The organism is Micromonospora aridisoli, assembly GCF_056150025.1.
In genome coordinates this window covers 1-53,935 of sequence record NZ_JAXCFK010000015.1, presented here as the reverse complement: position 1 = coordinate 53,935, position 53,935 = coordinate 1, and the positions used below count along the sequence as shown (strand labels likewise).

Below are 53,935 nucleotides of genomic sequence, written 5' to 3'. Positions count from 1 at the left end.
CCACGACACCTACCCGCCCCCCACCCGGCAAAACACCGGCCCACCCCACCCACTCCCCGTCGATCATGAAGTTGTTGTGTCAGAAGTCGCCTTCCTGAACAACAACTCCATGATCAACGGGGCGGAGGGCGGGGGATCAGGCGGGGGTGGGCAGGGTGCGGGTGGCGCGGCGGGTGCGGACAGCGGCGGCGAGTTCGGCCAGCACCTCGTCGGTGGTGTCCCAGCCGATGCAGGCGTCCGTGACCGACTGGCCGTAGGTGAGTTCGCGGGTGGGGTCGAGGTCCTGTCGCCCCGGTACCAGGAAGCTCTCCAGCATGATCCCCACGATGCCGCGCTGGCCGCCGGCGATCTGCCCGGCCACGTCGGCGGCCACCACGGGCTGGTTGCGGTGGTCCTTGCCGCTGTTGGCGTGGCTGGCATCCACCACCAGCCGTTCCGGCAGCCCGGCGGCCCGCAACTGGTCCAGCGCACCGGCCACCGAGGCGGCGTCGTAGTTCGGCCGGCCGCCGCCACCCCGCAGCACCAGGTGCCCGTCCGCGTTGCCCCGGGTGTGCATGATCGCCGGCGTGCCGGAGACGTCGATGCCGGGGAAGACGTGCGGCACGCCGGCGGCGCGGATGGCGTCGACCGCCGTGGCGATGCTGCCGTCCGGCCGGTTCTTCATCCCGATCGGCATGGACAGCCCGGAGGCGAGCTGGCGGTGCACCTGGCTCTCCACGGTGCGCGCCCCGATCGCGCCCCAGGCGACGGTGTCGGCGATGTACTGCGGGGTGATGGGGTCGAGGAACTCACAACCCACCGGCAGGCCGAGCCGCAGCACGTCGAGCAGCAGCGCCCGGGCCCGACGCAGGCCCGTGTTGACGTCACCGGAGCCGTCCAGCCCCGGGTCGTTGATCAGACCCTTCCAACCCACCGTGGAGCGTGGTTTCTCGAAGTAGACCCGCATCACGACGAGCAGGTCCTCGGCGACCCGTTCGGCCGCCGCGCGGAGCCGGTGTGCGTAGTCGAGGGCGGCGGCGGGGTCGTGCACGGAGCACGGCCCGACCACCACCAGCAGCCGGTCGTCGGCCCGGTCGAGCACCTGGCCGACCGCCCGGCGACCGGCCAGTACGGCCGCCGTGAGGGTGTCGTCCAGGGGCAGCTCATGGAGCAGCAGGGCCGGGGTGGTCAGCGGTACGACACGGTCGATCCGCTGGTCGATGACCCGGTGGTTCTCCGGGTTCGTCACGGTGGGCATCCTTCCGCCGACCGCACCCGGGGCCGGTGCCCGGGTCGAGCCGGCTGCTCGTACGCGAAAGGGCAGGAACGAAAGCTCCTGCCCGGCCGGCTCGACACTGGTGACGTCAGATCATGGTGAGGTCACCGGCCTGCGAGCCGGCTGCCTAAACCATCGATACGAACGCGTCACGGCGGTAAGCGTACCTGACCGTGTCCGAGCGCTCATCCCCTTGTCGGCAAAGCCTCGTCTCACGTTCACCCTAGTCGATGGAGCCCTCGGTAGTTTCAGCGCCACCGAACGCTGCTCAACCGGAGGTCCCGATGGATCGTCGTACCGTCCTGCGTGCCACCGTCGCCGGTGGCGCCGCCGCCTTCTCCGGCAGCCTGTGGGCGGGCGCCGCCATGGCCGCACCCGCCCAGCCCGGAGCCAGCCCGTACGGCTCGCTCCGGACCGCCGACACCAACGGCATCCAACTGCCCACCGGATTCACCAGCCGGGTGATCGCCCGGTCCCGCCAGGCCGTCCCGGGAACGTCGTACACCTGGCACGACGCGCCCGACGGCGGCGCCTGCTTCGTCGCCGGCACCGGCTGGATCTACGTCTCGAACTCCGAGATCACCCCGGGCGGCGGTGCCTCGGCGGTGCGCTTCAACTCCGACGGCAGCGTCGCCTCGGCGTACCGGATCCTCTCCAACACCAACCAGAACTGCGCCGGCGGCGCCACCCCGTGGGGGACCTGGCTCTCCTGCGAGGAGGTCAGCCGCGGGTTCGTCTACGAGACGTACCCGCAGGGCGGCACCACGGCGGTGCAACGGCCGGCGATGGGGCGGTTCAAGCACGAGGCCGCCGCCTGCGACCCGGACCGCCGCGTGATCTACCTGACCGAGGACGAGTCCAACGGCTGCTTCTACCGCTTCCGGCCGAACAGCTGGGGCAACCTCTCCGCCGGCACCCTGGAGGTACTGGTCGGCGGGACCGCCACCAGCGGCTCGGTGACCTGGGCGCGGGTGACCGACCCGTCGGCGGCGAGCACGCTGACCCGCAACCAGGTCTCCGGTGCCAAGCGCTTCAACGGCGGCGAAGGCTGCTGGTACGCCGACGGCACCTGCTGGTTCACCACCAAGGGCGACAACCGGGTCTGGGCGTACGACGCGGTCAACCAGCGCATCGACCTGGCGTACGACGACTCGCTGGTCTCCGGCACCGCGCCGTTGACCGGGGTGGACAACATCACCGGCACCCGCTCGGGCGACCTCTACGTGGCCGAGGACGGCGGCAACATGGAGATCAACATCATCACGCCCGCCGGCGTGGTCGCGCCCTTCCTGCGGATCACCGGCCAGTCCTCGTCGGAGATCTGTGGACCGGCCTTCTCGCCGGACGGCACCCGGCTCTACTTCTCGTCGCAGCGGGGCACCTCCGGCTCCTCCTCCGGCGGGATCACCTACGAGGTGCGCGGCCCGTTCCGCTGACGCGGGTCCGTCCCACCGGCGAGCCCGAGTCATCGGCAGGGCACCTTGCTCGGCGCCACCGCGTCGACAAGGTGCCCTGCCTGACCTGAGTGCCGGGCATACGGGTGGGGTATGAGGAGCGGCATGAGTGATGAGCGAAGCGACCAGGAACGGGTGGAGTCCCGCGCCCACCTGCTGCCGGAGGAGGCGGCCGTCGGCAGCGACGACGCGCAGGCACAGGCCGACGCGATCCTCGCCGAGTCCGACACCCGGGAGGCCGACCAGAACGCCGCCCCGGACACGGTGCTGGAACGGCGCACCTCGGATCAGACCGTGAACCCCGTCGAGCCGCCGGACTGAACGCTGGCGCCGCGCCCTCGACGTGATCCCCGGTAGGTGTGCCGCCGCAGCCAGCCCAGCGGTCCGCCCAACCGCAGTTCCTCCGGGAGGTTGCCCAGCGGATCGAAGGCCAGCCTGGCGTCGTTCCGGGCGCTGAGCTGATCGCCGATGCTCACCCGTCCGAACGGCCGCCACGAGCCGGCGGCGGACGCGACGGCGAGGACCAGGCCGGGTCGGTCCGCGGCAACCGCGTCGGGGAGGCCGGCCAGGTCGTGGCCCAGGTCGGGTGATTCGGGGTCGGCCAGGGCGGCGAGCCAGAGCCGCCGCCGACCGGTCCGGTAGGACATGATCGAGCTGTACGTGCCGGTGAACCGACGCCGGGGCAGCGGCAGGTGACGCAGTACCGGCGCGGCGGTGCTGGAGCTGACCAGCAGATCGAACGGCCGACCGGTCGGTCGGTGTATCCGCACGGCGAGCCCGAGCACGTCCGGCCAGCCGCCCGGGGTCGGCGTCCCCTTGGAGATGCGGATGGTGGCCGGATAGCGGCCGGGCCGGTCGAGCAGGCGGACGCCGGTCGGCGGGCCGGAGGTCCCCCAGACGAGCACCTCGCCGGCGAAGGAGCGGCCGGCCGGGTGCAGCATGCGGCCCCGGCGCAGCCGGGCCAGCGCCCGGGCCGCTCGTTCGGCGATGGCGGCGGGCTGCGGCCAACGGTTCATCGGCATGTCTTCCGCATACCCAGGGCCGTTCCGTCGATGCCGGCTGCCGGCAGGTGCCGGCCCGCGTCGGGGTGCCGGCTCGTCCGATCGTGGCGCGCCGTACCGGCTCGGCTCGCCGGTGGGGGCGTCCCGGGGCCTGCCGGGCCGGGAGATCGGATAGCGTCGGTGCCATGCCCGACAGCGGTTACCCCTGGCCCATCTCGACGACCCGACTGGACAACGGCCTGCGGGTGGTGGTCAGCGAGGACCGCACCGCGCCGGCGGTCGCGGTCAACCTGTGGTACGACGTGGGTTCCCGGCACGAGCCGACCGGACAGACCGGCTTCGCCCATCTCTTCGAGCACCTGATGTTCGAGGGCTCGACGCACGTCGCGAAGACCGAGCACATGAAGCTGGTCCAGGGTGCCGGCGGCTCGCTGAACGCCACCACCAACCCGGACCGCACCAACTACTTCGAGACGGTTCCGGCGGAGCACCTTGAGCTGGCGCTCTGGCTGGAGGCCGACCGGATGGGCGGGCTGGTGCCGGCGCTGACCCAGGAGACACTGGACAACCAGCGGGACGTGGTCAAGAACGAGCGGCGGCAGCGCTACGAGAACGTGCCCTACGGCGACGCCTGGCTGCGGCTGCTGCCGCTGCTCTATCCGCCGGGCCACCCCTACCACCACGCCACCATTGGCTCGATGGCCGACCTGAACGCCGCCGACCTGGCCACCTTCCAGGCGTTCCACCAGACCTACTACGCGCCGAACAACGCGGTGCTCACCGTGGTCGGCGATACCACGGTGGACGAGGTCGTCACCCTGGCCGAGAAGTACTTCGGTGCGATTCCGCCCCGGCCGGAGATCCCTCCGGCCCCCGACGGTCGCGTCGTGCCGTCCGCCGGAGTGCCCGTCGAGGAGACGGTGGTCACCGACGTGCCGGCACCCCGCGTGTACGTCGCGCACCGCACCCATCCCTTCGGCAGCCCGGGCTACGACGTGGTGACCGTGCTGGCCACCGTGCTCGGCAGCGGCCGGGGCAGCCGTCTCTACCAGCGGCTCGCCGACGGCGAGCGGATCGCCCAACCCGATCTGGTCGGGGCGTACGGGGTGGACCTGGCGCACGCACCGGCACCGCTGATCGCCACCGCCACCGCCCGCCCGGGGGTCAGCGGCGAGCGGTTGGCCGCCGGGCTCGCCGAGGTGGTCGACGAACTGGCGACGGTGCCGGTCACCGCCGCCGAACTGGACCGCGCGAAAGCGTTGCTGACCACCGCCTGGTGGCGGCAGATGTCCACGGTGGACGGCCGGGCGGACGCGCTCGGCCGGTACGCGACCCAGTTCGGCGACCCGGCCACGGTGGCGGAGCGGCTGCCGGCCTGGCTGGCGGTGACCGCCGAGCAGATCGCCGAGGTGGCGGCGGAGGCGCTCGCCGCCGACGACCGCGCCACCCTGACCTACCTTCCGGCGGAGAAGCCGTGACGGCGAGGCGTGAGCGGCGCGGCCGGGCGAAGCGCCGTGACCTGGCACCCGCGAGCCCTGCAGTCACGAACGAAAGGACCAACCGGTGACCCTGATCGCTGATCGTCCCGGCCCGGGTGCGGCCCGCCCGTACCGTTTCCCTCAGGTGGTCCGCCGTTCCGTCGCCGGTGGCCAGGTAGTCGCCGCGCACCTGCCCGGGCAGAACCTCGCCGTGGCGATGCTGCTGCTCGACGCGGGTGCCGGGCGTGAGCCGGTGGGCCGGGAAGGGCTCGGCGGGGTGCTGGCCAAGGCGCTGGAGGAGGGCACCACGCAGCGCGACGCGACCGCGTACGCGCTGGCCATCGAGGCGCTCGGCACCGAGCTGGTGACCGGGCTGGACTGGGACACCTTCCAGGCCAGCGTGCAGGTGCCGGTGGGCCGGCTGGGCGCGGCGGTGGAGCTGCTCGCCGAGGCGGTGCGTACCCCGAAGCTGGAGCCGGAGGACGTCCGCCGGGTCCGCGACGACGAGGCGACCGCGTTGCGGATGGACTGGGCCAACCCGGGACCGCGGGCCGACGCGGCGTTGCGCGCCGACCTGTTCGGCGCCGACAGCCGGTGGGGCCGCCCGATGTACGGCGACCCCGAGTCGGTGGCCGGCCTCGACGTCGAGGACGTCACCGTCTTCCACTCGGAGTGGTTCATCCGTCCGGGCACGCTCGTCGTCGCCGGTGACCTGGACCGGCTCGACCTTGACGCGCTCGCCGCCACGGCGTTCGCCGGCACCGGCGGCGGACCGGTGGACCGGGGCGCGCCGATCGAGGTGCCGCCGCGTGCCGAGCGCCGGATCATCCTCGTCGACCGGCCCGGGTCGGTGCAGTCCACGCTGCGGCTCGGTCATCCCGCGCCGCACCGGGCCCACCCGGACCACGTGCCGATCGCCCTCGCCGGCACGGTGCTCGGCGGCGCGTTCACGTCCCGGCTCAACCACCTCATCCGGGAGGTCCGTGGCTACACGTACGGCATCCGGGGCGACTTCGCCTCGTCCCGCCGGTTCGGCCGGTTCGCGGTCAGCTCGGGGGTGCAGACCGCCGTCACCGCACCGGCGCTGGTCGAGGCGGTCGGGGAGATCGCCCGTACGCAGGCCGGTGGGGTGACTGAGGACGAGCTGGCGGTGGCCCGGTCCTGGCGGGCGGGCCAGCTCTCGGTCGAACTGCAGAGCCCACGGGCGATCGCCGGGGCCCTGAGCACGCTGGTGGTGCACGACCTGCCGGACGACTACCACGCCCGGCTGCGCGAGGAACTGCTCGCCGCCGAGGTGGCACAGGTCTCCGCGGCCGCCGCCACCCACCTGCGCCCGGAGTCGCTGACCCTGGTCGTCGAGGGTGACGCCGCAATGATCAGGGACGAACTGGTCGCCACCGGTCTCGGCGAGCTGATCGACCACCCGTCGGCGGGCTGACCACAGCCGCTCCGGCCCGTCCGCTGCCGCCGCTCCGGCCGGCACCGTCGGGCCGGAGCGGTGCCGATCCGGCCACCCGTCGGGGCCAGCGGGAGCCGACGGCGGTCAGACAGACCAGCACCGACAGCGTGGCGAGAGCTGCGCCGGTTCCGGGCGCCGGCATGACCGCCGGAACCCACTGATCGAAGAAGAGGCTGCTCTCGTCGTATCGCACGGCGAGGGCGGCGGCTGAGCCGGCGGCGGCGAGCCCGGCCGCCGCGCTGCCCGCGATCGGCAGGCGTCGCCGCGCCGCCGGTGACAGCAGCACACAGACCGCCGTGACGTAGAGCGCCGCGACGGCGGTGACATGCCACCACCAGCCCGGGAATCGGTCCAGTCGGATCGTGATGGAGCCGTAGTGGGCCCACGGCAGCAGCAGGATCGCCAGCAGGTTCCCGGCCGCGCCCGCGGCCACACCGCCGACGGCGAGGAACATCCGGGCATGAGGTCCCATGGGGTGATCTCCCGCATTAGGTCGGGTCCGGTCGGCGGGGCGAGCTTCGCCGCCGGTGTCCACTGCCAGGAAAGCCTATGAACACCGGCCGCCCGACCGCCACGCCGATCCGACGGAAGGCGGGACCCGGGTCGGTCCGGAGGCGCGGTACCGGCGAAACAGAGTCGATCACGGCCACCGTGCCCCACCTGCCGCGACGAACGGGCCAGCGGCCGGAAGTGTGACGTCGGTCGCGGCGGCGCGGCCAGGGGCAGAGATGTTGCGGCGGAGGAGGGGCACGCGGCGCGCTTCTTCCGCCGGATGCGGCAGATCGGGAGCGGCTGTCCGGATACGGACGGCCCGCCCGGCCCGCCGGTGGCCGAGAGCGGTGGGAAAGCGCTCCCGGTCCAGGTGCCGAGCTGGGTAGCCTCGCGGGCATGAGGATCGGCATTGTGGGTGCCACCGGCCAGGTCGGTGGCGTGATGCGGCAGGTGCTGGCGGAGCGGAACTTCCCGGCGGAACAGGTGAGGCTGTTCGCCTCGGCGCGCTCGGCCGGGCGTACGCTCCCGTGGCGCGGCGAGGAGATCACGGTCGAGGACGCGGCCACCGCGGACTACTCGGGGCTGGACATCGTGCTCTTCTCCGCCGGTAAGGGTTCCGCCAAGGAGTTGGCGCCGCGGGTCGCCGCCGCGGGTGCGGTGGTCATCGACAACTCCTCGGCGTTCCGGATGGACCCGCAGGTGCCGTTGGTCGTCGCCGAGGTCAACCCGCATGCCGCCGGCACCCGACCCAAGGGCATCATCGCCAACCCGAACTGCACCACCATGGCCGCGATGCCGGTACTGCGTCCGTTGCACGCCGAGGCCGAGCTGCTCGCCCTGGTCGTCGCGACCTACCAGGCGGTCTCCGGTGCCGGGCTGGCCGGCGTCGCCGAGCTGGACGAGCAGGTCCGTAAGGTCGCCGAGACCGCCACCGGGCTCACCTTCGACGGCGGTGCGGTCGACTTCCCCGCTCCCCGCTCGTTCGCCCGACCGATCGCCTTCAACGTGCTTCCGCTGGCCGGCTCGATCGTCGACGACGGGTCGGCGGAGACCGACGAGGAGCAGAAGCTCCGCAACGAGAGCCGGAAGATCCTGGAAATTCCCGAGCTGAAGGTCTCCGGCACCTGCGTACGGGTTCCGGTCTTCACCGGTCACTCGCTTCAGATCCACGCCCGGTTCGCCCGGCCGATCAGCCCGCAGCGGGCGTACGAGCTGCTCGCCGGCGCGCCCGGTGTCGCGCTCTCCGACGTGCCGACCCCGTTGCAGGCGGCCGGGCAGGATCCGACGTTCGTCGGCCGGATCCGCGCCGACGAGACCGTCGAGCACGGCCTGGCGCTCTTCTGCTCCGGCGACAACCTGCGTAAGGGCGCGGCGCTCAACGCCGTGCAAATCGCCGAACTGGTGGCCGCCGAGGGCTGACCGCCCGACCGATCGGAGGATGCCGTGACCGACGAGCGAACCCGCAACGCCCTCAGTGACCTCATCGCGGGCAGGTCACTGGGGGTGCTGGCGACCATCAGACGCGACGGGCGACCCCAACTGTCCAACGTGGTCTACGCCTACGACCGCGCGGCCGGGCTGATCCGGGTGTCGGTCACCGACGGCCGGGCGAAGACCGCCAACCTGCGCCGTGACCCTCGTGCCAGCTTCCACGTCGCCAGCGACGACGGCTGGGCGTACGCGGTGGCGGAGGTGCGGGCCGAGCTGACCCCGGTCGCGGCGGAGCCCGCCGACGACACGGTCGCCGAACTGGTCGATCTGTACCGGACTGTGCAGGGGGAACATCCGGACTGGGACGACTTCCGCCGGGCCATGGTGGCCGAGCGACGGCTGGCGCTGCGGCTGCACGTGGAGCGGCTGTACGGCGTCCCGCCGCGCGGCTGACCGGTCACGTTACTGGTCGTGGCGGTCGGGTAGACCCGTGGTTGCCCCAGACCGAGAGGGAGGCACCATGACAACGGTCGGAGAGTTCATGACGACCCGGTTGGTGACCATGGACGGCAACGACACGCTCGTCGCGGCGGCCCAGGAGATGCGTGACTCCGCGATCGGCGACGTGGTGGTGACCGACGGCGACAGCGTGGTCGGCATCGTCACGGACCGGGACATCACGGTCCGAGGCGTGGCGGAGAGCATGGATCCGAACACCACCCGGCTCAACCAGATCACCACCAAGGACGTGGTGACGGTGAGTCAGTACGACGACGCCGTCGCCGCCGCCGACCTGATGCGGACGTACGCCGTTCGGCGGTTGCCCGTGGTGGAGGAGGGCCGGTTGATCGGCCTGGTGTCCATGGGCGATCTGGCGGTCGAGCGGGAGCCCCAGTCGGTGCTGGCCGACATCAGCGCCGACGATCCCAACAACTGACCCTCCCGCGATCGAAGCCGGCTCCCGAGCCCCTGGGAGCCGGCTTCGCGCTGCTCGGCACGCCCGCACCTGACGTTCCACGGTCGGTGGCGGCGGCCACGCCTCAACCTCACCCCAAGCGGGTGAGGTTGAGCCACCGGGCGGCGGGGACCCCTCCTGCGGGACACGAGCGACCGGGAGGAGGGCCCGATGGCGGACGCGACCACGCGGTTTTTCGAGGACCTCGACCAGCAGGGGTACGAACCTCTGCTGGCGAAGACCTCCGGAGCCCTGCGCTTCGACCTGCACGAGGGGCCGCAGACCACGCACTGGCTGGTGCGGATCGACCGGGGAAACATCCAGGTCAGCCGCGAGGACATGGAGGCGGACACGGTGGTGGGCGCGAGCCCCGCGCTCTTCGAGGAACTGGTCACCGGCCGCGAGAACGGATTGGCGGCGCTGCTGCGGGGGGACATGACGATCACCGGTAACGCACGCCTGGTGGTCCAGTTGGAACGGATCTTCCCCGGACCGCCGCACGCGATGGGGCCGCAGCGCTACCGGAAGGGGGTGCAGTGATGGCGCCCAGCCACACCGTACGGATCCTCGACGGCAACAACTTCGTCGTCAGCGAGGCGACCGGGGACATCGAGGCCACCCCGACCGAGCCGACCGGCCTGTTCTCCATCGACACCCGCTTTCTCTCCAAGTGGGTGCTGACCGTCAACGGCGAGCGACTGAACGCCCTCTCCTACGACGACCTCCAGTACTACGAGTCGCGCTTCTTCCTGGTGCCCGGACTGGCCACGCACTACGTGGACGCGAAGCTGTCGATCATCCGGGAGCGGGCCGTCGGTGGCAGCTTCCGGGAGCACATCACCATCCTGAACCACGACGAGAAGGCGGTCGACCTGGAGATCCGGATGGACGCCGCCTGCGACTTCGCCGACCTGTTCGAGGTCAAGGACGAGATCCTGAACAAGAAGGGCGAGATCTACTCCGAGGTGGAGACGGACCGGCTGCGGCTGGGCTACCGGCGTGGCAACTTCCGGCGCGAGACGATCATCTCCTCCTCCCAGCCGGCCCGGTACGACCGCAACGGCTTCGCGTACTCGATCCATCTGGAACCGAACGAACAGTGGGACACCGGCATTGACGTGCAGACCCTGGCGGTCGGCCCGGGCGGGCGGGACCTGCGCATGGGGCTGCGGGCGCACGGCACCGAGCGGCTCGCCCTCCAGCACGATCTGGAGGAGTGGATCGCCAAGGCGCCGAAGGTGAACAGCGAACACGATCAGGTCGCCGCCACCTACCGACGGTGCATCGTCGACCTGGCGGCGTTGCGCTTCTCACCGCTCTCGCTCGGTGGGCAGACCCTGCCGGCCGCGGGTCTGCCCTGGTTCATGACGATGTTCGGCCGGGACAGCATCCTGACCTGCCTGCAGACGCTGCCGTTCACGCCGGAACTGAGCGCGACCACGCTGCGGATCCTGGCCGCCCTGCAGGGCACCCGGTTCGACGACTTCCGCGAGGAGGATCCCGGGCGGATCCTGCACGAGATGCGCTACGGGGAGAGCGCCGCGTTCGAGGAGCAGCCGCACTCGCCGTACTACGGCGCGGTCGACTCCACCCCTCTGTTCGTCGTGCTGCTCGACGAGTACGAGCGGTGGAGCGGCGACGCCGCGCTGGTCAAGGAGTTGGAGCAGGAATGCCGCCGGGCGTTCAAGTGGATCGACGACTACGCCGACCTGGTGGGCAACGGGTACATCTGGTACGAGCGGCGCAACACCGACACCGGCCTGGACAACCAGTGCTGGAAGGACTCCTGGGACTCCATCTCCTACCGGGACGGCACGCTGCCGCCGTTCCCCCGGGCCACCTGCGAGGTGCAGGGGTACGCGTACGACGCGAAGGTACGCGGCGCGCGGCTGGCCCGCGAGTTCTGGGGTGACCCGGCGTACGCCGAGCAACTGGAGCGGGAGGCCGCTGCCCTCAAGGCGCGGTTCAACCGGGACTGGTGGGTCGAGGACGGCGGCTACTACGCGCTCGCGCTGGATCCGGACGGGCGACAGTGCGACGTGCTCAGTTCCAACATCGGCCACCTGCTCTGGAGCGGCATCGTCGACGACGACCGGGCCGAGCAGATCGCCCACCACCTGGCCGGGCCTCGACTCTTCACCGGTTGGGGGGTGCGGACCCTGGCCGAGGGGGAGGTGCGCTACAACCCCATCGGTTACCACAACGGCACCGTCTGGCCCTTCGACACCTCGTTCTGCGCCTGGGGTCTGCGCCGGTACGGCTTCGCCGAGGAGGCCGCCACGATCGCCAACGGCATCCTGGACGCCGCCCGGTACTTCGACGGCCGGCTGCCGGAGGCGTTCGGCGGTTACCCGCGGGAGCAGACGAAGTTCCCGGTGGAGTACCCGACGGCGTGCAGCCCGCAGGCGTGGTCGACGGGAGCGCCGCTGCTGTTGCTGCGTACGATGCTCGGCCTGGAGCCGCACGAGGGGCACCTGGCCGTCGAGCCGCGACTGCCGGTCGGCATGGGCCGGATCGAGGTGCTCGACATCCCGGGCCGTTGGGGGCGGGTGGACGCCTTCGCCCGTGGTCGGCTCGATCTGCATTCGCTCGCCGATTGACCGGCGCGGCCGGGTTGCCCGACCGGGCGACCGGGCGACCCGGCCGCGTCCCTGCTCGGCACGCCACCCACCCGTCGCTACCGGTGCGTAACCTACTCGGGGTAAAGTTACGGGTATGCCGGAACTCGTGTACCCGCCCGTCATCGCCGCCGCCAAGACGATGTTCCGGGTCCTCGATCTGAAGCTCACCGTCGAGGGCGACCATCACGTTCCGCGCACCGGCGGGGCGGTGCTGGCCAGCAACCACGTCAGCTATCTGGACTTCATCTTCTGCGGTCTGGGCGCCCTGGAGTCCCGGCGACTCGTCCGGTTCATGGCGAAGGACTCGGTGTTCCGGCACCGGATCTCAGGCCCGCTGATGCGCGGCATGCGGCACATCCCGGTGGACCGGCGCGCGGGCGCGGACTCGTACGCCGCCGCGGTGGCGGCGCTGCGCTCCGGTGAGGTGGTCGGCGTGTTCCCCGAGGCGACGATCAGCCGCTCCTTCACGGTCAAGGACCTCAAGAGCGGGGCCACCCGGATGGCCCGCGAGGCGCAGGTGCCGGTACTGCCGGTCGCGCTCTGGGGCACCCAGCGGCTGTGGACGAAGGGACGCCCGCGCACGCTCACCCGCCGGCACACCCCGATCACCATCCTGGTCGGCGAGCCGATTGATCCGACCGCGTACGCGGACCCGAACGCGATGACCCAGGACCTCCGTACCCGGCTGTCCGCGCTGGTCGACCGGGCCCAGCGGGAGTACCCGGACCGGCCCGGCACGCCGGACGATCGGTGGTGGCTGCCGGCGCATCTCGGTGGCAGCGCACCGACGCCGCAGGAGGCCGCCGCGCTGGACGCCGACGACCGGCGTACCGCGACCCCCTGACCGTTCGACGTCGGCGGCCTACCGCTGCCCCGAGGCCGCGTCGTACGGCTGCGGGTCGGCGTGCCTGGGCCGGTAGTAGTCGTCGCGGGAGCGGAACTCCACCGGCAGGGCACCGGGCAGCAGCACCCGTCCCACCCCGCTGCGCGGTGCGGTCCGGCTCAGCCGGGCCAGCGCGTCCCGCTCCGGCGGGGAGAGGTCCACCAGCTCCGGTCGGACCAGCCGGAACGTGGCGACCGCGTGGCGAAGCTGCCGGGCGAGTTCGTTGATCCGGTCGTCCGGGCCGATCAGGGCGAGCGCCGGTTGCCGGATCGTACGCAGCGCGTCACAGACCACCAGCAACGCCGCCGGGTTGCCGGCGGTGCCGGGCAGCAGCTCCAACCGCGACGGCCACTGCCAGCGGATCTGCCCACTGACCAGCCCGGGCGCGCGGGCCGTGCCGGTGCGCCCGGCCCCGACGAGGGCGAGCTGGGTGCCCCGGCCCACGTACGCCAACCGGCGGTCGGTGACGGTGAGGGCGACCGGGGCGGGCAGCGCCCAGGCGCGGTATGCGTCGCTCGGGCCGAGCAGATACCCCGCCACGTCCACCCGGTGGTGGTCGAGCACCTGCTCACCACGTTCCGTCACCAGTTCGTGCCGCCGGTCCAGCACCGGGCCCGCACCGTCGTCGACCGCGTCGAACCGATGCGGTGCGATGAAGAACGGGGACGCGTCATCGTGCATCGTCGGGACCTCCGGTGCGGACGGCATCTACGCACGAGCCTCGCTCAGCCGTCCACTGCTGTCATGACGCCCGTTAGGGGGTCGGCCGATCGGTCGACGCCCGCGACCGGTAGATACCGATTTCCTCCGGTCGGACGAGTCCGTCCTCGATCGCCCGGGCGAGCAGAGCCGCCTTCGTGGCGGCCGGTCGACCCGCCCGCGTGTACTTGATCCGCGCCCGGTCGACGTACTGCTTGACGGTGTGCTCGCTGATCCGCATCCGCCGGGCCACCGACGCCTTCGACATCGACTGGAACCACAGCAGCAGCGCCTCACGCTCCTTGTCGGAGAGCGCCGGCCGGTCCGGTCGCGGATCACCGACCATCGCCCCGGCCAGCGCGGGCGCGACGTACGGCCGGTCGCTCGCCGCGTCCAGCACGGTCGCCACACAGTGCTCCCGTCCCTCGTGCTTGGCGAGGAACGCCACCGCCCCGGCGTCCAGCGCGGCGAGCATCGTCGCGGGGTCGGAGTGTTCGGAGTAGACCACCACCCGTCGCCCGGCGGCACTCAGCTCGGCCAGCTTGTCCAGCACCAGGCGGCCGTGCAACCGCAGGTCGAGCAGGAGGACATCGGCCTCCGGCGCCGCCCGCAACACCTCGTCCGGATCGTCCCCGGTGGCCAGCACGGTCAACCTCGGCTCGGTGGCGAGCCAGGCGCGCACCCCGTCGATGACCACCGGATGGTCGTCCACGATCGCCACACCGACGGGCCGCCCCGGCCTCACCGGTGCCAGCGCGTCTGCGTCCATCTGATCTTCCCGTCCCGTTCGTAGAGGTGCTCCACCTGTCCGTCACCGTCCTCGGCCGAATGCCCGGCGGTGTCCGGGCCCTCCCGGTCAGGTGTGACGAGGCTGACCACCACCTCGTCGGGGCCGGAGACGACGGTCAGCCGGGCCCATTCCTGCGCGTCCGCGAGGGAGGCGGTGAGCGGATCCGCCAGACTCCGGCGGATCCGCACCGACAACGGTGGCGGTGTACCAATTGTGACCAGGTCGATCGGCAGGCCGTTGCGTTCGGCCAGATCGGCGGCGGCCCGCAGTTCGTGCAGCAGCGGGTGGGGCACGTCATCGGATTCGGCGATCAGCCGACGCAACCGGGCGGCAGCCCGTACGCAGCGACGCTGCACCTCCGGTTCGGCCGGGTCGGCACGCCCCCGCGCCAGTTCGGTGAGCACCTCGCTGGCGGCGCGACTGACCAGATCCAGCCGCTCGCCCCGCTCGCTGCGGGCCCGTTCGGCGGCTTCCCGCTCGGCGACCACGGCGTTCGCGGCCGCTGCCGTGGCGGCGCGTTGCCGGGACAGTGTGGCGAGCACCGCCGCACCGGCGAAGACCGCCACCGGCAGCGACGACGTGCCGTACAGGGCCATGGTGGCGCGGGCCAGGTCGGCCGCGCCGGTCGCGCCGTACAGCACGACGGCGGTCAGCGCGATGCCGGCGTGGGCGGCCAGCAGCACCAGCAGCCATCGCACCGGCCGCCCCCAGAGCACCACCAGGAAGAACCAGGCGAGGGTGCCCCACACCCAGTTCGCGGGGCTGAACAGCAGCGGCCGCCCCGCCGCGGCGAAGACCGCCACGTCGACCACCAGGAGGAGAACGGCCAGCGGCGCTGCCGGCAGTGCTGCGTCGCGCAGCAGCCGGACCCCGGCGACCACGCCGACCGCCGCCACCAGCAACCAGCCGCCGAACACCACCTGGGGCCCGGCCAGCGTCGACCGGGCGGCTAGTACCGCGGGTAGGCCGATGGCCAGGTGCCAGACCAGCGCGATGGTCACCGCGACGACCCGGGCCCCCCGGTCGGAGGTGCGGGCGACCGCGGCGGCGGCCGGACCGCCGACCTCGTCGATCGCCCGGCTGACCTGTGGGGGCGCCGAGCCTGACCGGGCGCGCCGGGGGAGGAGGGCCGCGCCCGGTTCAGCCCGCATCCGACCACTCCAACCGGATCCGGGTGCCCGCACCGGGGGCGGAGTCGACATCGGCCCGACCGCCGACGGCCGCCATCCGGCCGTGTACCGACTCGCGCAGACCGTACCGGTGCGCCGGCACCGTGGCCGGGTCGAAACCGGGACCGTCGTCGACGACCTCGACCGTGACGGTGCCGGCGAACCGACGCAGTCGCAACTCCGCCCGCGCGCCGGGCGCGTGGTTCGCCACATTGGCCAGTGCGGCGTACGCGCTCTCCGCGAGGGCCTCCGCGACGGGCGTCGGCGCGGTGCATGGTGGCAGGTCGGCGGTGACCGGCAGGCCGGGCAGTCGGGCACGCACCGCCCGCAACCGTTCGTCGAGCCGGGCCGTCGCGTCGGGCGGCGCCGATCGGGCCTCGGCCAGGGCGGCGAGGGTACGCAGATCGCTGGCACACCGCTCGCGCAGCGCCGTGGACGGCCCACCCACCGCGCCCTGCCCGACCATGGTGAGCGTCGCCAGCACGGTGTCGTGCAGGTCACGGTTCTGCCGCCGTTCCGCCTCCCGAGCGATTCGGGCGACCATGGCGTCACGGGCGGCTCGCTGAGCGGCCACGAAGGCGGTGTCGGCCCGGACGATGCGTCGGCGCATCACCGAGGTCATCATCGCCGTGCAGGCGGTCTGGGCCAGCAGGGTGGCCGCGTGCGCCCGCGCCTCGGTCGGGTCACCGGCCGTGTGGGCACCCGTCGCGTACGCCGCGACCACCAGCAGACCTGCTGGGATCGACCAGCGGGCCGGGGCGGTCGCCTGAGTGTTGATCACAGTGGTGCTGGCCAGCACGGCGATCCAACTCGCCTCGCCGGGCAGCACCTCCGGCGCGACCAGGACCGGAATCGCCAGGCACGCCGTGCTGGTCAGCGCCACGTCGACAGCGACGAGTGGCGCGCCGATGCCAGTACGCCAGGCGCGCAGCGCGTACCAGACCGACCAGATGGTCAGCACCGCCACGGCCGGAACCAGCAGCTCCGGACGCACCGGCGGGGTGCGCACGGCGAGTGCCACCACGAGGCAGAACATGCCGCAGGAGAGCCGCAGCAGCGCCGGTAGCCGGGTGAAGATGAAGGCGAGCGCGCCCGAGGCCGGACGGTCCACCATGGTAGGTGGCGTGGTCGGGTGGGGCAGGGCCGGCATCGGGAAGGCGTCCTTTGCGACAAATGACCCGATCCGGGTCCGCGCTGCGGAGATCGACGCCGGAGAATAACACGCGGCAGAGGTCCCGATGACCGTGGGTTACGTCGTGATCCACTCGGAGTTCCCTCTCGGTAGCGCTCAGTGGCCGCCCTCCTCGCGCAGCCCCACGCAGTCCTGCCGCCAGAAGGTGGCCGAGTAGACCAACGTGCCGATCATCCAGGGCTCGTACCCGGCGAGTCTGGCCACCTGAAAGGCGGGTGGGGGAATGCGCAGCGAGGGCCGGCGGAAGCCGAGATCCTCGGCGGCGACGAAATCGAAGCGGGCGTAGTACCCGGGGTCGCCCTCCAGGAAGACCGCCGGCACGCCGCGTTCGTCCAGCAACCGCAGACCGTGCCGGACCAGGGCGCCGCCCACGCCACACCGTTGCCGGTCCGGCCTGACCGCGAGCGGGCTGAGCACCTGCACCGGTACGAGTCGACGCGGAGCGTCGAGCAGGCTACGGGTGAACATCACGTGCCCGACGATCTCGCCGGCCTCCTCCGCGACGAGGCTGAGGGCCTCGGTGTCGTCGTCGCGTAACGCCCGCACCAGTGCCGCCACCACCTCCCCGTGGTCACCGAAGGCCGCCCGGTGCAGCTCGTGCACGGTGTCGTGGTCGGCTGTCAGCTCATCGCGTACCTGCATGGCGGTGACCGTACGGTCGGCGGCGCGACCCGGACCACCGATATCCGGTGGCGCGGCCGACGTGTCGAAACGGGGTTCGACGAAGCGTGTTATATTGACCAATATCAATACTTTAGGGGGTGGCATGAAGATCCGACTCGCGGTCGGGGCCGTACTCACCGCCGGCCTGGTCGCCGGCAGCGTCGGCGCCGCCGGTCTGGCCGGCGCGGTCCCGAACGCCGAACGTCCGCCCGGTGCCACCGGCGACGCGCCACCCGCGCTGCTCGCCGTCGGCGACTTCGACTTCTCCCGGCCCGAGACGGTCGCCACCGGTCTCCAGGTGCCGTGGGGGATGGACTTCCTGCCCGACGGCAGCGCCCTGGTCGCCCAGCGACCCACCGGGCAGGTGGTGCGGGTCCGGCCCGGCCAGTCACCCGAGTCCGTGGTCACCATCTCCGGCGTGACCGCGACCAGCGAGGGCGGCCTGCTGGGTCTGGCCGTCTCACCGACCTACGCTCAGGACGGCTGGGTCTACGTCTACTTCACCACCGCGACCGACAACCGGATCGCCCGGTTCCGACTCACCGCACCGCAGACCCAGCAGCCGATCCTCACCGGGCTGAGCCGGGCGGCGATCCACAACGGAGGCCGGATCGCCTTCGGGCCGGACGGAATGCTCTACGTCGGAGTCGGCGACGCCGGACAGACCGCCACCGCACAGGACCCGCAGAGCCGTAACGGCAAGATCCTGCGCATTCGTCCGGACGGCACGGTGCCGCCGGACAACCCGATCGCCGGGTCACCGGTCTACAGCCTCGGCCACCGCCACGTGCAGGGGCTGGCCTGGGACGCCCAGGGCCGACTATATGCGACCGAGTTCGGTCAGAACACCTGGGACGAGATCAACCTGATCGTCCCCGGCGGCAACTACGGCTGGCCCACGGTGGAGGGGCGGGCCAACGACCCGCGCTTCCGGGATCCGCTGATCACCTGGACGCCGGCGGAGGCATCGCCGAGCGGTGCGACCATCGCCGGCAACCGACTCTTCGTGGCCAGCCTCCGCGGCGCCCGGCTGTGGAACGTGCCGCTGAACGGTTCCGGGGGTGTCGGCACGCCCACTGCCGAGTTGGTCGGTGCCTACGGGCGGCTGCGCACGGTCGAGTACGGCCCGGACGGCTGGCTCTGGGTCACCACCAGCAACCGCGACGGCCGAGGCACCCCGGCCGCCAGCGACGACCGCATCCTGCGCTTCCCGCCCCGCGACGGCACCACTCCGCCGCCCACCACGCCCCCGCCCACCACGCCCCCGCCCACCACGCCCCCGCCCACCACGCCCCCGCCCACCACGCCCCCGCCGACCACTCCGCCGCCCACCACACCGCCTCCGACGACGCCGCCCCCCACCACCGGGCCGGCCGCCTGCACCGTGAGCTGGACGCCCAATCAGTGGAACAACGGCTTCACCGCGGAGGTACGCGTCACCAACCGGGGGGCCGCGCTGACCAGCTGGACCCTGACCTGGTCGTTCAGCGGCAACCAGCAGGTCACCAACGCGTGGAACGCGCAGGTGACTCAGTCCGGAAGAAACGTGACCGCGCGCAACGTCGCCTGGAACGGCAACCTACCGACCAACGGCACGGCGAGCTTCGGCTTCCAGGCCACCTACACCGGCACCAACGACCGCCCGACCAACTTCCAGCTCAACGGCACCTCCTGCCAGACGGGCTGACCCGCTGGTCGAGCCCGCCCAGACACCCGGGCCGAATCATCTTGGACAGTTCCCGTTCTCGCTGACGGGAACTGTCCAAGATTGGCGGTGGCGCGCCCGCTGGCGGCGGATCAGACCGTGAAGGAGACCGGCATGCTGACGGCAGCGCCGTCGACACCGGTCACGGTGAGGGTGACGTGGTCACCGGGTAGCGGCGCGGAGGCCCGGAAGTGCCACTCGCAGAGCAGCTCGCGCCCGGTCCCGCCGGAGCTGACCGACTCGCAGCGGTACTCCGTGCCCCACTCGTCGGTCAGCCGCACGTCGAGCGCGTCATGCAGCGCTTCGCCCGGGGACGTCGGGAGCGCGTCCCGGCCGCGTTCCGGCGTCCACCGCTCCATCGCCTCGCGGTAGCTGGCGAGCGCCGCCCGCGTCCGGTCGTCCGGGTCACCGACCAGCCTGACGGTGACCTGCTCCGGACCCCACAGCTCCACCGTCAGCAGGTGGACCCCGCTACCGTCGACCGTGGCGATCCGCGCGCCTGACGAGAAGACCCGGGGGAAGGCGTCCACGCGTTGGACGGTACCGCGCCGCCGGGCGGACGGCCCGGGTTCGCGAACGGCGGAGTCGGTACCCACACGTGGGTGGCGGTCGACGGCGGGCGTGGATACTGTGGAGTTGGCACCCGTGTGTCACGTCGAGGTCGGCAACGCCGTACGCAAGCTCTGTCCTCCCCGGCGCCGGATGTTGGTGGCTACCTCGTCCGGCCCTCGATGCGCCTGTCGCTAGGCGAGGACAGAGTCTTCTCATGGATGCTGCTGCTGACCGTGGCGTGCTCCGCATCTTGTACCAGGACCACAGACCCGCGACTCGATGCGCCACCCTGGCCGGTGAGGCCGACCTGGCCACCGCCAACCAACTTGAGCAGGAGCTTAGGCGCCTGCTTGCTCCCTCCCGGGTCACCCACCTGGCCCTTGACCTGACCGAGCTGCGGCACCTCGACTGCGCCGCGCTCGCCGCTCTGCTGACCGTCCGTCAACACGCTGTCGCGAACCACAAGCAGCTGATGATCACGAGGGCCTCGGGCGTGGCCGCCCGGGTGCTCGCGCTCGTGGCCGTCGGTGACCTCTTCGACTACCCACCGCTGTCCCGATGGATGTCACCACCTCAGCGGTTCGCGCCGGCATTCGCGCCTCCGTCGGGCGAGAGCGGGCGGACGGGAGGGCACCGAGAGGCGAGATGCTGAGGGCGCGTCCGGTCCGCCTCCGGTCGTGGCGGCGGGTCGTCGCGGGATCAGGGGCGGGAGGCGTCCCGGATCGCGAGCGCGGCTTGAACGAGCGCGGCGTGGGTCAGCGTCTGGGGGTAGTTGCCGAGGTGGGCGCCGGTCGCGGGATCCAGCTCTTCGGCGTAGAGCCCGAGTGGGGTGGCGTGGTCGCGCATGGTCTGGAACAGCTCGACCGCCTCGTTGCGGCGGCCGGTGCGGGCGAGTGCCTGGACAAGCCAGAAGGAGCAGGGCAGGAACGCGCCTTCGATGCCGGGGAAGCCGTCGTTCCCGGGCGGGTAGCGGTAGAGCAGCGCACCACCCGCCGACAGCCGGTCCCGGATGGCGTCGATGGTGCCACGCACCCGGGATGAGTCGACACGGTCCAAGTCGAGCAGCGGCAGGACGAGCAGGGCGGCATCGAGTTCGGCGGAACCGTAGCTGCGGACGTAGCTGCCCACCGTGGTGTCGAAGCCGTGTGTGTGGACCTCGGTGGCGATGGCGTCCCGGGCCTGCCGCCATCGCCGACGTCGGCGGTCTGACAGCGGATGGGTGTCGGCGATGCGCAGGGCCCGGTCCAGGGCGAGCCAGCCCATGAGCTTGGAGTGCACGTGTTGGGCGGGCTCGCGGACCTCCCAGATGCCGGCGTCGGGGTTCTGCCAGCACCGGGCGACCACGTCGGCGAAGCCACGTACCGCCCGCCATGTCTCGCTGGAGAGGCGGTGCCCCGCCTGTACGAACGCCCACGCGGCGTCGATCACCCAACCGTAGCCATCGAGCTGGTGTTGGCCGGCGGCGCTGTTACCGACCCGCACCGGAACGCTGTCGGCATAGCCGGGCCAACCGGGCAGGTCCCGTTCCTCCGGTACGTGGCGGCCGTGCAGCGTGAACAGTGCCGGCAACCGGGGCCGTTGCAGCCGGCTGGCGTGCAACAGCCACGCGAGGAAACCGTGCGCCTCGTCGGGCTTGCCGACGTTGAGGAAGGCGCTGACGCCGATGCTGGCGTCGCGGGGCCAGACGTAGCGGTAGTCCCAGTTGCGTATCCCGCCGGGATCCTCGGGCAGGGACGTGGTCGGTGCGGCCACCGGAGCCCGCGAGGGTGAGTAGGTCAACAGCCGTAGGGTCAGCAGGCTCCGTACGACCTCCTCCCGGAAGGGCAGGGCCTCGTCGATCTCCCCGCTCCATGCTTGCCATCGGGTCTCGTCCTCGACGAGCAGGTCCCAGGCCGTCGCCGGCTCGACGTGGATCAACGGTTCGCGGTGGGCCACCGCCAGCGCGAGGCTGACCGGACAGCCAGGGCTGACCGTGATCGGAACGGGTCGACCTGGTTCGATGGAGATGCTTGGCGTGATGCCCAGAGCCACTGCGACCGACCCCCACTCACACACCACGCCCTGACGCCGGTGGTGAACCCGGGGCCGACGGTGCCGTACCCCGAGGCGGGGATCGAACTCGACGATGGCGTCGACTGTTGCCGCCTCGGCCGACAGGCGTCGCACGATCAGCGTCGCGGGCAGCAGGCGACCGCTGAGCTCGGCAACCATCCCCTCGGTGAGGGTGAGGCGGCCCTGGCCCACCGCCCACGTCGTCTCCAGCGTGGCGGTGTGCCGTCGGTAACGCCGTTCGACCACCCTCGCCGGCCCGGCGGGGCCGACCCGGAAGGTTCCCGAATGCCGGCCACCCACGAGTCGGCCGAACAGCGGTTCGCCGTCGAAGCGGGGCACGCAGAGCCAGTCGAGTCCGCCGTCTCCGGCGACCAGGGCAGCGGTACGTGTGTCACCCAGGAGCCCGTAGTCGCTGATCGGCCTCGGTGGCTGCGGGTGGGTTCCGTCCGATTCGCCGGTCATGGCGACCGTCGGTCCCTGCCGAACCGGGCGACGTAGGTCAGCCGACTCGGAGAAGTAGCCCCAGGACGGTTCCGTAGACGACATGGACAACCACAGCGACCGCCGGCGTCTGCACACCGTAGTTGAGTGCGAACAGGCCGGGTGGCTCCAGTACGGCGGTGCTGGCTGGGCCTGCCCGCTGTGAGGCCATCCGCGGATGGACACCCGGCAACAGCGGCAGGATCACCGTCAGCGCGATCCCGACGTGGAGCAACCCGAACACCCCACCGATCCACCAGGTCGCCCGGCCCAGCAGAGCGAACGCCGCCGCGTAGCCGAGAGCGAAGCCCTGACCGGCGAAGAGGTGGATGAAGAAGCCGACGACCCGGGCCCGGTCGGGATCCTCCGTGACGACGGTCCCGAGCACCAGAGGGAGATCGAGGCGAGTGAGGCCGGCCAGTTGAGCCGTGATCAACGCCGCAGTGAGCGCGGCCGTGGCCACCAACCCGAACAACGCCCATCCGGCCCAGTCCATCTCACAAGTGATCGACGTCGCGGGGTGCCGGACAGCGCAGACCAGAAGCCGGCACCGGGCGCACCGAGGTCTTCTCGGCCATCGGTCCACCTCCGCCTGAACAACGCCCCCGGAAACAAAGCACTCCTGCCGCCGTCCGGATGTCAATCCTAGATCGTCGAAAGGGACGATCATGGACTTTCGGGACGTCCAGCGGCGGGGGCCGGGACGACGAATGGCCGAGGGCGACGGCGGGTAGGCGGTGGTTACAGGGAGAGGAGAGGATCATGGAACTGACCGAACAGCAGGTGATGTCGCTGTATGGCCAGAACGTCCAGGATCGGACGGGTTCCAAGATCGGCAGCGTTGGTCAGGTATGGGCCGACGCGGCGGGCTATCCGACCTGGGTGAGTGTGCAGACCAAGGATCGTCGGGAGGCGATGGCCCCGCTCGGTAGCGCGCGGATGGCGGACGGGCAGCTGAAGGTGGCCTACGACAAGGCCACGGTCACCAGTGCCCCGACCGTCGACCCGGGCACCGACGTTCCGTTGGACGCCGAACAGACCGCGCAGTTGTACCGGCACTACCAGCTGGAGCAGCAGCAGGCGCCGCAGCGCGTTTCGCAGGGCCGTGAGGATCTGATCCGGTCCGAGGAGCGGCTGCGGGTCGGCACCGAGAGCCAGCCGGTCGGCAAGGCGGTGCTGCGCAAGTACGTGGTCACCGAGGACGTTCACACGAGCGTGCCCGTCGAGCACGACGAGGTGTTCATCGAGCGCGAACCGATCACCGCCGAGAACGCGGGCGACGTTCGTGCCGACATCGGGGAGGCGCAGCAGGAGATGCCGCTGCGCGCCGAGCGTCCGGTGGTGGCCAAGGAGCGGGTGCCGGTCGAGCGGGTCCACCTGGCCAAGCAAGAGGTGGTCGAGGACCAGCCCATCGACGAACGGGTCCGCCACGAGGAGATCGAGTCCAACATCCCCGAGGCCAGCCGACGTCGCCGGTGAGGGATGGTCGAGGGAGGCACCGGACAACGGTGACCTTCAACGCGGGCCGGGCGGGTTCACGAGAACCCGCCCGGCCCCGCACTGTGTTGACCTATTCAACATGTCCTGATTGCCCGGGGAGTCGCACGTCTGCGCCTTGTCGGTGGGCCTCCGTCGCGGGCAACCGCTCGGGCTGCCGGGCGTGCCAAGTCGCTGAGCTGGGGGAGTGAGGGCGCGCCCGGCAGGATTCGAACCTGCGGCCTTGGGATTAGAAGTCCCCTGCTCTATCCGCTGAGCTACGGGCGCAACGTGGTATCGCGCGAGAAGGGTACCGCCGCCCGGGCCCGGCACGGCGGAACGGGTGGTCAGGTCGGCATCCCGGTCGAGCTCCGCTGGCGGTGGCACGGATCGCGGCGGCGGGAGCAGTTGCCGGACGGCGCGTAGACAGACGGTGAGGTTCAGGCGTCCGCGGGGGAGCGGGTCTGCGCCGCCGTTCCGGGTTCCGCCTCCGCCGAAGGCCGCTGCTGCGGCGGGACCGGCCGAGAGTCGGTCGGTCCGGCGCCGAGGAAGGCCTCGGCCCAGCGGCCGACCTCGGCGAAGACCTTCTGGCGTACGGCAGGGCCGGAGAGCGTCAGGTCGTGCATGCCGCCGTCGAAGCGGGAAACCGTGACGTGCTGGCCGAGGCGGGGGGCCCAACGGACCATGTGTTCGACGTCGAGGACCGCGTCGGCCAGGCTCGCCGCATCCTGCCACTTCGTGCCCCGGAACGACCGGGTCGAGCAGGCGAGCAGCACCGGTACCGGGATGTCGAGTCCGGCGCGCAGCCGCCGCTGGCCGGTCCGGACGGCGTCCAGCCAACCGGCCCGGACCGGGAAGCCGGCCAGCGGCTTCCAGGCCAGGTCGTACGTCCACTCGCCGCGGTGGTCGGCGTGGATGCTCTCGCCGTACACGGTGCCCAGCCCGAACGGGAGGATGCGGTGCGGCGCCCTGCGGCCCAGGCGCGCGGCGGCGGCCGCGAGGGGGCGACGCACGAACCAGGGAGCGTTGAGGTCGAAGAAGGGGCTGTTGAGGAAGAGACCGTCGACCAGCCCGGCGTCGCGTCGGGCGTGCGCCCACAGCGAGACGATCAGACCACCGGTGGAGTGGCCCATGGCCAGCAGGGTGTCGTGCCCGTCCTCGTCGCGGACTATCCGGGCGGCGGCGTCCAGTTCCGGGAAGTAGTCGCCGAGGTCACGGCAGAAGTTCGGGGTCTGGTGCGGCAGCAGGCTGCGGCCGTACTTGCGCAGGTCGAGGGCGTAGAAGTCCCAGCCACGCTCGGCGAAGAAGTCGGCCACGTGGGTCTGGAAGAAGTAGTCGACGAAGCCGTGCACGTAGAGCACGGCGCGCCCGGTGGGGCGCTCGGCCCGGCGGCGGACCAGGGTGGCCACCACGGGACCCTCGTCGTCTGCGCCCAGGTCGATGGTGTGCCGCTCGTAGGGCGGGCCCAGCACGTCCGGTTCCACCCTGCCGACGGTACGCCGGCAAGCTACCGGACGGTAGCCCCTGCCCGCCCGCACCTGGCGGGCAGGAGCCACCGGTGGTCAGTCGCCCACGGCCTCCCGGCCGGACGGCTCCTGCGAGGTCGAGGCCCGTCCACGGTCGGGGCCGTACGGCGACACCTGGTCGACCGGCACCGAGCGGTGCTCGCGCCGGGCCGAGGACGAACCGCCCTCGACGGGGCCGTCGCTGTCCTGGACCAGCCGGGTCTCGCCGCTGCGGCGCATCTCGGGTTGCTGCACGTTGGGCATGTCGTTCACCTCCACGGTGGGCGTCGGCCGGGTAGCCCGGCCGGCGCGCGTCACCTTTCGTCGGTCGTCGTCCCGGCACCGGCCAACTCGTCGATCGGCGCGGCCGGGCCAGGGGGTTCGTTGGTCCGCAGGTGCTTGTTGTTGCGTGGCTCCTGTCGGGTCTTCGCGTCGTTCAGCTGACGACGCAGGTCGTCGCGGACGTCGTTGAGCGCGGCGTGCAGGTCCTCCTCGGTCGAGGTGGCGACGACCCGCTGCCGGCCGGCGATCCAGCATTCCAGGGTGACCTTCTGGCCCTTGACCTCCCGGTCCTTCACCGACAGCTCCATGTCGGTGGCGTCGGCGTGAAAGCCGGCCAGACGGGCGTCGAGCGTGGCGAACTGCTCGACGATCCGGTCACGCTCGCGGTCGGAGAAGCCCGCACCGAGCCGGAGGCACTTGGCCACGGTGGCCGGGTCCCGCACGGCGCTCATCGCCGCACCTGCCGCGCGAGGCGGGTGGAACGGGTGATGGTCATCTTCATGATCGCTGACCTTTCGTTCGACGTCGTGCTCACGGGTGCGGTTGCAGGGATCCCTACCCAGGTCTGCTCCGTCCGGAACGTGACCATTTCCGCTGCCTCTTGATCATCGCCGTCGGGCGCCCGCCGGATCAGGGCCGATCGGCCTACCACATCGGGACCTTGATCAGGCGTTTGTCCACAGCCGTGCCCGCCGTCCACAGGTGCCGCCTTCGGGGCTGTCCGCGTGGGCTGTCGGACCCCAGGCTCAGGTGCGGGTCGACTCGCCAAGCCACGCCCCAACCCTGACAGGAGGGACGATGTTCGATACCTACGTGACCGTTGTGGGGAACGTGCTCACCGCGCCGGAGTGGCGCCGCACCACACAGAGCAACACCCTGGTGGCCAACTTCAAGGTCGCCTCGACCGCCCGTCGCCTCGACCGCGACAGCGGACGCTGGGTCGACGGCAACAGCCTGCGCGTGCCGTAACCTAGCATGTCCCACATGACGAACGCCACCCTTCGCGACCCGCTCGGCCGCGTCCGCGCGATCATCTACGTCCGCCTGTCATCCCACCGCGGAGACCTCGACCCGTCGACCTCGCCAGCCCGCCAGGAGGAAGTCTGCCGGGCGTACTGCTTGGCGAAGGGTTGGGACGTCCACCCGCACGTCGTGCGCGACCTCGACGTCAGCGGCTCGGACAAGGGCCTCCGGCTCGACCGGCCCGGTCTGAAGGAGATCCGCGAACGGTGGCCTGAGGTTGACGTGGTGATCTTCGCGAAGCTCGACCGGCTCGCGCGCAACGTCGTCGACTTCCGGGCCTTCGCGGATGAGGCCGCGGAGAACGGGGCTGCGCTGGTCTCGGTGGCGGAATCGCTCGACCTGACGACGGTCTCGGGCCGCTTCGTGGCGACCATCCTCGCAGCGTTCGCCGAGATGGAGGCGGCGACCATCGCGCAGCGGACGGCGGACGGCATCGAAGGAGCGCGTCGGCTCGGCCGTTGGGCGGGTGGCGCCGCGCCGTACGGGTACCAGGTGGTTCCGGCGATCGACGGACCCGGGTACATCCTGGCGCCGGAGCCCGAGACGGCCGCGGTCGTCCGCGAGGCAGCCGACCGGGTCCTAGCTGGCGAGTCGCTGTACCGAATCGCTCATGACTTCAACGCGCGGAACGTGCCGACCCGCTCGGCGCGTCTGATCGCCGAGGGAAGAACCAAGCGAACGAAACCCGCCCCGTGGTCAACCCAGGTCATCGCGCAGATGCTCGTCAACCCGGCGACCGTCGGCCGGTCGGTCTACCGCGGCGAGGTGATTCGCGATGACGACGGGATGCCGCGCCAGTTGTGGAAGCCGATTCTTCCGCTGGACGTGTGGCACCAGCTACGCGCAGCCCTCGCGGTAAACGGCGAAGGCGTCGAGGGGCGAGGTCGGCGGGTGCGCGCCGCCCGACTGCTCTCCGGCATCGCGTTCTGTGCAGGGTGCGGGAGGAAGCTCTATGCGTCGTCGCGGAAGCACGCGAGCGGGGCGACCGTGCCGACTTACACCTGTGCGGCCCGGCGCAACGGGCAGGGTTGTCAGGGTGTCGCGATCACGGCCGAGCTGACCGAGCAGCACGTAGAACACGAGTTTCTACGGATGGTCGGTCACTGGCCGGTCGTCGAGGTGGTGACGGTGGCGGTCGATGACGGGCGCCGGGCTGACATTGAAGGAGCGTTGTCCGACCTGGCGCGGCAGATGACCGTGCGCGGGGCCGACGTCGCGGCGCTCGCCGCGCGGGTCGCCGAGCTGCACGCGGCGCGCGAGGCGCTGCCGGCCGTCGCTGCAACCGAGGTGCGGCGGGTTGAGACCGGGCAGACGTTCGCCGAGGCATGGGCCGAGCGGGACGTAGACGGGCGCCGGGCGCTGCTGGTCTCTGCGGGCGCGGTCGTGACCATCCGGCGGGCGTCGATGCCGGGGCGGAAGGTTTTCGAGACCGAGCGGGTCGCGCTCGCCCTGGGCGAGTTCGTCGACCCTGAGGCGCAGCGACTCGCCGAGATCGCCGCGGAGGAGGGGTCATAGCGCACGTTGTGCTGAAAGTCCCCGAACCGGGAGTAAATCCCGGCGGGGACTTTTCTCTGTCTGAAGGTTACCGGCCGAAGGAGCTGCGGCGATCCGGTGTGGACCATCACCCATCGACGGCTGCCGGGCGGGCTGTGGTGGGAAGAATCCGTTGGCTGCCTTAGAGTCATGGCATGCCGGAGATGGTGCAGCCCCAGGTCAGGTTGATCGCGTGGACCCAGTTCGACCCGCCGGAGGACGTGCCGTGGTCGACCGACGCCGACGGGGGCCAGCCGCTCCGGTGAAACGCCGACGGCACCCGCGCCAACGGGTGCCGTCGTCAAGATCCATCCGCGGTAACGGATGGCGAGTGGAACTAAGACCTAACCGTTAGGACAGCTCCTGATGCCCACTGTACGACGTGATGAGACCAGCGGAAACCCGTCCCCTAATCCTGATGGCGACGTGTCGCTACGGGCGGTCGTCTTGCTGCTGGCAGCGAGCTTGATCGGCTTCGCGGTCTACCAGTACCCGCACGCGGCGACGCCGATACTGGTCGCCCTGGCCGTGCTGACGGCCTTGGGTTGGCTCGTCAAGCGCGAGTAGGGACGTGTAAACCACGAAGGCCCTCGCACCCGGGCGCGGTCCGGATGCGAGGGCCTTCGCTGTGCTGCCTGGCGGTGAGCTGGCACGCTATCGGCGAAGAACCATCAGTGCTCACGTCGCTACCTTCGGATATGCTGCCCTCAGCGAAGGGAGTAAGACGTCGATGCGATCTGTCTTCGATCGTTGAGGTAGCGGCGTGGATCGGGCTGGCCCTGCTGGGCGGGGTAGCCGGCAACGCCGCTTATGACGCACTCAAGTTCCTGGCGACCTCCGTCAAGCGTCGACGCTCGTCGCCTCGGCTTCCGGATCGCGGCCCATGAGTCGCATTCGGATCTCTTTCCGGCGCAACCTCGCGCCCGCAGTTGCGTCGTACGCCGAGGAGAAGGCCAACCAGGCAGCACGGGCTCCGCCTCGCCGCAGCCCGTGAGCGCGGGCGTAGCGCACGGCGGCGAGCCATACCGTCTCGACCGTCCAGCCGTCGGCGGGCCGGTCGACGTACTCGCTCGGGGTGAACTCCGGTAGGTCGACGCGGGCCAGGGCCACGGGGACGCTGTAGACGTTGCTGCCCTGGGCGCGGCGGGCGGCGGTTCGGCGGGACATCAGCGACGCCCCCGCCAGCGGTGTCCGACCAGCGTGGCGCCAGCGGCCGAGGCGGACCCGGCGCGGTGGTCGAAGCCGGCGGACTTCAGGGCTTGCACGGCCGAGGCGCGGGCCATGCGGGCGTCAGAGATCAGCGGGTTAGCGATCGGCTGACCGCGGTAGCCGTCGATGATCCATCGGTCGCCGATCTCGGCTTCGGCGCGGTCGGCCAGAGTGACCAGCCGGCACGCTTGCACGAGCGAGGCGAACTGCGACGCCGTGAGGCGGTCGCCCTGCTCGGTCGTGATGTCCTCGAAAAGATCGAGGGCGTCGGCGCTGAGACCGGCTGGGGGCTCGATGGCGTCGGCCTCGGCTGGTGGGGTGTCACGGTCGGGCACGTAGGGGTCCTTTCGGTGCGCAGGGCAGCACTACGTATCGAGGGGCGGGCGGTAAGTCGCTCCGGTCTGGGGGAGGGCCGGAGGGGGGTCACCCCCCGGGGTCACGCTGCGTCAGGTTGCTCGCGGACCTCGCGGCGAAGCTTGGTCGCGAGGCGGCGCGACCACGACGAGCGACTAGCGGCGGCCGGGCCGGAGTGGTACACGACGACATCGGGCAAGCAGCGGAAGCACGCGGCGAGCACGCGGCCATCGACGCGACGCACGCCGGACGAGGCGGCGCGGCACGGGCGGTCCGGGGCGCCGACCTGGCAGCGGTAGCCAGCCAGCCGGCGGACGGCGCGGGCACGGCTCATTCGGCGACGGGTAGCCCGTGAAGGGGCGGGGCTGTGAGACAAGGGGGTGCCTTTCTCGCAGGGGCGGGGGCTGCGCGAAGCGGCCCCCAGGGGTTGTGAGTCCCCGGGGGCCGCTCAGCGGTGCGTCAGTCGGTCTGTTCGAACCTGAACGGTCTTCCGCCGGTCAGGCGGTTCCGCAGGCGCTGACGGCGCTCAGGCGTGGCGGCGTCCCAGAGCTTCCGCCAGACCGCCCGGCACTCGGTAGCCGGGCCGGGCAGGCTCAGCATGTCCGGCGCCGGGACCGCGATCGGGTCACACTGGCGCATTACACCGATGGCCTCGTGAAGCTTGTTAACCAGCGCCATCGGGCTTTCGTGCCTGCCCTCCATCGCCGCGTAGTGGACGGTGCGCGAGCAGTCGGCGAGATCGCTCATGATCCGCATCCGTTGGTGCTCGGACACTCGAACGCCCCGGCGTTCGAGTTCGGCCGCAATCGCCAGGGAACGGAAGTGCGCCGACTGGCTGAGAGTGGACTCGGCACGCTGCGCGGCCTCGTAGGCGGCCTGTGCGGCGGCGGTCGCAGCGTCCAGCGCCGGACCGAACCGGGCGGCTACCTCAGCGGCCCAACCCTCCGCGTACTTCGCGGTGAGCTTGTTGACCTTGGCGGCGGCGGCGTTCGCCTTCCGGCGACGGTCGTCAACCACGCCGGACAGGATCTCGACCTCGACCGATTCGTCAGACTCGCTGATCTCGGCGGGGATCGCCGGGCGCTTGGTCCCGCGGGCGGCGGCCTTACGCGCCTCGTTGATCGCGGCGCGACGGCGGGCACGCGACGCCTGGGCGTCGTCCTGGTATGCCTCGACCTTGTCCACGGCGGCGGACCACTCCGCGCGCAGCTTGTGATACTCGGCCAGAGCGTCGGCGAGATCGGCGGGCACCTCGACGCCGTCCAGCGGCGCGAAGGGCTCGGCAGGGTAGATCAGGTCACCCGCCATGTGCCCAGCGCCCGTGTGTACCGGCGGGCCGGCGACCTCGGCGGCGACCTTCGCCGGATCGAACGCCCCGGGCGAACCGTCAACCGGAGCACGGCCCGGGGTGGGCGCGGGCGAGACGGTCGACGGGTCGGCAGCCGGCTTCGGCAGACCCGGAAGCGGCGCGGGGGCCGGCGGCGGCGTCACGCCGAAGGCGGTAGCGACCTTCTCGGCGCTCGCGGCGAGTTCGTCGGCGGTCGTGCCGGTGACGTAGCCGGCGAGGTGGGCGGGAAGCTTCGCGGCCTCGATCGCGTGGGCCTTCGCCGTTGCGAGGTCGTCGGGCAGGGGTTCAGACATGCGGTCTCTCCGTGGTGTGCGGTACCCGCCGGGCTATCCGTCGGGTGGTGAAGGTCAGGGGCGAGGGACTACGGCCGGCGGACCGCTGGGCGCGCGAGCGGCTTCAGCTCGATCAGCCAGCGCCAGCCGGTCCCGCCGTTGGGCACGCGCCGGACGTCAACGCCCCACGTCGAGGCCAGAACGGGCGCAGCGCTGCGCACGGCGTCGTCAACCTCGGTCGGGCCGTAGGCGCTGCCGGTCCGGGCGGTCAGCTCGCGGGCGGTACGGGTGCGGGTCAGGTGGATGCGGCCCGTACGGGTCGCGGCGACAACCTCGGCCAGCGCGCGGGCGACGGCTTCGGGGGTGGCCATGTGGTCTCCGTTCGTCGTGGGCAGGGGTTCTCCGTTGACGGGCTGAGGGATCGACCCAGCCCGGCCCGCTCACGCCGACGGAGAAGCAGCGCGAGCGGGCCGAGCTGAGGAGCGCAGCCTGAAGGCGCGCGGCCCGCGACCGTGCCCGGTGGTCGCGGGTGCAAGCGAGAGGCCCCGGGATGCCGGGGGCGGCGGGCCGGGGCCTCTCGGGTCGAGGGTGGGGCTAGGCGGCGCGGCGTGCCCGGCGCTCGGCGAGCGAGACGACGTTGCCGGCGAGGCTCGGCGCCGGGCCGGTGACGGCGGCTTCGCGTTCCTCGCGCAGCTCGGCGAACGCGCGCATGACGTCGTCGCGGAACTCATCGGCGAGCTTGTCCACGATCAAGAGGGCGAGGTCTCGACGCTCTTCGCGGGTCATGGTCGTGCCCTCCCTGATCATGTAATGCCGGCCACTGGCGCGGCGGACAGGTGGACCGAGCGCCGACGGGTGCGCCGCAACGCGATGGAACTGCGTACGCGACACCTGGGCAGGCTCGGCGACCTCGCTGCGGTACTGCTCGTGAACCTCTGCCGTCTTGTACGCCGCGGGCTCGGCCTGGTCACGCCAGTCGAGGACCCAACAGGCAGCCGTGGTCAGCCCGTCGCGGGAGGGTCCGCGGCGTGCCCGGTCGTACTCGCGGCGGCGCTCGGGTGTCCACGCGGACCCGCGCTCGGGCTCGCCGTCGCGGTACAGCGTCACGCCGATGTCGGCCATAGCGGGCAGCTCGGCGACGATCGCGCGGGCGACGGCGCGGACCCACGGGGAGCGTGTCCCGTGCTCGGCAAGCCGGCGGGCGTGCCGGATGGCGTCCCTGAGGCCGCTCGACGCCGCCGGTCCCGGCTCGGGCAACCGGCAGAGCACGCGGGCGACCAGACCGGCGAAGTCCTCGGCGGTCCGGTGGTCGGCTGCCGTTGGATCGTCCGCGCGGAGCTTCGCCACGGTGCGCCGCTCGCCGCTCGCGTCCTCCCACTCGACTTCATAGGAGCGCTGAACGAACTCGCGGGCGAACAGAGGCGCGAGCGCGCGGCCGAGGTCGCCGGGGCGGGGTGGCGCCACGGTGGTGTCGAGCAGACGGCTATGGGCTGGCTCTGCCAGTCGAGGGCGATCGCCGTAGAAGCGGTGGGCGAGGGCCGCCAGGTGGGCGGCCGGGGTTGGTGGTGGACCTTCGTCCGAGTCGGACACGTCATCTCCTTCGGTTGGGCGCCGTGGCGGCGCGCGAATGGCCAACGTCAGGGATTGGTGGTGGGCCGCGTGGGTCGTCGTCCATGTCTGTCTAATGCGCCAGCAGGCCCGAAGGTGTTCACGCGAGGCGGGCCGGCGACGGCCTTTCGGGCAGTGACAGATGTTGCAACAGGGCTAGGTTTCTTCACCCCTATATTTCTCTCTCTAGTTGTTGTTGTTGCTCTAGAGAGAGAAATAGGAAGTGTAGGAACCTACGTCACTTGCAACACTTGTCACTCACCCCAGGCAAGCCTTCCCGGCGTCGCCCCGCGCCACCCCCGGCGCAAAGACCCGCCCCGGGCGCGGCAACGGGGGAAAGCCGCAGCGACCGGGGCAGGTGGATTACTTCGAGGGGCGGACAGGGACCCAGTCGGTAAACCGCTGATGCAGACCCGCCGGGCGCTCGCCAGAGTCCAGCTCGGCGAGCTGTTCGGCGGCCTCCTCGCGAAGCGTCACGAGGTAGACCATCAGGGCCGGTTTGTTGTCTTTGTACTCGGCGAGTAGCCGCACCTTCGCCGGGCCGCACGGCCACGGAGCGCCGCAGTTGTGGCAGCGCCAGGTAGGGCGGGACGGCGTGTGCCCGCTCACCGGGACGCCTTCGCGACGACCGAGCGCGGCCGGGGGCGAGACGCGTACGGAACCGGCCGCACGTTCACCGGGCGCAGGCCCGCAGGCATCACGAACAACTGCCGTTTGTCCGTCGCGTCGCCGTGCCGGTCGAGCTGGTAGCAGTCGATCCACGTCCAGCCGTACGGCGGGTGCCGGTCGTACAGCTCGCGGAACACGCGCACGGTGATGGGCCTGAAGAATTGCGGGGACGCTGCCCGGGTCAAGAGGTACACGCCGGGAGAAACCCGAGGCGTGCCGTCCTCCCGCTTCACCGGACACGAGGGCGGTTGAGCCGGTCGGACCAGCGGGACGCGGGCACGACGTTCGCGGGCTGACGGCGGGGGCCAAGGGCCGAGGGTTTGCAATCACGATGCGTGGGCATACGGCCACGTTGACGCACAGTTGACAAGTAGTCAACCCCTCCGGTGGCAACCTGCCTACCCGTGTCGCCGGAGGGTCCGCCCGTGCGAGTCATGGCGCTATCAGAGGTCGCCGACTACCTCGGCGTATCGCGCCAGCGTGCCGCGATCTTGGTCGATCGCCCCGACTTCCCCGCGCCCATCGACACCCTGACCGTTGGTCGGATCTGGGATGCGGCAGACATGCGCGCCTACGCGGAGCAGCGCGGCCGGCGGCTCGCCGACGAGGAGTAGCAGTAGCCGGCGCGTAAGGCAACCGGCATGCACATTCACAGGCCGCGGGTGGCCGCGGATGGACAAAACTTCTGATCCCTTACCCGACCTTCCAGACCCCTGCCATATCTGGGCATATGTCTACGGGGCCGGCGGCGTCAGTGTGCCCGCAAAGCCGCTCGAAGGTGTTCGGCAGGAGCGCCGAACACCTCGCCGAACAGTGAACCAACCGCCGCGTCGGGCTTGCCGGTTATGGTTCGTCGACGGCGCGAATCGGCCTGCATCTCTGGGTCAAGCGGCGGATCCCCCGGGGGGCCACCCGGGGGCCGCCTTCGAACGGTCGCGCCTACCAACGTCCGAGCGATGGACCGACAACAGGAGGAACGACATCAGGTGACCACGGTAACGAGAGACATCGGGCCGCACCAGCCCGTAGGCCCGCCCAGCACGGAAAGCCCTCTGATCCGGGCACTCATGACGGTCGCGGCCATGTCCATCGGGGCGGTGCTCTTGATCGCCCTGGCGTACAGGGGGCAGATGGGCAACGTCGGCCATGCGGCGATCACGGTGATCGGCGGCGTTGGGCTCGCCGCGATCAGCGCCATCACGGTGGTCCTCCGCAGGCGACCACCGAGGAGGCGAAGCTAACCCAGACGGGGGCGGGGCCGGAAGTTCATCTCGGGCCGCGGCAACATCCGTGCCGCCGGGGTGAGCGGGCGTGAAACCGGCCCCGCCCAACCCCCGCCCGGCCTTGGTGACTGCGTCGAGGTCGCCGACAACCTCCCGGCGTCGTCGGCGTGCCTTCGTCGCCCAGGTCGCCGAGCGAGCCTGACCCAGACGCGCGAAAGCGCCCGTCCCTTCGTGGGGCGGGCGCTTTGTTTCGCTTGCCTTAGGTGCTCGGCGTTTTGCAAATGGCGCACGCCGGACGAGGGATGCGGCGGTCCTCCGAATGGTGCGCTGGGAGGACCTGGGACGACCTCGAAGGACCTCGAAGGACCTCGAACGACACGCAAGGCGCACGCGACTGATACGCCCGGTCCCGTTTACCGAGGTCACGAGGGATCGACCGTGTTGCAGTGACGATTTGTAGCCTTTACCGTCCGCTGCGTGACCACCGAAGAACAGCACGGCGCGACGCCTCGCGACCGGCACAGCATCGTCCTCGATTACCTGCGGACCGCCCCGGGCTTCATCGCGAGTCTGAGCGGCCTCCTCGTCGCGGTGACGGGCCTTGTCATCGCGCTGGCGGCACGTTGAGCACGCCGGGCGACCGCCAGCCGTTCGCAGCGCACGGACGTGTAAACGCCTCATCCGCCCGACACACGCCCGACCGCGAGTGTCCATCGTGGCCGCGAGCTGCGAACGGGCGGGCAATGGCGGCACTCTGTCCGCCTGGGCGGCGCGGCTGTCCGCCCCGCGCCGAGGAGAGCGCCCGCCCGTGGCAGTGACGGGCGCTCTCCCTGCCGGTCAGCCGGTCGCCAGTGCCGGCGGTCGGATCGCCTGGCGGCGTCGTGACGGCAACCTGTCGGCGGGCATATACCGGCGGGCGGTTCGCTCACTCACGCCCAGCCGCGCGGCGACCTGGGCGGGCGTCGCGTCAGGCTTCTCGGCCAGCACTGCCGACACGCGATCGGCAGTCGCGGGCGGTGCCGCCAGCGTGTCCGGCGTGGTCGGCGGCGTGCCGATCCGGGCGACGACCGGCAGCAACCGCACGCCCGGCGGGACAGCCGGCGGACGGGGGCGCGGGGGCGCGGCGAGAGCGGGCCGCGAGGTGGTAGGGATCGCGTCAGGGACAGCCGTAGGCGGTTCGGGGGTACCGACGGCAGGGGTCGACGTTGCGAGTGCGTCAGAGAATTTCTCAGCGGGTGCGGGCGGGGCTGTGCCGGACCGCGTCAGGATCTCGACCGTCAGCAGCAGCGCCACGGCGGGCCACGCCGAGACAACGCGGGCGGTCGCGTTCGGCTCGGCAACGATGACGTTCGCGGCCAGCGACGCGGCCACGCCGAGAACGAACGCCAACCACGCCGACCAGCGCGACCGGCGACCGTCGCCGAGCGCCAGCGTGGCAACGAGGATCATGCCGTCAACCGACAGCGGCAGCAGCGCGGCCAGTAGCGGCGGCTGTCCGGCGCGCTCGGCAAGCTCGCGCATGTGGTCGTACGAGGCGACAGCAGCGATCCCGGTCACGGCGACCGTGCCGGCCAGCGAGGCGAAGCGACGCGCGTTCATCGGCCACCCGCCTTCGCCTCGCTGATGCACGGCACACAGCGCCCGGCAGGCTGCCCGATGTGCCCGGGACGCTGGCACCTGTCGCCACCGGACCGCATCGGCAGCGCGGCACCGCGCCGCTCGGCGAACGCCGGGCCGGCGGTAGCCGGTTTGTTCTTCGGAAGGAATCGACGCCAGTCGCGCGGAGCGCGCTTCTTCTCTTCGAGATGGTCTTCAGAACTTCGGGTGACACCCTGGTTGTCACCCCCGGCGGGCCGATCTGACACCCCCGTGCCCTGATCTGACACCCCCGGCTCCGTGGATGGCACCCGCGAGGCGGTCAGTAGCCGGTAAACGCGGGTTGCGATACCGGCGACCTTGGCCACGGCCAGCCGGCCGAGCTGAACAAGCTTCGCAAGCGCCCGCTGAACGGTCCGCTCCGAGCACCCCGCGTAGTCCGCCAGCGTCGCCACCGACGGCCACGCGACGCCCTCAGCGTTGGCGTGCGCGGCGATGGCGATAGCTACGGCTCGCTCGTTCTTCCCGAGATCCTTCGTGGCGAGCAGGGCCGCCTTCACAGTGGCGCTCACCGGGCACCCGCCAGGGCGTCAGCGAGGGTCACGACCGGAACGCCGAACAGGGCGGCGTAGACCGGCTCGGGGAAGTCCTCGGCGCCGGGCAGGGTCACCACGGCGTCAGCGGCGCGGGCGGCGTCCATGTCCTCGGCCAGCACGGCGAGGAGGTCGTCAGCGTCGACCGGGGCGGCCTCGGTCGCGGTGGTCACGAGGAATCCAGCGGCGAGCAGGGCAGCGACAGCGGCGGACAGCGCGGCGGTGGCGAGCGCCGGGCAGGCAATGTAGGCGGTTGGGGCGGTAGGCTTGTGCATGGTCAGGGGCCTTCTCTCCTGATCCGGCCCCGGGGGTGTTGGCGCACCCGCCGGGGCGTTTCGTTTCGGTCGGCGGATCGTGTGGGACCGCTTCACAACCCGCGTCCGGGTCAACTGTTGGCGCAAGCTCGCCGAGGGGGTGGCCGCCTCGGTGATGGTCGGCGACCCCGTGGTGGTCTGCGGCCGGCTCTACACCCGTGACTGGATCGACGACGCCGGCAACCACCGCACCCTGTACGAGCTGGAGGCCGTCGCCGTCGGCCATGACCTGTCCCGGGGGCGCGGGCGGTTCCTGCGTAACCGGCCCAGCCTGGCCACCAGCGCGGTCTCCGACGTCGAGGCCGAGCACCGGGTGCAGGGCGAGCCGACCGAACCGGTACCGGACGGCGAGGCACCCGCCCGGCCCGATCACCGCCCGGTCGACGACGACTTCGAGCTGCCCGACATGTCCGGCTACGGCGCTGGGTTCGCGGGCGGCCTCGACGGCGGTTCCACGGACGGGTCCGACCCGGGGCTTGCGGGCGGGTTCGAGTCGCCGGGCGGCGACCGACCGCTGGCGGAGGAGTTCGACGAGCTCGACGACGCCGGGGAGGCGGCCTCCGACGAGCTGGCCCCGGTTCCCGAAGGGGCCTCGGAGGCCGAGGTCGAGTCGGCGGTACGCCCGGAGGAATCGGGGGCGGGCGAGGCCGTGACCGGTCGTGGCCGGCGAGGGCGCGGACGGCTGCCGCAGCCTGCCTGACGGGTGCGAGCGAGGACCGTCCCTTGGCCGGTGACCGGGCTCGTCGTGCGACACAACGGGTACCCGTGGGCGGGTGATCGGGCAGATGGTGTGTCCGGTCACCCGCCGGCGGTCGGTGCGCGGGAACGGGTGGGGGTGGCTCCGCGCTAGGCTGGCCGCCCGGGGGTGATGCGGGTGCGACACGCGGGTGCGGTGGCGAACGCGACAGGGCTCGTCGCCGGCTACGCGCTTGACGCGCTGTTCGGTGATCCACGCCGGGGCCACCCGGTGGCCGGCTTCGGCCGGGCCGCCGCCGCCCTGGAACGCCGTCTCTACCGGCCCGAACGGCTGGCCGGTGGCGTCTTCACCGCGCTCTGCGTCGGTGTGCCGGTGCTGGTGGGCGCCGCTGCCACCGCCGGGACCCGGCGCCGGCCGGTGGCCCGTGCGGTGCTGGTGGCCGCAGGCACCTGGGCGGTGCTCGGCGGACGCAGCCTGCGCCACGAGGCGAAGACGATGAGCCGGTCGTTGCGCGGCGGCGACCTACCGGCCGCCCGGCAGCGCCTCGGGCATCTCTGTGGGCGGGATCCGTCGACGCTCGACGAGTCGGAACTCGCCCGCGCGACCGTGGAGTCGGTGGCCGAGAACACCTCCGACGCGGTGGTCGCCCCACTGATCTGGGGCGCCGTCGCCGGGCTGCCCGGCCTGCTCGGCTATCGGGCGGCGAACACCCTCGACGCGATGGTCGGTCACCGTAACGTCCGCTACGCCCGTTTCGGCACCCCGGCCGCCCGCCTGGACGACCTGCTCAACCTGGCTCCTGCCCGGTTGACCGGTCTGCTGACGGTCGCGCTGGCGCCGGTCGGCAGGGGCGACCGGGAGCGGGCCTGGCGGGTGTGGCGGCGCGACCGCAACGATCACCCCAGCCCCAACGCCGGGCAGTGCGAGGCGGCGATGGCCGGTGCGTTGGGCGTCCGGCTGGGCGGGCGCAACGTGTACTTCGGCCGTACGGAGGTCCGGCCGTTCCTCGGTGACGGCCCACGCCCCGAGGGGCGGCACCTGACCCGGGCCGCCCGGATCTCCCGGGCCGTCGGGCTGGCCGCCCTCGGGCTCGCGGCGGTGTACCCGTTGACCGCGGGTCGGTTGGTTGGTGCCGCCGCCCGCCGGACGGGTCGGCTGGGTGACCGAGCGGCTCGGCGGACGGGTCGACTGGCCGGCGTCGCCGCGCACCGCGCGGTCGACCAGGTCGGTGTCGCGATCGGCCGGACGTTCCTGCGGGCGAGCCGTCGGTGAGCGGTGGGCTGCTGGTCGCCGGCACCACCTCGGACGCCGGCAAGAGCGTGCTCACCGCCGGCATCTGCCGCTGGCTGCACCGCCGAGGCGTGAAGGTGGCGCCCTTCAAGGCGCAGAACATGTCGAACAACTCCGCCGTGGTGCTCGGTCCGGACGGCCGGGGCGGTGAGATCGGCCGGGCCCAGGCGATGCAGGCGGCGGCCTGCGGGCTCACCCCGGACCTGCGGTTCAACCCGGTGCTGCTCAAGCCCGGCAGCGACCTGGCCAGCCAGGTGGTGCTCCTCGGTCAGGCCGTCGACACGATCACCGCCGGCACCTTCCGGACGCTGCGTCCCCGGCTGGCCGAGACCGCGTACGCGGCCCTGGCCGAGCTGCGCTCGGAGTACGACGTGGTGATCTGTGAGGGTGCCGGCAGCCCGGCGGAGATCAACCTGCGTCACGGCGACTACGTGAACATGGGCCTGGCCCGGCACGCGGGGCTGCCCACCATCGTGGTCGGTGACATCGATCGGGGCGGCGTGTTCGCCGCGATGTTCGGCACCCTCGCCCTGCTCGATCCCGCCGACCAGGCCCTCGTCGCCGGCTTCGTGGTCAACAAGTTCCGCGGTGACCTGGGCCTGCTCGCCCCCGGACTGGACATGCTGCGACACCTCACCGGTCGCCCGACGTACGGGGTGCTGCCCTGGGCGCTGGACCTGTGGCTCGACGCGGAGGACTCGCTCGCCTACGGCCGGGTGCTCGGTCGCCCGGCCGCCCCGTACGGCACCGAGTGGCTGGACGTGGCGGTGCTGCGGCTGCCCCGGATCAGCAACGCCACCGACGTCGAGGCGCTGGCGACCGAGCCCGGGGTGCGGGTGCGGCTGACCGTCGAGCCGGCCGAACTCGCCGCCGCCGACCTGGTGGTGCTGCCCGGCTCGAAGTCGACCGTGGCCGACCTGGCCTGGCTGCGCGACACGGGGCTCGCCGACGCGGTGACCGCGCACGTGGCGGCGGGCCGTCCGGTGCTGGGCATCTGCGGCGGCTACCAGATGCTGGCCCGCGTCATCGACGACCCGGTGGAGAGCCGGCAGGGCCGCGTGCCCGGCCTCGGCCTGCTTCCGATCGAGATCGCCTTCGACCGCCGCAAGACCGTCCGACCGGCGGTGGGCAGCGTCGACGGTGACGTTCCGGTGCACGGCTACGAGATCCACCACGGGTACGTCTCGGCCGCCGACCCAGGGCTGACCCCGCTGCTGCGCGACGTCGGTGGCGCGGGCGAGGGCGCGATGCACGGCGTCGTGCATGGCACCCACTGGCACGGCACGTTCGAGTCCGACGAGTTCCGCCGCTGGTTCCTCACCCGGGCGGCCCGCCTCGCCGGGCGCACCGGCTTCGAAGTCGCGCCGGACACGTCCTTCGCCGCGGCCCGGGAACGCGGTCTCGACCTGCTCGGCGACCTGGTCGAGGAGCACCTGGACACGGACGCCCTGTGGCGGCTCATCGAAGCCGGGCCCCCAACCGACCTGCCGTTCGTCCCACCCGGCGCACCCCGAGTCTGATCCTGCGGGCTCGGGTGCCCGACCTGATGCCGACTGAATCAGTAGCGGACGTCGGCGGGCTGGTCGGCGAAGGGCAGCCCCGCCGACCGCCACGCCTCCACCCCGCCGATCATGTCGGTCGCCCGGTGCAGGCCCAGGGCCCGCAGGCTCGCGGCGGCGAGGCTGGAGCTGTAGCCCTGGCGGCACACCACGACGATCTCGAGGTCGTACCCGGTGGCCTCCGGAATGCGCCAGTCGCTTGCCGGATCGAGCCGCCATTCCAGCACCGTCCGGTCGATCACGATGACGCCGGGCAGATCGCCCTGTTCCCGACGTTGCGCGTCGGTGCGCGTATCGATCACGAGTGCACCCCGGCTCGCGGCCTGCACCGTCTCCTGCGGGGTCAACCGGGTCATGCCCGCGCGGGCCTGTTCCAGCAACGCCTCGACGCCGGGACTCATCACGGAATGGGACACGCCACGATCATGCCGCCCGTGCCCAGGCGACGCGGTCCGAAGTGGCCGGGGACAACCCGATCGGTAACGTCGGTGCCCGTGGTGGCGGTCTTCGAGGCGTACGCCGGACTGGCTCGGCGGGTGCTGGCCGGACCGGCCCGGTTGGGGCGTACCCGACTGGTGGCCGTGGACGGGCCCAGCGGTGCGGGCAAGACGGTCTTCGCCGCCCGCCTGGCCGACGCGCTCGCGGCTGAGACGCCCGATGCCGGTCGGCCGCCGGTGGTGCACACCGACGACCTGCTCGACGGGTGGGACGACCAGCTGAGCTTCTGGAGCCGGCTGGAGGAGCAGGTGCTGGCTCCGGTGCGCGCCGGGCGGGGCGGCGCCTACCGTCGCTACAGCTGGGTGCGGCGGTGCTTCCTGCCCGACCCGGTGCCGGTGCCGGTCACGCCGGTGCTGATCGTGGAGGGGGTCAGCGCGGCCCGGGCCGCCGCCGTGGCGGACCTGACCCTGGCGGTCTTCGTGACCGCCCCGCAGCCGCTGCGGTTGACCCGGGCGGTGGCCCGCGACGGTCCGGTGATCCTGCCGGAGCTGCGCCGCTGGCACGTCACCGAGCGCGCCCACTTCGCCGCCGACGGCACCGCGGCCCGAGCGGATCTGGTCGTCGACGGTGCCCCCGCCCTACCGCACGACAGCGAGCGCTACTACTGCCGGGCCGCGCCCGACAGCGTCGGCCGCCCGGTCCCCTGACTCCCGCACCCGGCGTGCGACGTCGGCCGCGTCGTGCGGTAAGGCCCGTCATACGATGTCGGTCATGACAACACCGACCTTGACCGAGTCTGACCTGCGGGAAGCCGTCGCACGGGAGCTGCCCGGCGTACGCGCCGACCTGGAGCGTCTCGTTCGCATTCCCGGCGTCGCCTTCGACGGCTTCGATCACGCCCACGTCGAGCGTTCCGCCGAGGCGGTGGCCGAGTTGCTGCGCGGCTGCGGCCTCGACGTGGAGGTGATCCGGGCCGGTGGTCAGCCCGCGGTGGTCGGCCGGAAGGCGGCACCGCCCGGTGCGCCGACGGTCATGCTCTACGCCCACCACGATGTGCAGCCGATCGGCGATCCGGCACTGTGGGAGTCCGACCCGTTCGAGCCGGTGGAGCGGGACGGCCGGCTGTACGGGCGGGGTGCCGCCGACGACAAGGCCGGCATCATGGCGCACATCGCGGCGCTGCGCGCGTTCGGCGACCGGCTGCCCGTCGGCGTGGTGGTGTTCGTCGAGGGGGAGGAGGAGTACGGTTCCGAATCCCTGGAGCGGCTGCTCGGCGCGCACCGCGACAAGCTCGCCGCCGACGTCATCGTGATCGCGGACTCGATGAACTGGGACGTCGGGGTGCCGGCGTTGACCACGTCGTTGCGCGGCATCGTCAACTGCTTCGTCGAGGTGCGCACACTGGATCACGCCGTGCACAGCGGGATGTTCGGTGGTGCCGTCCCGGACGCACTCACCACGCTGGTCCGGTTGCTCGCCACCCTGCACGACGACGCCGGGACCGTGGTGGTAGAGGGTCTGGTCGGGCGGGAGGCGGCCCGGGTGGACTATCCCGAGGACCGGTTCCGGGCCGAGGCCGGGCTCTGCGACGGTGTGCGGTTGGTCGGCACCGGCCGGATCACCGACCGGTTGTGGACCAAGCCGGCGATCGCGGTGCTCGGCATCGACGCCCCGGCCACGGACGAGGCACCGAACGCGCTGGTTCCGGCCGCCAAGGCCAAGCTGAGCGTACGGCTGGCGCCGGGTGACGAACCGAAGCGGGCGTACGAGGCGCTCCGCGCCCACCTGGAGAAGTACGCGCCGTGGGGCGCGCAGGTCGAGGTGACCTTCGAGCATGACGGTGCTCCCTGCGTCATCGACGCCAGCGGCCCGATGTTCGACGCCGCCCGGTCGGCCTTCCGTACCGCCTGGGACGGCACCGACGCGGTGGAGATCGGGATCGGCGGCTCCATCCCGTTCATCGCCACCTTCCAGGCCATGTTTCCGCAGGCGGCGATTCTGGTGACCGGAGTGGAGGACCCGCACGCCCGGGCCCACGGGCCGAACGAGAGCCTGCACCTGGGCGAGTTCGCCCGGGTCTGCCTCGCCGAGGCGTTGCTGCTGGCCAGTGTGGCTGAGGTGGGGCCGAGGCCGAACCCGTAACTTCGCACCGACAGTCGCCGTTTCCGGTGTGTCGGACGTGGGGCTGTTGTAGCCTCTCGAACATGCGTACGAACGAGGTTCTGGCCCGCCTGGAGGCCGCCGTCAGCGCTCTGGGGGACGTCGACGTCTCCGCGTGGCCCGAGGACACGCTCAAGGAACAGCTCGGTGAGCTGTCCGCCGCTCTGGTCGCCCTGGACGCGTCGCTGTCCCGCATCGCCGACGGCGTCCGCGCCCGCGGGCTGCGCATCGAGGAACCGGTCCCGGCCTGACGTCGCGACGGCCGTGCCGGACGCCCCGGCGCAGGTGACGCCGGTTGTCGGGGGTGGCTGGCAGGATGAGGTCGTGCGGTTCCTGGACCTGGCTGCCACCTCCGCGGCCGTCGGCGCCACCTCCGGTCGGCGGGCCAAGGTGGAGCTGCTCGCCGACGCCCTGCGGCGGCTCGACCTGACCGAGGTGGCGGCGGGTTCCGGTTGGCTCGCCGGTGAGCTGCGGCAGCGGCAGACCGGCGTCGGTTGGGCCGGCCTGCGCGACCTGCCCCCGCCGGCGTCCGAGCCGACACTGACCGTCTCGGCCGTCGACGCGGCGATCGACGAGATCGCGGCCGTGCACGGCGCGGGCTCGCAGGCTCGCCGTCGAGCCCTGGTGCACGCGCTCTACGCGGCCGCCACCGCCGAGGAGCAACGGCTGCTCACCGGCCTGTTCCTCGGCGAGCTGCGGCACGGCGCCCAGGCGGGCCTGCTCGCCGACGCGATCGCCCGAGCCGCCGGGGTGCCCGTCGCCGCCGTACGCCGGGCGCTGCTGCTCGCCGGTGACCTCCGGGCGGTGGCGGTGGCCGCGCTCGGCGGTGGTGCCGCGGCACTGGCCGAGTTCGGGCTGCGGGTGGGCCGGCCGCTTGCGCCGATGCTGGCGCAGAGCGCGTCCACGGTCGACGAGGCCCTCGCCGCCACCGGCGTGCCCGCGGTGGTCGACGTGAAGCTCGACGGCATCCGCATCCAGGTGCACCGCAGCGGTTCCGACATCGCCGTCTTCTCCCGCAGCCTCGACGAGATCACCGCCCGGGTGCCCGAGGTGGTCGCGGCCGTGCGTGCCCTGCCCGCGCGGGAGATCGTCCTCGACGGTGAGGCCATCGGGCTGGACGCCACCGGCCGGCCGTTGCCGTTCCAGCAGACGTCCAGCGCGGCCGCCCGCCGGGCCGGTTCGGCCGGCCCGGCGGCCGGGGCGCCGGTCGCCCCGGCGGTGCGCGCCGCCGCCGAGCGGACCGGTCAGACCGTGCTCACGCCGTACTTCTTCGACCTGCTGCATCTGGACGGGGTGGATCTGATCGACCTGCCGGGCCGGGAGCGGTGGGCCGCGCTGCGTGGCACGGCCGACGCGTCACTGCTGGTCGGGCGAATGGAGGTGGACGACCCGGAGCGGGCCGGTGCGGCGTTCGCGGCCGCGCTCGACGCCGGCCAGGAAGGCGTGGTGGTCAAGGCGCCCGAGGCCCCCTACGATGCCGGCCGGCGCGGCGCCGCCTGGGTCAAGGTGAAGCCCCGACACACCCTCGACCTGGTCGTGCTCGCCGTTGAGTGGGGCAGTGGCCGCCGCACCGGCTGGTTGTCGAACCTGCACCTGGGTGCCCGAGATCCGGACACCGGCGGGTTCGTGATGCTCGGCAAGACCTTCAAGGGGCTCACCGACGAGCTGCTGCGCTGGCAGACCGAGCGCTTCCTCGGCCTCGCCGTCGAGCGTGGGGACTGGGTCGTCCGGGTCCGACCCGAGCAGGTCGTGGAGATCGCCTTCGACGGTGTGCAGACCAGTTCGCGTTATCCCGGCGGGGTCGCCCTGCGGTTTGCCCGGGTGGTCCGCTACCGGGACGACAAGACCGCCGCCGAGGCCGACACCATCGACGCCGTCCGGGCGATCCACGCCGGCCGTCCGTCCGGCTGAACGATCAGGTGGCGGCTGGTGTACCGGGCTCGGCGGCCCGGTCGCGGGGCCGTTCGTCGACCACTCCGGCGACTCGGCGCGCCTCGCGGCGGGCGGCCCAGCCGTAGCCGACCAGCGTCATCGCCGCGAAGATCCACCACTGTACGACGTAACCGAGGTTCTGCCAGTTGTTGGCGTGACCCACCGGTACCGCCCGGAACACCGGGTCGGCGGCCGGCGTCTGCTCGTCGAGCAGCAGGTACGCGCCGTGCACCGGGTACGGCAGTTCCCCGGCGAGCTGGGGTACGGAGACCCGACGGCTCTCCAACCGGCCCTCGCGTCGGGACACCTTGGCGTCGCCGCTCTCGCTCGCGTGCACCCGACCCTCGACGGTCACCTCACCCGCTGGTGCCGGTGGCACGTCCGGCTGCGCCAGGGCTCCGCCCGGTGCGGGCGGGATCCAGCCCCGGTCCACCAGGACGGCGGTGCCGTCGGCCAGCACCAGCGGGGTGACCACCTCGAAGCCGACCCGGCTCTCGACCGTCCGCCCCCGCACCAGGACGATGTTGTCGGTGTCGTACCGACCGGTCACGGTGACCCGGGTGAAGGTCCGTTCCTCCGCCGGGGGCTCGCCGACCGTTCCGGGGCCGCCGGTCGGGGCGGGCAGCGCCTCCCGCAGCGGCACCGGGTCCATCCGCAGGCCGGCGTCGATGCGCTCGTTGACCGCCGTACGGCCGTGGTAGCGGTCCAGCTGCCAGTTGCCGAGCAGCACCATCACCGTGGCGGCGGCCAGAGCCAGCACGAGAAGGCCCAGCCAGCGGGGCGTCAGCAGGAACCGGTACACGCCACGAGATTACCCGTGTGACCGTCGCCACTGTCGCGAGCCACCGCCGCGCCTCGTCGGCCGCTCCCGTGCCGGGCCGCCGCAGGCAGTGGCCCATGACACAGCCGGTCGGCGGAGATCCGTCCGTGGCGGAGCGTGCCGATGTCGGGGCGGTCCGCCACCGAGGGCCTGAGCTGGACCGGACGGAGCGGCGGAGGGTGCGTGTGGGCGCCCGGGTTCGGCTATCGTCACGCGGGCGGAGCGCGCCGACGGTCGGCACGCCGACCGCTCGCGAGGAGTCGATGATGACCGTCGTGCCGCGTCTGGTGCTCAGTGCCCCATCCTCCGGACACGGCAAGAACGCGCTGGCGATCGGCCTGCTCGCCGCGCTCGCCGACCGGGGCCTGGACGTGGCCGGGTTCAAGATCGGGCCGGATCAGGTGGACGCGGCGTATCTCGGGCTGGCCGCCGGTCGCCCCGGCCGCACCCTGGATCCGCGGCTGGTGGGCACCGATCGGCTCGCCCCGCTGCTGCTGCACGGCGCGACCGGCGCCGACCTCGCCGTGGTGCAGGGCAGCATGGGTCTGTACGACAGTCTGACCGGCCGGAGCGAGACCGAGTCGACCGCCGCCATCGCCACCGTGCTGCGCAGCCCGGTGGTGCTGGTCGTCGACGTCGCCGCGATGGGTCAGTCGGTGGCCGCCCTGGTGCACGGCTTCCGGGCGTACGACGAACAGCTGTGGATCGGCGGCGTGATCCTCAACCGGGTCGCCTCGGCCCGGCACGAGGCGCTGCTGCGTGAGGCGCTCGACGACATCGGCATTCCGGTCTACGGCGCGCTGCGCCGCCAGGATCTGCCCGCCGTGCTGCCCTCACGTCGCCACGGGGTGGTACCGGTACTCGAGGGCGCCGGCGAGGCCACCCGGGCCGTCCGGCGGTTGGGCGAGGCGGTGACCGCCACGGTCGACCTGGAGCGGCTGCTGGGCCTGGCCCGCTCGGCGCCGGCGCTGGGTGTGCAGTCCTGGTCGCCGCAGGGCATCGGCGAGGCGGCACCGACCCTGCCCGCCGGTGCCGCTCGCCCGGTGGTGGCGCTGGTGGGTGGACCAGGCGGCAGCTTCAGCCACGCCGAGACGGCCGAGCTGCTGCGGGCCGCCGGGGCCGAGGTGGTGACGCTCGACCCGTTCGCCGACGAGGTGCTGCCGGCGGGCACCCGGGCCCTGGTGGTCGGTGGGGCCCTGCCTGAGTCGTACGCGGAGCAGCTCTCCGCCAACCGGCGGCTCTGCATCGCGGTCGCCGAGCTGGCCCGGACCGGCCGTCCGGTGGTCGCCGAGGGGGCCGGCCTGCTCTGGCTGGCCCGGGAACTCGACGGGTTGCCGATGTGCGGGGTGATCGACGCGATCGGCAACCTCCGGGACGGACTGGTGGTCGGCTACCGGGAGGCGACCGCGCAGGGTGACAGCGTGGTCGCCGATCGGGGAGAGGTGGTCACCGGCCACAAGGAGCATCGGGCCGTCCTCACTCCCCGGGGTGGGCAGCGGCCGGCATGGAGCTGGCCGGGCGGCGCGCCGGAGGGGTTCATCTGGCGTGGGGTGCACGCCTCCCAGCTCGTCCCGCACTGGGCCGCGTACCCGAGGATCGCGACGCGGCTGGTGGCCGCCGCCGCGGCCGAGCCGGCCACGGTGCCGGCCGGGAGCGGCGGCGGTGCCCCGGCCGGGCCGGCGGGTGTCGCGCCGGGCGGCCCGGCCGGTGTGGTGGCGTCCGGGCCGGCCGGTGCGCCGTCAGCCTGATCGTCAACCGACTATCCGGTCCGACGGCGGGACGAAGTTCCGGACCGGTTTGCCCTTCAAGGCGTCCCGGAGGGTGTTCGCCACCGCCGCGATCGGGATCTGCGACTGGCCGTCACCCACCGCGTTGAAGGGGTTGTCCGGGTCCGAGATGAAGCTGGCGGCCGCCAGCTCCGGCGTGTAGCCGACGAACCAGGCCGACCGGGTGCTGTCCGTGGTACCGGTCTTGCCGGCCACCGGCCGTCCCACCGTGCCCCGCACGCTGTCCGCCGTGGACCAGCCGCCGCAGCCACCCCGGGCCGGGGTGTCGCCGGTGGGGCAGCGGGCGGCGTCGGTCGCGGCGCGGGCCGCGTCGGCGCTGACCACCTGGCGGCAGCGTGGCTTGGCCACCTCCCGCTCGATGCCGCCCGGCGTGGTGTACGTGGCCGGGGTGCCGTCCCGGTTGTAGATCGCGTTGACCGGCAGCGCCTCGCAGTAGCGTCCGTCGGCGGCGACCGCGGCGTAGGCGTTGGCCATCTCCAGCGGGGTGGCGTCGGAGACGCCCAGGGTGAAGGCCCCCCACTTGTTGGCCTTCGCCGGGGAGGCGTGCTCCCGGTCCACGTCGGTACGCCAGCGCAACCCGAGTTGCTCGGCGAGTCGGACGGCCCGCTCCGCCCCGACCTGCTCCTCCAGCCAGACGAAGTAGGTGTTGACCGACTTGCCGAAACCGGACCACATGGTCTGCATGCCACTCATCGCGCCGCTGGCGTTGGACGGCTGCCAGCCGTCGTAGACCTCGGAGCGGTAGCTGTGCGGCGCGTTGAAGGTGGTGTTCAGCGTCATGCCCGCGTCGAGGGCGGCCAGCATCGGGAACATCTTGAACGTCGACCCCGCCTGGTACCCGGGCAGGTCACCACCGCCCATCAGGGGTGCCACCGTGTTCGGATAGTTGGCCTTCACGTCGGGTCCGGCCTCGGGGTTGGAGCTGAGCGGGTTCTCGTCCAGGTTCAGCGAGTAGGTGCGGTTGACCGCCATCGCCTTGACCCGCCCGGTGCCGGGTTCGGAGACCACGATGCCGTTGGCGTACGGGCTGCCGGTGTTGCCCTTGGTGCCGACGTTCGCCTCCGCCGCCGCCTGGATCTTCGGGTCCATGCTCAGCACGATGCGATAACCGCCCCGGCGCAGCTTGTCCAACCGTTGCAGCCGGTTCTCCCCGAAGGCGGGCTGAGCGCTCCACCAGTTCTTCACGTAGTCGCAGAGGAAGCCCCAGCTGTTCCACTCCTCAGGCACCGAGGCGCAGTCGTTGGGCGGGTAGGTCAGCCGCAGTCGGATCGGCTCGCCCTTTGCCGCTTGAGCCGAGTCCGGCGAGAGGTAGCCGAGCCGCGCCATGTTGTCGAGCACGTAGTTGCGCCGCGCGGTGGCGTCCTTCTGGTCGGAGCTGGCCGGGTCGTACTGTGAGGGTGATTTCACCAGTCCGGCGAGGGTCGCCGCCTCGACCGCGGTCAGCTCCTTCGGGGTCTTCGAGAAGAAGATCTCGCTGGCGGCATAGATGCCGTACGCCCGGTGACCGAAGTACGCCGAGTTGAGGTACCGCTCCAGGATGTCCTCCTTGCTCAGCTCCTTCTCCAGGTCGACGGCCATGCGCATCTCCTTGACCTTGCGGATCGGGGTCTGCGCGGTCGCCTCCTGCACCTCTCTCGGGGTGGTGGCGCTGTCGCGCAGCGCCATCCGGACGTACTGCATGGTGAGCGTGGAGGCGCCCTGGGAGACGCCACTGGAGCGGGCGTTGGCCACGAAGGCGCGGGCGACGCCCTTCGGGTCGACGCCATGGTGCTGGTAGAAGCGGTTGTCCTCGGCGGCCACGATGGCCTGCTGCATGTTCGGCGAGATGTCCGACAGCTTCGTGTACTGCCGGTACTCCTCGAAGAACATGGTCAGCACGGTCTTGCCGTCGGGCGCGTACAGGTACGAGGTCTCGGCGGGCAGGGCGGTGGTCAGCAGGCGGGTCTTGCTCTCCACGGCGTGCGCGGTGGCCTTGGCACCGATGCCGGTCACCGCGACGACGGGGTACGCGGCGGCGGCGACGACGATGCCGGCGATCAGACCGGCACGGAGCAGTGGAACGAGACGACCAGCGGCAGCAAGGGGTCGATTGCTCACACCGCCAAGTTATGACATTTCCGATTCGTCCATGAGAAATACTCATGAAGTGACCGGTGGTGATGCGGCCCACCCTCCGGGTTGCTGTCCCCCGCGCCACCTTCCCGGCAGGATCTCGGTCATGCATGGCCAGCCGACCACGACGTGCGGTGCGTCGCCGGCCGAGCCGGATCTCACCCACCACGGTGACGCCGAGGTCGCGGCGGGACTGGTCGATCTCGCCGTGAACGTGCGGCGCGCGCCGCTGCCACCCTGGCTGGCCGGGCCGATCACCGCCGCGCTGGCCGACCTCGCCGGGTACCCGGACCCACGCCCGGCCCGCGCCGCCGTCGCCGCCCGGCACGGCCGGCCTCCCGAGGAGGTGCTGCTCACCGCCGGAGCGGCCGAGGGCTTCGTGCTGCTCGCCCAGGCCCTGCGCGGGGTGCACCGGCCGGTGGTGGTGCACCCACAGTTCACCGAACCGGAGGCCGCGCTGCGGGCGGCCGGGCACACCGTGGAACGGGTACTGCTCGACCCGGCGGACGGATTCCGGCTCCACCCGGACCGGATACCCGCCGACGCCGATCTGGTCATGATCGGTAACCCGACGAACCCCACCTCCGTGCTGCACCCCGCCGCGGACCTCGCCGCCCTGGCCCGCCCCGGTCGGGTGCTGGTGGTCGACGAGGCGTTCGCGGACACCACCGCCACACCCGGCGTACCGGGTGAGCCGGAGTCGCTGGCCGCCCGCCGGGACCTGCCCGGGCTGCTGGTCGTACGCAGCCTCACCAAGACGTGGGGGTTGGCCGGGTTGCGGATCGGCTATCTGCTCGGCGAGGCCGAGCTACTGGGTCGGCTGGCCGCCGTACAGCCGCTCTGGGCGGTCTCCACCCCGGCCCTGGCCGCCGCCACGGCCTGCGCCGGCCCCGAGGCGGTCCGGGCCGAACGCGCCATCGCCGCGCAACTCACCGCCGACCGCGAACACCTGGTCGCGCGGCTCGCGGCCCTGCCCGGGGTACGCGTGGCAGGCCGCCCGGCCAGCGCCTTCGTGCTGGTGCGGTGCTCCGGTGCCGACCGGATCCGGGACCTGCTGCGGGCGCGTGGCTGGGCGGTACGGCGGGGCGACACGTTTCCCGGGCTCGGCCCCGACTGGCTGCGGATCGCAGTGCGGGATCGGGCGACCACCGACGCGTTCATCGAGGTGCTGGCCGAGATCATGGAGGCATGATGCTGGAGAACACCATCGCGGCCGTCGGCCCGCTCGACGAGCCGGCGATGACCGCCGCGCGGCAGTTGCAGGCGCGCCTGACCAAGCCCGCCGGCTCGCTCGGCGCTCTGGAGGAGCTGTCCGTGCGCCTCGCCGGCCTGGCCGGTACCTGCCCGCCGCCGGTGCCCGCCCCGGCGGCCGTGGCGATCTTCGCTGGCGATCACGGCGTACACGCCCAGCGGGTCAGCCCCTGGCCGCAGGAGGTCACCGGGCAGATGGTCGGCAACTTCCTGGCCGGAGGGGCGGTGGTGAACGCCTTCGCCCGGCAGGCTGGCGCCTCGGTGACCGTGATCGACGTCGGGGTGGCCACTCCGCTGCCGGTTCCGGACCCGGCGGACGCCGACGCCCCGGGCGGTACCGGTGTCCCCGCCGCGCCGGAGGTGCCCCGGCTGATCAACGCCGCTGTCCGGCCGGGTACCCGGGACATGACCGTCACCGCGGCGATGACCCGCGACGAGGCGCGGGCGGCGGTGGAGGTGGGCATCGGTGTCGCCGGGCAGTTGGTCGATGCCGGAGCCGGAATCCTGCTCACCGGTGACATGGGGATCGCCAACACCACCCCGGCGGCCGCCCTGATCGCCGCCTTCACCGGCGTCGACGCCGCCGAGGCGACCGGCCGGGGCACCGGCGTCGACGACCCGACCCACCAGCACAAGATCGAGGTGGTACGGGCCGCGTTGCGCCGGCACACCCCCGACCCGGCGGATCCGCTCGGTGTGCTCGCGGCCGTCGGTGGACTGGAACACGCCGCGCTGGCCGGCTTCGTGCTCGGCGCGGCCGCCCGACGCGTACCGGTGCTGCTGGACGGCGTGATCGCGGTCTCCGCCGCGCTTGCCGCGGCGGCCTTCGCGCCGGACGCGGTCGCCGCCATGGTCGCCGGCCACCGCTCCGCCGAGCCCGGCGCCACGGTCGCGCTGCGCCGGCTCGGCCTCACCCCCCTGATCGACCTCGGCCTGCGGCTGGGTGAGGGCACCGGCGCGCTGCTGGCCCTGCCCGTGGTCACCGGCGCGGTCCGGGTGCTGCACGAGGTGGCCACCTTCGACTCCGCCGGGGTGGCCGAGAAGTGAACGAGCGAGACGTTCGGCTGCCGGGCTCGGCCCGAGCGCGTAGCGAGGCGGCGTGAGCGAGCAGAGTGAGCGAACCGTCGGGTTCAGCGGCGTGAGCGCCAACGCGTACCCCCTCGGGCTCCGGCTCGCCGGACTCCGCGTGGTCGTGGTCGGTGGGGGTGCGGTCGCCACCCGGCGGGTACCGGCGCTGCTCGACGCGGGCGCGGACGTGCTGCTGGTGGCACCGGAACTCACCCCGGCCCTGCGGGCGCACGTCGACGCCGGGCGGCTGCGCTGGGTGCCGCGCCGGTTCGCCCCCGAAGACCTCGACGGCGCCTGGTTGGTGCAGGTCGCCGTCGACGACCCGGCCGCCGCGGCAGGGATCAGCGTCGCCGCGGCGGAACGTCGGATCTTCTGCGTACGCGCCGACGACCGGCACGCGGCGACGGCCTGGACACCGGCGGTGACCCGGTACGGCCCGGTCACCGTGGCGGTGCACGGCGGTGGGGATCCACGCCGGGCGGTGGCTGTCCGCGACGCCGTCCGCACCCTCCTTCAGGCCAGGACGGGGCCACTGCTGACCGACCAGACGGCGCAGCAGCCCCTGGGCGGTCACGGCGGCGTCGGCCAGGTCTTCCTGGTCGGTGCCGGACCCGGTGACCCGGAACTGATCACCCTGAAGGGATGGCGGCTGCTCAGCGAGGCCGACGTGGTGGTCGCCGACCGGCTGGTGCCCGGACTGCTCCTGGACGAGCTACGCACCGGCGTGGAACTGGTGGACGCCTCCAAGATCCCCTACGGACCGTCCCGCGCCCAGGAGGAGATCAACCGGATCCTGGTGGACCGGGCGCTGGCGGGAGCCTCCGTGGTCCGGCTCAAGGGCGGTGACCCGTACGTCTTCGGCCGGGGCGGCGAGGAACTGCTCGCCTGCGCGGCGGCCGGAGTGCCGGTCACCGTGGTGCCGGGCGTGACCAGCTCGATCGCCGCCCCGGCTGCGGCGGGCATCCCGGTCACCCACCGGTCGGTGGCGCACGAGTTCACCGTGGTGTCCGGACACGTCGCGCCGGATTCGCCGGAATCACTGGTCCGCTGGGACGCGCTGGCCGGTCTACGCGGCACGCTGGTGATCCTGATGGGCCTGAAGAACCTGCCGTCCATCACCAGCACACTGCTGGCGCACGGGCGGACGGCCGGGACGCCGGCTGCCGTGATCCAGGAGGCGACCACCGGTGGTCAGCGGGTCCTCCGCTCGACCCTCGGTGAGGTGGCCGACGCGGTGGCCGCCGAGGGACTGCGCCCGCCGGCGGTGGTGGTCGTCGGCGACGTCGTCGCGGCACTGGAATCGGCTGAGCTGTCCGACTCCTGATCGGCCCTCGCGGGGGTCGGGTGGGTCTGTCTGCCTGGGTCTGGAGACGCCGCTGGCCGGCACCCTGGTTCGGGTGCCGGCCGGCGGTCTTGTTTCCCCCTGTGGAGGAATGTCTAGGGTTGTCAGCTGTTCCAGTGTTGGGCGACGAGGTCGGCGGCCTG

55 protein-coding genes, 1 tRNA gene and 3 pseudogenes are annotated in these 53,935 nt (G+C 72.2%); 31 read left to right on the top strand and 28 right to left on the bottom strand.

Annotated features, from left to right (window positions below):
* Positions 1-136: 136 nt before the first annotated feature.
* Positions 137-1,237 carry a 3-deoxy-7-phosphoheptulonate synthase gene (locus SM447_RS25830; RefSeq protein ID WP_474575466.1) on the bottom strand — a complete coding sequence of 367 codons (1,101 nt, stop codon included), beginning with the start codon at positions 1,235-1,237 and terminating at the stop codon, positions 137-139.
* A 302-nt stretch (positions 1,238-1,539) separates the two neighbouring features.
* Here SM447_RS25830 and SM447_RS25825 point away from each other — a divergent pair, with 302 nt between their 5' ends.
* Positions 1,540-2,691, top strand: a complete 1,152-nt coding sequence (locus tag SM447_RS25825) for an alkaline phosphatase PhoX (protein ID WP_474575465.1) — start codon at positions 1,540-1,542, stop codon at positions 2,689-2,691.
* A 123-nt stretch (positions 2,692-2,814) separates the two neighbouring features.
* The gene (locus SM447_RS25820; protein WP_474575464.1) at positions 2,815-3,030 is read left to right on the top strand and encodes a hypothetical protein; all 216 of its coding nucleotides are present in this window, start codon (positions 2,815-2,817) and stop codon (positions 3,028-3,030) included.
* On the opposite strand, the gene SM447_RS25815 is transcribed toward SM447_RS25820, so the two are convergent.
* Positions 2,997-3,731, bottom strand: coding sequence for a phosphodiesterase (locus SM447_RS25815; RefSeq protein WP_474575463.1), 735 nt, complete (start codon positions 3,729-3,731; stop codon positions 2,997-2,999). The genes SM447_RS25820 and SM447_RS25815 overlap by 34 nt on opposite strands.
* A 164-nt stretch (positions 3,732-3,895) precedes the next feature.
* Between SM447_RS25815 and SM447_RS25810 the strand changes: the two genes are divergently transcribed.
* Entirely contained in the window at positions 3,896-5,188 is a 1,293-nt protein-coding gene (locus SM447_RS25810) for a M16 family metallopeptidase (RefSeq protein ID WP_474575462.1), read from the top strand.
* 85 nt (positions 5,189-5,273) lie between these two features.
* Positions 5,274-6,626: a M16 family metallopeptidase gene (locus SM447_RS25805; protein WP_474575461.1), complete on the top strand. Its 1,353-nt coding sequence runs from the start codon at positions 5,274-5,276 to the stop codon at positions 6,624-6,626.
* Here the strand turns inward: SM447_RS25805 and SM447_RS25800 are convergent.
* Positions 6,565-7,119 carry a hypothetical protein gene (locus tag SM447_RS25800; protein ID WP_474575460.1) on the bottom strand — a complete coding sequence of 185 codons (555 nt, stop codon included), beginning with the start codon at positions 7,117-7,119 and terminating at the stop codon, positions 6,565-6,567. The two genes, SM447_RS25805 and SM447_RS25800, sit on opposite strands and share 62 nt — an antisense overlap.
* Positions 7,120-7,535: 416 nt before the next feature.
* Here SM447_RS25800 and SM447_RS25795 point away from each other — a divergent pair, with 416 nt between their 5' ends.
* The 6 genes from SM447_RS25795 to SM447_RS25770 all read left to right on the top strand — a co-directional run bounded on the left by SM447_RS25795 (position 7,536) and on the right by SM447_RS25770 (position 12,990).
* Positions 7,536-8,558 carry an aspartate-semialdehyde dehydrogenase gene (locus SM447_RS25795; RefSeq protein ID WP_474575459.1) on the top strand — a complete coding sequence of 341 codons (1,023 nt, stop codon included), beginning with the start codon at positions 7,536-7,538 and terminating at the stop codon, positions 8,556-8,558.
* 24 nt (positions 8,559-8,582) lie between these two features.
* Positions 8,583-9,023, top strand: a complete 441-nt coding sequence (locus SM447_RS25790) for a PPOX class F420-dependent oxidoreductase (RefSeq protein WP_474575458.1) — start codon at positions 8,583-8,585, stop codon at positions 9,021-9,023.
* Between the two features lie 67 nt (positions 9,024-9,090).
* Positions 9,091-9,507 carry a CBS domain-containing protein gene (locus tag SM447_RS25785; RefSeq protein WP_474575457.1) on the top strand — a complete coding sequence of 139 codons (417 nt, stop codon included), beginning with the start codon at positions 9,091-9,093 and terminating at the stop codon, positions 9,505-9,507.
* Positions 9,508-9,696: 189 nt separating this feature from the next.
* A complete protein-coding gene (locus SM447_RS25780; protein ID WP_474575456.1) occupies positions 9,697-10,065 on the top strand; it encodes an SCP2 sterol-binding domain-containing protein in 369 nt (122 codons plus the stop codon).
* Positions 10,065-12,125: an amylo-alpha-1,6-glucosidase gene (locus SM447_RS25775; protein ID WP_474575455.1), complete on the top strand. Its 2,061-nt coding sequence runs from the start codon at positions 10,065-10,067 to the stop codon at positions 12,123-12,125. The genes SM447_RS25780 and SM447_RS25775 overlap by 1 nt, the downstream gene beginning before the upstream one ends.
* Positions 12,126-12,240: 115 nt before the next feature.
* The gene (locus SM447_RS25770; protein ID WP_474575454.1) at positions 12,241-12,990 is read left to right on the top strand and encodes a lysophospholipid acyltransferase family protein; all 750 of its coding nucleotides are present in this window, start codon (positions 12,241-12,243) and stop codon (positions 12,988-12,990) included.
* An 18-nt stretch (positions 12,991-13,008) separates the two neighbouring features.
* On the opposite strand, the gene SM447_RS25765 is transcribed toward SM447_RS25770, so the two are convergent.
* From SM447_RS25765 to SM447_RS25745, 5 genes are all read right to left on the bottom strand, one after another.
* Entirely contained in the window at positions 13,009-13,710 is a 702-nt protein-coding gene (locus SM447_RS25765; protein ID WP_474575453.1) for a hypothetical protein, read from the bottom strand.
* 73 nt (positions 13,711-13,783) lie between these two features.
* On the bottom strand, positions 13,784-14,497 hold the full coding sequence (locus tag SM447_RS25760) for a response regulator transcription factor (RefSeq protein WP_474575452.1): 714 nt from the start codon (positions 14,495-14,497) through the stop codon (positions 13,784-13,786).
* A complete protein-coding gene (locus SM447_RS25755; protein ID WP_474575451.1) occupies positions 14,470-15,669 on the bottom strand; it encodes a hypothetical protein in 1,200 nt (399 codons plus the stop codon). The genes SM447_RS25760 and SM447_RS25755 overlap by 28 nt, the downstream gene beginning before the upstream one ends.
* Complete coding sequence (locus tag SM447_RS25750) at positions 15,659-16,837, bottom strand: sensor histidine kinase (RefSeq protein ID WP_474575450.1); 1,179 nt, start codon at positions 16,835-16,837, stop codon at positions 15,659-15,661. The genes SM447_RS25755 and SM447_RS25750 overlap by 11 nt, the downstream gene beginning before the upstream one ends.
* Before the next feature lie 138 nt (positions 16,838-16,975).
* Positions 16,976-17,521 (bottom strand): GNAT family N-acetyltransferase, encoded by a 546-nt coding sequence (locus tag SM447_RS25745; protein WP_474575449.1) that lies wholly within the window; start codon positions 17,519-17,521, stop codon positions 16,976-16,978.
* 124 nt (positions 17,522-17,645) lie between these two features.
* On the opposite strand from SM447_RS25745, the gene SM447_RS25740 reads away from it, so the two are divergent.
* Entirely contained in the window at positions 17,646-19,229 is a 1,584-nt protein-coding gene (locus SM447_RS25740) for a PQQ-dependent sugar dehydrogenase (protein WP_474575448.1), read from the top strand.
* A gap of 110 nt (positions 19,230-19,339) precedes the next feature.
* Here SM447_RS25740 and SM447_RS25735 read toward each other — a convergent pair whose 3' ends face one another.
* A complete protein-coding gene (locus tag SM447_RS25735) occupies positions 19,340-19,777 on the bottom strand; it encodes a hypothetical protein (protein ID WP_474575447.1) in 438 nt (145 codons plus the stop codon).
* Between the two features lie 236 nt (positions 19,778-20,013).
* On the opposite strand from SM447_RS25735, the gene SM447_RS25730 reads away from it, so the two are divergent.
* Positions 20,014-20,451, top strand: coding sequence for an STAS domain-containing protein (locus SM447_RS25730; protein WP_474575446.1), 438 nt, complete (start codon positions 20,014-20,016; stop codon positions 20,449-20,451).
* Between the two features lie 47 nt (positions 20,452-20,498).
* Here SM447_RS25730 and SM447_RS25725 read toward each other — a convergent pair whose 3' ends face one another.
* Both SM447_RS25725 and SM447_RS25720 read right to left on the bottom strand, forming a co-directional pair.
* On the bottom strand, positions 20,499-22,313 hold the full coding sequence (locus SM447_RS25725; protein WP_474575445.1) for a glycoside hydrolase family 15 protein: 1,815 nt from the start codon (positions 22,311-22,313) through the stop codon (positions 20,499-20,501).
* A gap of 37 nt (positions 22,314-22,350) precedes the next feature.
* On the bottom strand, positions 22,351-22,827 hold the full coding sequence (locus SM447_RS25720; protein ID WP_474575444.1) for a hypothetical protein: 477 nt from the start codon (positions 22,825-22,827) through the stop codon (positions 22,351-22,353).
* Between the two features lie 266 nt (positions 22,828-23,093).
* Here SM447_RS25720 and SM447_RS25715 point away from each other — a divergent pair, with 266 nt between their 5' ends.
* Positions 23,094-23,810 carry a YsnF/AvaK domain-containing protein gene (locus SM447_RS25715; protein ID WP_474575443.1) on the top strand — a complete coding sequence of 239 codons (717 nt, stop codon included), beginning with the start codon at positions 23,094-23,096 and terminating at the stop codon, positions 23,808-23,810.
* Between the two features lie 212 nt (positions 23,811-24,022).
* Here the strand turns inward: SM447_RS25715 and SM447_RS25710 are convergent.
* The 4 genes from SM447_RS25710 to SM447_RS25695 all read right to left on the bottom strand — a co-directional run bounded on the left by SM447_RS25710 (position 24,023) and on the right by SM447_RS25695 (position 26,046).
* A tRNA-Arg gene (locus tag SM447_RS25710) sits at positions 24,023-24,095 on the bottom strand.
* A 152-nt stretch (positions 24,096-24,247) separates the two neighbouring features.
* Positions 24,248-25,291, bottom strand: coding sequence for an alpha/beta hydrolase (locus SM447_RS25705; RefSeq protein WP_474575442.1), 1,044 nt, complete (start codon positions 25,289-25,291; stop codon positions 24,248-24,250).
* Between the two features lie 78 nt (positions 25,292-25,369).
* The gene (locus tag SM447_RS25700) at positions 25,370-25,576 is read right to left on the bottom strand and encodes a hypothetical protein (protein WP_474575441.1); all 207 of its coding nucleotides are present in this window, start codon (positions 25,574-25,576) and stop codon (positions 25,370-25,372) included.
* A gap of 50 nt (positions 25,577-25,626) precedes the next feature.
* A complete protein-coding gene (locus SM447_RS25695; RefSeq protein ID WP_474575440.1) occupies positions 25,627-26,046 on the bottom strand; it encodes an HPF/RaiA family ribosome-associated protein in 420 nt (139 codons plus the stop codon).
* 346 nt (positions 26,047-26,392) lie between these two features.
* Between SM447_RS25695 and SM447_RS25690 the strand changes: the two are divergent.
* The 4 genes and pseudogenes from SM447_RS25690 to SM447_RS25675 form a co-directional block, all read left to right on the top strand.
* Positions 26,393-26,557 (top strand): annotated as a pseudogene (locus SM447_RS25690) (single-stranded DNA-binding protein); the annotation flags it as partial.
* A gap of 21 nt (positions 26,558-26,578) precedes the next feature.
* Entirely contained in the window at positions 26,579-28,132 is a 1,554-nt protein-coding gene (locus SM447_RS25685; protein ID WP_474575439.1) for a recombinase family protein, read from the top strand.
* A 182-nt stretch (positions 28,133-28,314) separates the two neighbouring features.
* Positions 28,315-28,410 (top strand): annotated as a pseudogene (gene thyX, locus SM447_RS25680) (FAD-dependent thymidylate synthase); the annotation flags it as partial.
* Between the two features lie 166 nt (positions 28,411-28,576).
* Positions 28,577-28,717, top strand: a complete 141-nt coding sequence (locus tag SM447_RS25675) for a hypothetical protein (protein WP_474575438.1) — start codon at positions 28,577-28,579, stop codon at positions 28,715-28,717.
* A gap of 273 nt (positions 28,718-28,990) precedes the next feature.
* Here SM447_RS25675 and SM447_RS25670 read toward each other — a convergent pair whose 3' ends face one another.
* The 4 genes from SM447_RS25670 to SM447_RS25655 form a co-directional block, all read right to left on the bottom strand.
* A complete protein-coding gene (locus SM447_RS25670) occupies positions 28,991-29,317 on the bottom strand; it encodes a hypothetical protein (protein ID WP_474575437.1) in 327 nt (108 codons plus the stop codon).
* A complete protein-coding gene (locus SM447_RS25665; protein WP_474575436.1) occupies positions 29,317-29,694 on the bottom strand; it encodes a hypothetical protein in 378 nt (125 codons plus the stop codon). The genes SM447_RS25670 and SM447_RS25665 overlap by 1 nt, the downstream gene beginning before the upstream one ends.
* Positions 29,695-30,172: 478 nt before the next feature.
* Positions 30,173-31,354 (bottom strand): hypothetical protein, encoded by a 1,182-nt coding sequence (locus tag SM447_RS25660; protein WP_474575435.1) that lies wholly within the window; start codon positions 31,352-31,354, stop codon positions 30,173-30,175.
* A gap of 68 nt (positions 31,355-31,422) precedes the next feature.
* Positions 31,423-31,704, bottom strand: coding sequence for a hypothetical protein (locus SM447_RS25655; protein ID WP_474575434.1), 282 nt, complete (start codon positions 31,702-31,704; stop codon positions 31,423-31,425).
* A gap of 56 nt (positions 31,705-31,760) precedes the next feature.
* On the opposite strand from SM447_RS25655, the pseudogene SM447_RS25650 reads away from it, so the two are divergent.
* Positions 31,761-31,826: pseudogene (locus tag SM447_RS25650) on the top strand (hypothetical protein); the annotation flags it as partial.
* A 101-nt stretch (positions 31,827-31,927) separates the two neighbouring features.
* Here the strand turns inward: SM447_RS25650 and SM447_RS25645 are convergent.
* Together SM447_RS25645 and SM447_RS25640 are read right to left on the bottom strand one after the other, a co-directional pair.
* Positions 31,928-32,923, bottom strand: a complete 996-nt coding sequence (locus SM447_RS25645; RefSeq protein WP_474575433.1) for a hypothetical protein — start codon at positions 32,921-32,923, stop codon at positions 31,928-31,930.
* Positions 32,924-33,546: 623 nt separating this feature from the next.
* Positions 33,547-33,747, bottom strand: coding sequence for a hypothetical protein (locus SM447_RS25640; RefSeq protein WP_474575432.1), 201 nt, complete (start codon positions 33,745-33,747; stop codon positions 33,547-33,549).
* A gap of 297 nt (positions 33,748-34,044) precedes the next feature.
* Between SM447_RS25640 and SM447_RS25635 the strand changes: the two genes are divergently transcribed.
* Positions 34,045-34,224: a helix-turn-helix transcriptional regulator gene (locus SM447_RS25635; protein ID WP_474575431.1), complete on the top strand. Its 180-nt coding sequence runs from the start codon at positions 34,045-34,047 to the stop codon at positions 34,222-34,224.
* Between the two features lie 368 nt (positions 34,225-34,592).
* Here the strand turns inward: SM447_RS25635 and SM447_RS25630 are convergent, their stop codons facing one another.
* Positions 34,593-34,808, bottom strand: coding sequence for a hypothetical protein (locus SM447_RS25630; protein ID WP_474575430.1), 216 nt, complete (start codon positions 34,806-34,808; stop codon positions 34,593-34,595).
* Between the two features lie 502 nt (positions 34,809-35,310).
* On the opposite strand from SM447_RS25630, the gene SM447_RS25625 reads away from it, so the two are divergent.
* Positions 35,311-35,460, top strand: a complete 150-nt coding sequence (locus tag SM447_RS25625; protein ID WP_474575429.1) for a hypothetical protein — start codon at positions 35,311-35,313, stop codon at positions 35,458-35,460.
* A gap of 210 nt (positions 35,461-35,670) precedes the next feature.
* Here the strand turns inward: SM447_RS25625 and SM447_RS25620 are convergent, their stop codons facing one another.
* The 3 genes from SM447_RS25620 to SM447_RS25610 are packed head-to-tail and all read right to left on the bottom strand — an operon-like array spanning position 35,671 to position 37,297.
* Entirely contained in the window at positions 35,671-36,432 is a 762-nt protein-coding gene (locus SM447_RS25620; protein WP_474575428.1) for a DUF2637 domain-containing protein, read from the bottom strand.
* A complete protein-coding gene (locus SM447_RS25615; RefSeq protein WP_474575427.1) occupies positions 36,429-37,001 on the bottom strand; it encodes a helix-turn-helix domain-containing protein in 573 nt (190 codons plus the stop codon). Before SM447_RS25615 ends, SM447_RS25620 begins: the two co-directional genes overlap by 4 nt.
* Positions 36,998-37,297: a hypothetical protein gene (locus SM447_RS25610; protein WP_474575426.1), complete on the bottom strand. Its 300-nt coding sequence runs from the start codon at positions 37,295-37,297 to the stop codon at positions 36,998-37,000. The genes SM447_RS25615 and SM447_RS25610 overlap by 4 nt, the downstream gene beginning before the upstream one ends.
* Positions 37,298-37,376: 79 nt before the next feature.
* Here SM447_RS25610 and SM447_RS25605 point away from each other — a divergent pair, with 79 nt between their 5' ends.
* From SM447_RS25605 to SM447_RS25595, 3 genes are all read left to right on the top strand, one after another.
* Positions 37,377-38,036 (top strand): single-stranded DNA-binding protein, encoded by a 660-nt coding sequence (locus tag SM447_RS25605; protein ID WP_474575425.1) that lies wholly within the window; start codon positions 37,377-37,379, stop codon positions 38,034-38,036.
* A gap of 168 nt (positions 38,037-38,204) precedes the next feature.
* Positions 38,205-39,305 (top strand): cobalamin biosynthesis protein, encoded by a 1,101-nt coding sequence (locus SM447_RS25600; RefSeq protein ID WP_474575424.1) that lies wholly within the window; start codon positions 38,205-38,207, stop codon positions 39,303-39,305.
* Complete coding sequence (locus SM447_RS25595; RefSeq protein ID WP_474575423.1) at positions 39,302-40,843, top strand: cobyric acid synthase; 1,542 nt, start codon at positions 39,302-39,304, stop codon at positions 40,841-40,843. The genes SM447_RS25600 and SM447_RS25595 overlap by 4 nt, the downstream gene beginning before the upstream one ends.
* Before the next feature lie 38 nt (positions 40,844-40,881).
* Here the strand turns inward: SM447_RS25595 and SM447_RS25590 are convergent, their stop codons facing one another.
* Positions 40,882-41,283 carry a rhodanese-like domain-containing protein gene (locus tag SM447_RS25590; protein ID WP_474575422.1) on the bottom strand — a complete coding sequence of 134 codons (402 nt, stop codon included), beginning with the start codon at positions 41,281-41,283 and terminating at the stop codon, positions 40,882-40,884.
* Here SM447_RS25590 and SM447_RS25585 point away from each other — a divergent pair.
* The 4 genes from SM447_RS25585 to SM447_RS25570 all read left to right on the top strand — a co-directional run bounded on the left by SM447_RS25585 (position 41,218) and on the right by SM447_RS25570 (position 45,391).
* Positions 41,218-42,027, top strand: coding sequence for a uridine kinase family protein (locus SM447_RS25585; protein ID WP_474575530.1), 810 nt, complete (start codon positions 41,218-41,220; stop codon positions 42,025-42,027). The genes SM447_RS25590 and SM447_RS25585 overlap by 66 nt on opposite strands.
* Positions 42,028-42,091: 64 nt before the next feature.
* Complete coding sequence (locus tag SM447_RS25580; RefSeq protein ID WP_474575421.1) at positions 42,092-43,462, top strand: M20/M25/M40 family metallo-hydrolase; 1,371 nt, start codon at positions 42,092-42,094, stop codon at positions 43,460-43,462.
* Between the two features lie 62 nt (positions 43,463-43,524).
* Positions 43,525-43,731, top strand: a complete 207-nt coding sequence (locus SM447_RS25575; protein ID WP_474575420.1) for a hypothetical protein — start codon at positions 43,525-43,527, stop codon at positions 43,729-43,731.
* Positions 43,732-43,804: 73 nt separating this feature from the next.
* Positions 43,805-45,391 carry an ATP-dependent DNA ligase gene (locus SM447_RS25570; protein ID WP_474575419.1) on the top strand — a complete coding sequence of 529 codons (1,587 nt, stop codon included), beginning with the start codon at positions 43,805-43,807 and terminating at the stop codon, positions 45,389-45,391.
* Between the two features lie 4 nt (positions 45,392-45,395).
* Here the strand turns inward: SM447_RS25570 and SM447_RS25565 are convergent, their stop codons facing one another.
* Positions 45,396-46,214 (bottom strand): SURF1 family cytochrome oxidase biogenesis protein, encoded by an 819-nt coding sequence (locus SM447_RS25565; protein ID WP_474575418.1) that lies wholly within the window; start codon positions 46,212-46,214, stop codon positions 45,396-45,398.
* 284 nt (positions 46,215-46,498) lie between these two features.
* Between SM447_RS25565 and SM447_RS25560 the strand changes: the two genes are divergently transcribed.
* Complete coding sequence (locus SM447_RS25560) at positions 46,499-47,980, top strand: cobyrinate a,c-diamide synthase (protein WP_474575417.1); 1,482 nt, start codon at positions 46,499-46,501, stop codon at positions 47,978-47,980.
* A 3-nt stretch (positions 47,981-47,983) separates the two neighbouring features.
* Here the strand turns inward: SM447_RS25560 and SM447_RS25555 are convergent, their stop codons facing one another.
* Positions 47,984-50,116: a transglycosylase domain-containing protein gene (locus SM447_RS25555; protein ID WP_474575416.1), complete on the bottom strand. Its 2,133-nt coding sequence runs from the start codon at positions 50,114-50,116 to the stop codon at positions 47,984-47,986.
* Positions 50,117-50,237: 121 nt separating this feature from the next.
* Here SM447_RS25555 and cobC point away from each other — a divergent pair, with 121 nt between their 5' ends.
* From cobC to cobA, 3 genes are all read left to right on the top strand, one after another.
* Positions 50,238-51,323 carry an Rv2231c family pyridoxal phosphate-dependent protein CobC gene (gene cobC, locus SM447_RS25550; RefSeq protein WP_474575415.1) on the top strand — a complete coding sequence of 362 codons (1,086 nt, stop codon included), beginning with the start codon at positions 50,238-50,240 and terminating at the stop codon, positions 51,321-51,323.
* Positions 51,323-52,429, top strand: coding sequence for a nicotinate-nucleotide--dimethylbenzimidazole phosphoribosyltransferase (gene cobT / locus SM447_RS25545; RefSeq protein ID WP_474575529.1), 1,107 nt, complete (start codon positions 51,323-51,325; stop codon positions 52,427-52,429). Before cobC ends, cobT begins: the two co-directional genes overlap by 1 nt.
* Positions 52,430-52,520: 91 nt before the next feature.
* Complete coding sequence (gene cobA, locus SM447_RS25540; RefSeq protein ID WP_474575528.1) at positions 52,521-53,774, top strand: uroporphyrinogen-III C-methyltransferase; 1,254 nt, start codon at positions 52,521-52,523, stop codon at positions 53,772-53,774.
* Positions 53,775-53,935 lie beyond the last annotated feature (161 nt).

Excerpts from the sequence above, each read along its gene's own strand:
- SM447_RS25655 (WP_474575434.1), bottom strand. The coding sequence starts at position 31,704 with ATGGCCACCCCCGAAGCCGTCGCCCGCGCGCTGGCCGAGGTTGTCGCC.
- SM447_RS25725 (WP_474575445.1), bottom strand. The coding sequence starts at position 22,313 with ATGACCGGCGAATCGGACGGAACCCACCCGCAGCCACCGAGGCCGATC.
- SM447_RS25630 (WP_474575430.1), bottom strand. The coding sequence starts at position 34,808 with ATGGCGCTGATCGCGGCGAGCCCAACGCCGCCGATCACCGTGATCGCC.
- SM447_RS25810 (WP_474575462.1), top strand. The coding sequence starts at position 3,896 with ATGCCCGACAGCGGTTACCCCTGGCCCATCTCGACGACCCGACTGGAC.
- SM447_RS25700 (WP_474575441.1), bottom strand. The coding sequence starts at position 25,576 with ATGCCCAACGTGCAGCAACCCGAGATGCGCCGCAGCGGCGAGACCCGG.
- SM447_RS25560 (WP_474575417.1), top strand. The coding sequence starts at position 46,499 with ATGACCGTCGTGCCGCGTCTGGTGCTCAGTGCCCCATCCTCCGGACAC.
- SM447_RS25830 (WP_474575466.1), bottom strand. The coding sequence starts at position 1,237 with ATGCCCACCGTGACGAACCCGGAGAACCACCGGGTCATCGACCAGCGG.
- SM447_RS25575 (WP_474575420.1), top strand. The coding sequence starts at position 43,525 with ATGCGTACGAACGAGGTTCTGGCCCGCCTGGAGGCCGCCGTCAGCGCT.
- SM447_RS25750 (WP_474575450.1), bottom strand. The coding sequence starts at position 16,837 with ATGCCGGCCCTGCCCCACCCGACCACGCCACCTACCATGGTGGACCGT.
- SM447_RS25815 (WP_474575463.1), bottom strand. The coding sequence starts at position 3,731 with ATGCCGATGAACCGTTGGCCGCAGCCCGCCGCCATCGCCGAACGAGCG.
- SM447_RS25620 (WP_474575428.1), bottom strand. The coding sequence starts at position 36,432 with ATGAACGCGCGTCGCTTCGCCTCGCTGGCCGGCACGGTCGCCGTGACC.
- cobT (WP_474575529.1), top strand. The coding sequence starts at position 51,323 with ATGCTGGAGAACACCATCGCGGCCGTCGGCCCGCTCGACGAGCCGGCG.
- SM447_RS25590 (WP_474575422.1), bottom strand. The coding sequence starts at position 41,283 with ATGAGTCCCGGCGTCGAGGCGTTGCTGGAACAGGCCCGCGCGGGCATG.
- SM447_RS25635 (WP_474575431.1), top strand. The coding sequence starts at position 34,045 with ATGGCGCTATCAGAGGTCGCCGACTACCTCGGCGTATCGCGCCAGCGT.
- SM447_RS25715 (WP_474575443.1), top strand. The coding sequence starts at position 23,094 with ATGGAACTGACCGAACAGCAGGTGATGTCGCTGTATGGCCAGAACGTC.
- SM447_RS25685 (WP_474575439.1), top strand. The coding sequence starts at position 26,579 with ATGACGAACGCCACCCTTCGCGACCCGCTCGGCCGCGTCCGCGCGATC.
- SM447_RS25825 (WP_474575465.1), top strand. The coding sequence starts at position 1,540 with ATGGATCGTCGTACCGTCCTGCGTGCCACCGTCGCCGGTGGCGCCGCC.
- SM447_RS25760 (WP_474575452.1), bottom strand. The coding sequence starts at position 14,497 with ATGGACGCAGACGCGCTGGCACCGGTGAGGCCGGGGCGGCCCGTCGGT.
- SM447_RS25600 (WP_474575424.1), top strand. The coding sequence starts at position 38,205 with ATGCGGGTGCGACACGCGGGTGCGGTGGCGAACGCGACAGGGCTCGTC.
- SM447_RS25720 (WP_474575444.1), bottom strand. The coding sequence starts at position 22,827 with ATGGACTGGGCCGGATGGGCGTTGTTCGGGTTGGTGGCCACGGCCGCG.
- SM447_RS25795 (WP_474575459.1), top strand. The coding sequence starts at position 7,536 with ATGAGGATCGGCATTGTGGGTGCCACCGGCCAGGTCGGTGGCGTGATG.
- SM447_RS25755 (WP_474575451.1), bottom strand. The coding sequence starts at position 15,669 with ATGCGGGCTGAACCGGGCGCGGCCCTCCTCCCCCGGCGCGCCCGGTCA.
- SM447_RS25610 (WP_474575426.1), bottom strand. The coding sequence starts at position 37,297 with ATGCACAAGCCTACCGCCCCAACCGCCTACATTGCCTGCCCGGCGCTC.
- SM447_RS25820 (WP_474575464.1), top strand. The coding sequence starts at position 2,815 with ATGAGTGATGAGCGAAGCGACCAGGAACGGGTGGAGTCCCGCGCCCAC.
- SM447_RS25695 (WP_474575440.1), bottom strand. The coding sequence starts at position 26,046 with ATGAGCGCCGTGCGGGACCCGGCCACCGTGGCCAAGTGCCTCCGGCTC.
- SM447_RS25660 (WP_474575435.1), bottom strand. The coding sequence starts at position 31,354 with ATGTCTGAACCCCTGCCCGACGACCTCGCAACGGCGAAGGCCCACGCG.
- SM447_RS25730 (WP_474575446.1), top strand. The coding sequence starts at position 20,014 with ATGGATGCTGCTGCTGACCGTGGCGTGCTCCGCATCTTGTACCAGGAC.
- SM447_RS25745 (WP_474575449.1), bottom strand. The coding sequence starts at position 17,521 with ATGCAGGTACGCGATGAGCTGACAGCCGACCACGACACCGTGCACGAG.
- SM447_RS25580 (WP_474575421.1), top strand. The coding sequence starts at position 42,092 with ATGACAACACCGACCTTGACCGAGTCTGACCTGCGGGAAGCCGTCGCA.
- SM447_RS25780 (WP_474575456.1), top strand. The coding sequence starts at position 9,697 with ATGGCGGACGCGACCACGCGGTTTTTCGAGGACCTCGACCAGCAGGGG.
- cobC (WP_474575415.1), top strand. The coding sequence starts at position 50,238 with ATGCATGGCCAGCCGACCACGACGTGCGGTGCGTCGCCGGCCGAGCCG.
- SM447_RS25765 (WP_474575453.1), bottom strand. The coding sequence starts at position 13,710 with ATGCACGATGACGCGTCCCCGTTCTTCATCGCACCGCATCGGTTCGAC.
- SM447_RS25775 (WP_474575455.1), top strand. The coding sequence starts at position 10,065 with ATGGCGCCCAGCCACACCGTACGGATCCTCGACGGCAACAACTTCGTC.
- SM447_RS25740 (WP_474575448.1), top strand. The coding sequence starts at position 17,646 with ATGAAGATCCGACTCGCGGTCGGGGCCGTACTCACCGCCGGCCTGGTC.
- SM447_RS25785 (WP_474575457.1), top strand. The coding sequence starts at position 9,091 with ATGACAACGGTCGGAGAGTTCATGACGACCCGGTTGGTGACCATGGAC.
- SM447_RS25800 (WP_474575460.1), bottom strand. The coding sequence starts at position 7,119 with ATGGGACCTCATGCCCGGATGTTCCTCGCCGTCGGCGGTGTGGCCGCG.
- SM447_RS25670 (WP_474575437.1), bottom strand. The coding sequence starts at position 29,317 with ATGTCCCGCCGAACCGCCGCCCGCCGCGCCCAGGGCAGCAACGTCTAC.
- SM447_RS25770 (WP_474575454.1), top strand. The coding sequence starts at position 12,241 with ATGCCGGAACTCGTGTACCCGCCCGTCATCGCCGCCGCCAAGACGATG.